The following is a 57,043-nucleotide window of genomic DNA, read 5'->3' on the forward strand; positions in this document are numbered from 1 at the left end:
CGCTTGATTTCGTAGGGCAGGCCGAGTTCTTCGAGCAGCCACAGGATGCGTTGCGAGCGTGAGTTGTTGAGGTGGTGGACGATGATCATTGAATGCTCCGCTGGGCGACAGGGGTGTCTTGCAAACAGACTACGCCAGCGCCCAGGAGTGCAGACAATTAAATTTCTACCGATTGTGGAGGCGTTTGGCTGATTTGAACACTACGTGGCCTGATCTGCCAGCGCAGCAAAAAAAGTAGCACGCTACGCTGTCGTATTGGCCTTGAACAATTCGCTCATGAGGTCCGTCGCCGCGCCGTGTCCGAACACATGGGCAGAATCCTGCTGTGTCGGGGACAGTGTTCCCTTGTTTCTGATGCTTTGTCCCGTGTACACCAGCGTACCTTCGAGCACCTCGACCGCACTGTGATAACCCAACCCCACTAAGAAGGCACTTGCACCCGCGGCACGGGCATAGCGCTGTTCTTGCTGCGCTGACATCAAACCTGGCGACTCCCCGCCCTCTGGACGAATCGGGTGACCGCGCAGTGCTCCCACGTACTGGTCTTTCGCTTTGACACCACGCAACATATCCCAGGTTTGAAGTATCTCGGCCGGAGAAGCCGACATGTGCCCGACAAAGGGTTCGGTGGTTTCTTTGATACGAGGCGTACTGATATCGAAGACTGCCCAGCGATTGGCGGGGATACGTTTGGCTGCATCGATATTCAGCAATTCGTCGGCAACCGAGCCCGTATTGTGTACTCCGGCGCGGAAGGGAATGTGTTTTGGTGACTCAAAGGAGCGGACTTTCCGCTCCGCCCTTTTGTCCGGGCCAACAGCAGTAGAACCGCCCGTGTCCCGCATAGCCTGTACGGATGCCGGGGACGGTATCTGCACGCCATGTGCCTCCAACTGATCATTCAGCGCCGTCATCATCTCCACACTTGCATTGGCAGGGGTGGTGTAAAAACCGCCGATATCACCCATCAGTGCAATCACCACAGCCCTGTCCGTAGCACTTACCTCCACGCCAGCCGGCAAAAGCTCAGGCGCGCTGACTCGTTGTAACGCTGCCAGCAAATCGGCGGTTGTTCCCCCCTCCAATAATCTGCCCTCGCCTAATAAATGAGCACCGAGCGTTTTCTGGTGCTCGGGACTGAGATTCGAGACAACCTTATGCAGTAGCTTGGCAGCAGCCCCCAATTCCTTAATCAGGACGTCTGCGGGGTGATAAAGCACACCTCGGGCGGATGCCGTTTGCTTCAATGCCAACGTTTTAGTTTGCGCACGAGTGGTTAACCCGGCCGGATCGGTATGGGTTATTTTTTGATGGGCGTGATCTTTGACCTGTAGTGCATGGCTGAACGTGGCGGCATCATTGGCGGCTTTCTCCAAAGCGCCGTAGTTCATGAAAATTTTGGTGCCCACCTTGTCGAATCCATCTCGACCTCCAAACGCTTCTTGCAGTTTTTCTCGCGCACTCCCCTGCTTCAGCGCATAGGCGATTTCATCCATTGAGTGCCCGCCATCAATATAGATAAATAACAGGGCTTGAATAGCCAGGTAAGTTTCTATGTCATCAGCACTCGCCTGTGCATGGGCATCTTTGCACGCGCGTAAAGCGCCATGCTCGATCAAAATAGAGCCCGAAGGACCATTGACATAGGTCCCTGTACCTTTTCCAAAAAAGTCTTTTAAATAAGAGCCAGGCTTGAATGCATCCGGATGATTGGGATCTTGCATTTCAAGCCTGTCCGGGCAGCGCGTACTGGCGCTGGCTAATAACTGATTTTTGTAATCGCTTTCGTATTTAATATAATGAGGTTCATTAAGCCGCAAGTCCCTGGGCGTGGCGTCAATGTTCCTCATAATCCCAACATTGAAACTGTCTGCCTGCCTGAACAAGTTACCCTCTTTGGCGTTGAGTTCCACGCGCCCTTTACCAGGCGCCTTGATCGGATCAAACACGCCGTCCCAATGCCCCACTGGAAGTTTCGCTTCGGCCTCGGGCTCATTCTTCAGCGCATAACTCATGTAACGATGTTTGTAGATATCGAATATTGCCTGCTGCGCCGACGGTGTCACCTCCAGCGTTTCGAGGGTTTTCTTGGCACGCGTATAGAAGCCTTGCAACTGATCCAAACCGACAATGGCGGTGTCAAAACTTTCATTGCGCCAGGCAGCTTCATACTTTTCGACTAAGGCGGCAGGGATGAGATGTTGTTTAAGATAATCAACTTGGCGAGTGGAGATATCTGAAAATTTCTGGTACTTCTCTGGGCTACTGAAATAATCTTGCAAGGCGTGCTTAGCGTAATAGCTCTCGAACGCCCGCCTGACCGGATCGTTGACCATGGTAAGCCTCATCGCCCCCTCCACACTGTGAGTGCCTTGGTCGTTGACGAGTTTGGAAAGCTCAGCCATGCGGGCCTCCGGGTCCTTGATATGCTGGAGTCCCGCCAGGATTTTTTGGGTTTCCGTTTGAGTGGGGCCCGTAATCCTGAACCGATTCAACCCCAGACTCAACGCGCCATCCTTGATGGATGCCTTGCCCGGCACGACATTGTCTTGAGAGTATTTTTCAACAATTTCACTGTCAATCACAGCATTGTAGACGGCACCATTTCTGACTTGCGCAACATACGCACCATCATCAAGAAAATGAACCGGCTGTTCTTTGCCTCCGTTTTTCATGGTCAACGTAGGCAGTGTGTTGGAGGAAACCTCAATAGCCTTATTCTTGATGTAATCAAAGTTTTTGACAAATTCCGTCTTTCTCAGGCCATTATCCCCAACCCGCTGCCCCGTAGGCGTCTGCTGCACGGGTGCAGTGCCAGTTTCAATTACCATTATTTATCTCTCATAAAAAAGTGGAGTGCGGGTGAGTATTCAATTGAGTGCGTTATTGATTGATACCATCAGACGGTAAAACCCATCCAATGCTCCCTGCTTTTTTTCAGGCGATACAATGCAATCTACCGCTAACAACGCTTTGATTTCGTAGCCCGCTCGTCCCTTGCCAAAGACCGCCTGCCCCGTCACGACCCAGGGCAATGCGTGTTGCAGTAGAACAAGTAACTTCTGTGCATGAACATCAACATTGAAGTGACTGTTCAACCGACTCCACATCCACACCCTGTCATTTTCAACAGTAAAAATAATCGGACTGATCGTTTTGAAGTTAATCTCAATAGACGAATGAAGATCGAAAGCGCCAATGTGCTCCTTGGAAATTCCGATAGTTAGCAGAGTCGCACGCAAAGTACTCGAGATATCAAAGTTCATACCTGTAATCCCGTGAGATCGAAGGGCGTTGTTGTTGGCCGTGTTCCTTGGGGACCTGGATGCTGGCGTCACTTATCGGGTGCGCCAGGGTTCGGACAATAAGTGGTCAGTCGCGACGAAAGGGTTCCGCTCGCCAGCCTCGGCGCTTACGCCAATCGAAACCGTGCAGTGTTGTCACTCAGTGCCTGGCTGCCCTTGCTCAGCGTGTCGGCCGCCTGGTTCACCGCGCGCGCGCCGTCGAGCAGGCGCCCGGCGGCCTGGTCGACCTGCTGGATATTGCCGCTCACTTCATCCGCCGTCGTGGCCTGTTCCTCCACTGCCGTGGCGATTTGCGCCAAGGTGTCGGTAACGTTCTGCACCGCGCCGGCGATCTCGCCCAATCGAACGCCAAGCCCGGTGACCGATTGCGCATCCGTCAGTGCTTGTTCGCAGGCGGCGCCCATCAGGGTAACTGCCTGACTGACCGTCGCGCGCAGGCTGTCCACAGTGTCGGCGATCTGTGCGGTCGAGGCCTGTGTGCGTTGTGACAGACTGCGCACTTCATCAGCGACCACGGCAAACCCCCGGCCCTGCTCGCCGGCGCGGGCGGCTTCGATGGCGGCGTTGAGTGCCAGCAGATTGGTCTGTTCGGCGATGCCCCGAATGGTATCGACCACCGATTGAATCTGCTGGCCCTGCTGGTTGACTTGCTCCAGCGCATTGGCGGTGTCAGTCAGGCGTTGATTGAGCTGCTGGATGCTGGCCGTGGTGCGCTGGCTGTCGCGACTACTGTCCTCGGCAATGCGCCGGGTTTGTTGGGCGCTGCTCGAGGCTTGTTCGCAACTGCGGGCAACGCCCATGGAGGTGGCGGCCAATTGGGTAGCAGCGGCGGCAATCTGGCTGATCTGGTGTTGCTGGTCTTCGACCTCGTTGAGGGTACTGCCCGATTGCGAGTTGAGGGTCTGTACCGCTGAGCCAAGCTGCTGGGTTTCGTGATTGACACCTAACAGACTGGTGCGCAACTGCACCACTGCGACGTTCAAGGCAGCGCTGATCGCGGCGAGCTCGTCGCGCCCCTCAACGGCCACTTCCACACACAGATTGCCGTCTCGCAAGGATTCGGCCAAGGTGGTGATACCGCTGGCGCTACGCCGGATCGAGGCTTGCAGGCAAATGAACAGATACAACGCTGCCAACGCCAGCAGGCTGAACGTCGCCGCCAACGGGACAAATTGCTGCATGGAACGCGTGTGGTAATAGCTCAAGCGCGCATCCAGCGACGTCAGCGACTGGTTACGCAGTGCGGCCAAACCGTCGAGCATGCCGTCGACACTGGTTTCGAAGGCCGCCGTATCGAGCTTGATGGTGCCGCCGAACACGCCCTCGTCGAGCACTTTGAGTTCGTTGTCCAGCCGTTGCAGGCTGTTGTCGTACTGCGTGGTCCAGGGACCTAGCCCCACGTATTGCTTGGCTCTAAGGGGGGCAGCGGCCTTAACCAACTGGTCCCGTGCATCGCCAATGCGGCTGCGCAGGTCACGCATCTGCAAACGGCTTTGCAGGGTGAACTGCCCCGAGGCGATGGATGACTGACCCACACTGGCCATGCGGCCGATCCGCTCAATCAGGTCAGGCGTTTGCTGGGTGGAAATCTGCATCAACAGGTAGGTTTCCAACCACGGGTCCAGGATCAAGCCGGTATCCTGGGTGATCTGCTCGCGCAGGGTTTGCATCGCGGTCAGGGCCAAGGTGAAGCGGTCGTAGCCGTCCGGCCACCAGCCCACGGTGCGCAGGGATTGGGAATCCATGCCCTTGACTGTGGCCTGTAACGCTTCGAAGCGGGCCAGGATATCGGCGCTGGCGTTCTGGGACTTTAGTGAATCGCCCAACGCTTGCAGGCTTTGCAGGATCACTGGGAAATTCGCATCCACCTTGTCCATCGCCGCCTTCGCCGCCGGCGTCGGAGCGTGCAGTATATCTGCCGCTTTCCACCGCGCGGCCAGGTTGCGCTGGGCCGTCAATTGGTCATCCAACGCGTCCAAGGCGATTAATTGCCGAACGCCGGACTGCTCGCTCGATATCACGGTTAATTTGTCGCGATAGTCCGAGCCAATCGTCCATAGGCTACCCGCCAGGGGCAGCATGAACAGCAAGAACAGGATCTGGAACTTGCGCGCAAAGCCGAAACGACCCAGCAGGCGGATACCCGGTGATAAAAGGCTGTGCATGTCCGACCACTCTCCAAAAACGACCCACGCGGTGCACCGCTGGGTGAAGCCTTGAAATGACTAACGGCAAAATGCCATGTCATTGATTGAGAAGCCACAAGCAAAAAATGGGCCGATGAAGGAACGCCCCGAAATAGGCGGGCTCGCACCAAATAAACAACGAGAAACGCACGAAAATGGGGCAGAAACACTCACCCCCAGAGCGCCCCTGTAACTAATGGCGCAAACACCCGGCACAACCCCCATCCCTGTGGGGGCTGGAGAATTTGAATGAACGTGTGTCAAGCCAGTAGCGCGGCAATCCACCTGGCCTGCTGGGAAATCTCCTGCCGCGTCTCTTCAGGCACCGCCTGCCGCGCGCGCTCCAGGCTGGCCAGAGTCTTTTGCTTTTGATGCAACATGCGCTGCCACTTGGCCAGGAACGCAGGACTGCGCGCCTGCATCTGCAGCGGGCCGAAGTACAGCTGTTCGGCGCTATAAGCCACCGGCCCAGCGCGCTCGGCGACGATGATTTCGTAGTAGAAGCGGTTCTCCCACAGCAGTTCTTCACTGAGAATGGAATAACCGTTATCCATCAGCCATTGGCGCACGGGTTGCTCGCCGCCGTTGGGTTGCAGGATCAGCCGTTCCTGGCCACTCAAGTAAGACTTGCCGTTTTCGAGAATGTCGCGAATCGTCTCGCCACCCATGCCGCAAACGCTGATCGCGGTGATGCCGTCACGGGGTTCGATGGCGGCCAAGCCATCGGCCAGGCGCACCGTAATCTGCTGCTCCAGGCCATTGGAGCGTACGGTGCGCTGCGCCGCATGGAATGGCGTAGCAGCCACCTCCCCCGCTACCGCCGCCACGATCAAACCACGGCGCATCAAGGCCACCGGCAAATAGCCGTGGTCGGAGCCAATATCCGCCAGGCGCGCGCCAGTCGGTACGTTCGCCCCCACGCGCTCCAGGCGCATGGATAAAGTGTGTTCGTTCAACGGCCCTGCTCCCCCGAAAAACGGTCCCGGCTGTTGGTCAGGTGCAGCACCATGGCGGCGCGTGAGGCGTCAGGGTCCTGGCGTTTGATCGCGTTGAAGATCGCCTCGTGCTCCAGGTTCGCCAGTTGCCCCAATTGGGCAAAGTCGGCGCCGCCACGCTCGTCACCCTTGAGCTGGGTGCGCGGAATCATCGCGCTCCCCAGGTGCAGCATGATCTCGGTAAAAAACGTGTTGCCGGTGGCCTCGGCGATCAGTTGGTGAAAGCGTTTGTCTTCTTCCACACAAGTGTCGTTGTTGGCCAGGGACGCCTGGTAATCGTCGAGCGCCTGGCGCATGTGGGCCAGTTGAACGTCGGTTCGACGCACCGCTGCCAGCGCTACGGCCTGTACCTCCAGGCCCAGACGCAACTCGAGCATATTGCGCACGCTGGCCACCGTGTCCACATGCAGGCGCAAACCCTGCTGGGCGTGCAGCGCCAATACAAAGGTGCCGATGCCGTGACGGGTTTCCACCAGGCCAGACGCCTGCAGTTTCGAGAGCGCTTCGCGCACGACGGTTCGGCTCACGCCATGCTCAAGCACGATGGTGGATTCCGATGGCAATTTCTCACCGGGCTTCAACTGGCCAAGCAGGATGCGCTGGGTCAGCGCATCGACCACGCCTTGGGCAAGGTTGGTGGAGCGTCTGCGCAGGGGGGTTCCACTTTCAATGGGCATTGCTACAAGTCCACGGGGCTGAGCTGGAGGGAGCTTAACACCCCGCCCGGCGACGGGCCCGGCTTGATTAAAAAAACCATCAACTTGTATGACAACCAATCATACCGCTCACGTTTTTCACTCGAACCATTGCGACTCTCCCAAACAATCAGACCATTCAAAACCTGCATAAAACCAAGTGAAACCTATAACAAAAACCAAAAAACCTGATCTACACAGGGCGTTATAAGCACAAAAACACGCACCACTGCATTGCGATCTCACGAAACCTACTTGTATGATGTCTATCAACAAAACACGCAAACCCGCATAAAAATAATCAGGGGGAGTTTTGAATTGTGAACAATTCAAGCCATGCATCTGCCGCACCAGAAAGCGATTCGGTCCTCGCACGCGCCGTGAGCAAAGTGAAGGGCCATGTGCTCCCACTGTTCGTGATCATGTTCATCCTCAACTACATCGACCGGGTCAATATCGGCTTTGTGCGCACGCACATGGAGCATGACCTGGGCATTGGCGCCGCCGCCTATGGATTCGGCGCCGGACTGTTCTTCATCGGCTACGCCCTGTTCGAAGTGCCCTCCAATATGCTGCTGCAGAAGGTCGGGGCGCGAATCTGGCTGACCCGCATCATGTTCACCTGGGGCATCGTCGCGACGATGATGGCGTTCATCCAGAACGAAACCCACTTCTACATCCTGCGCTTCCTGCTGGGCGTGGCCGAAGCCGGCTTCTTCCCTGGGGTGATCTACTACTTCACCCGCTGGCTGCCCGGCGTGGAGCGTGGTAAAGCCATCGCGATTTTCCTCAGCGGCTCGGCGGTCGCCTCACTGATTTCCGGTCCTCTCTCAGGCGCACTGTTGCAGATCGAAGGGTTTGGCTTCCACGGCTGGCAGTGGATGTTTGCCATTGAAGGCCTGGCCGGCACCTCGGTGCTCGCTGCGATCCTGGTATTTTTTGCCAAGACGTCGCCCTCCGCCGTGCTGGCGCCAACTGTGCCTACGGGCGCCGCCCTCAGCAAACCTCTTTGAGCCCATTTAGGAACTTGCCATGAACACTCCCGTCGTTACCCACTTCCAGGTCATCCCCGTCGCCGGCCACGACAGCATGCTGCTCAACCTCAGCGGCGCCCATGGGCCTTACTTCACGCGCAATATCGTCATTCTCAAAGACAGCGCCGGCAATACCGGCGTGGGCGAAGTACCCGGTGGCGAGCGCATCCGCGAGACCCTGGAAGACGCCCGCAGCCTGGTGATCGGCCAGCCCATTGGTCAGCACCAGCGCGTGCTCAACCAGATGCGCAGCACCTTTGCTTGCCGCGACGCGGCCGGGCGCGGCCTGCAGACGTTTGACCTGCGCATTACGATCCACGCCGTCACCGCCATGGAAGCCGCCCTGCTCGACCTGCTGGGTCAATTCCTCGACGTCCCGGTGGCCGCCTTGCTCGGCGAAGGGCAGCAGCGCGATGCCGTGAAGATGCTCGGTTACCTGTTCTACGTCGGCGACCGCAGCGCTACCAACCTCGCTTACCGCGACGAGGCCGACAGCGACGATGAATGGTTCCGCCTGCGCCACGAAAAAGCCCTGACGGCCGACGCCGTGGTGCGCCTCGCTGAGGCTGCCAAAGCCAAATACGGCTTCAACGACTTCAAGCTCAAAGGCGGCGTGCTCAGTGGCGATGCCGAAATCGAAGCCGTCACGGCCTTGGCCGAACGTTTCCCGGATGCCCGCATCACCCTAGACCCGAATGGCGCCTGGTCATTGAAAGAAGCCATCCGCCTGTGCCGAGACCAGCACCACGTACTGGCCTATGCCGAAGACCCCTGCGGTGCCGAAAACGGCTACTCAGGCCGCGAAGTCATGGCCGAATTCCGCCGCGCCACGGGGCTGAAAACCGCCACTAACATGATCGCCACCGACTGGCGCGAAATGGGCCACGCCATCCAGCTGCAATCCGTCGATATTCCTCTTGCCGACCCACACTTCTGGACGATGCAGGGCTCGGTGCGCGTCGCACAGATGTGCCATGAATGGGGCCTGACTTGGGGCTCGCACTCCAACAACCACTTCGATATTTCCCTGGCGATGTTCACCCAGGTAGCCGCCGCCGCGCCGGGCGACATTACCGCCATCGACACCCATTGGATCTGGCAGGACGGTCAACGCCTGACCAAGGCGCCACTGAAAATCGAAGGCGGCTACGTGAAAGTGCCGAGCAAGCCAGGCCTGGGTGTAGAGATCGATATGAACGCCGTGGCCAAGGCCCATGAAGTGTACAAAGGCATGGGCCTCGGGGCGCGGGATGACAGCGTGGCGATGCAATTCCTGATTCCGGGATGGCGCTTCAACAACAAGCAGCCGTGCCTGGTGCGGTAAGGCCAAAAACACGCAAATAAATATGGGAGCTGGCTTGCCTGCTCCCAGACTCGAACTGCTTCGTGCTGAAGTGCGCGTTTTCGTATTAAGGTTTGCGGACGACTGCCGGTGTTTTTTGGATCGCAATCGGCTGCACAGTCAGCTCAACCCCTAACGCCATCATCAGCTTCTGGATCGTCTCATAGCGCGTTTTTGATCCGCCTTTCAGCGTTTTGTAAAGACTCTCGCGATTAACCCCCGCCGCCTCGGCCACCTTGTTCACGCCCTGGGCTTTGGTGACCTCCGCAAGTGCCTTCATCAGTACCTGTGGGTCTTGAGACCTCATGCTTTGCGCCAGATACGCACTGATGGTGTCCGGGCTGTCGAGGAAGCGCGAAGCTTCATAGACGCGGGTACCGGACGTATCAAGATCGAGGATCGGCATATCCTCGGGTTTGAATTTCGATTCGCTCATTTCATCTACCTCTCAGGGCATCAAGAATCTCTTTCGCCCGCTTGATTCCTCTCTTCTGGTCGGTTTACCGCTTCCCCACAGCATCAGGTAAGCGGTGATACCCGTACGCACGAAATAAATCCTGTAACCGGGCCCGACAAACACACGCATTTCACTCAAGCCGTCGCCTACCGATTCACAATCTCCAAAATTGTTTTCTCCAGCTCGGTCCAGGCGGGTCAGCACCGCCGCTTTCCCCCAAATATCCCTCATACCGTCGAGCCATGTATCAAACTCCGGCGTCCTGCCGACTAAATTGGTCACAGCATCAAGTGTAGCCTACTGGCTACTCCTTGCCGATGCCAGTGGAATTTTGTTTCCGGTGAGCTCCGGAAGAAAAATCCTAGTCCAGCACCTGAACAAACATCCGGTGGATACTATGAGCGCACATTTCCTCTGCGTTTAAAGCACCCGATCAAACAACGGCGCCACGTCATACCGCTGCTTCAACATCTGCGCATCCACCAGGAAATCCGGCGTGGCCTGGGCCTCGCTGACAATCGTTGGCGAGATCGGCAGCACTTTGATCGCATCGCGCTTGAACCACACTTTGGCGATTTCCGGCGCCGATTGGTTGGCCTTGCACCACGCCTCGGCGTACTCATCGACGTGCATGCTGCTCCACGCCCGAGCACGGGTGAGGCGCGCAATGAAGTCTGCGATGATCGCGCTTTTTTGCGCCAGGGCCGGCTCGTACGCCACGATATAGGTCGGCGCGCTCATCAGGCCCATAGCGTTGCGGATCAAGGTACTGCCCTCTTTTTCCTGCAGCGACACGTAGGGTTCCCAGGTACCGAAGGCCATCATCACGCACGCTTCGGCAGCTTCCAGTTCGGACGCACGAAGTGGCAGGTATACCCATTCGGTATCCGCTCCAGATAATCCTGATGCTCAAGCTCCGCCTCCCAAAATGGCCCCGCCGGCTCAATTTCAGTTACCACACGCCCCGGCCATAACTTAGAAGCATCAACGTCTGCTGCTGTATCTTCGGCAATGCCCCTCTGCGCTTCGCTGAGGTAATAAATTGCCGAACGATAGCTGGGCCCAAGGTCATTCCCCTGCCGATTAGGCGTGCTCGGGTCATGTATCTGGAAAAAGAACTCGAGAATCTTCCGATACGTAATCACAGCCGGGTCAAAAACGATCTCAATCGCTTCGGCATGGTTACCGTGGTTGCGATAAGTAGCATTCGGCACATCGCCGCCGGTGTAGCCGACGCGCGTATGTAGCACGCCGGGATAGCGTCGGAGCAGGTCTTGCATGCCCCAGAAGCAGCCGCCGGCGAGGATGGCGGTTTCGGTTTGGTTGGTCATGGTCTGCCCCTTAAGCTCAATGGATACAGGGGTAGTTATGGGGTTGTGTTGGCCAATACCAAGGTTGAGCGGCAGATTATCCCGGTTTTAAAACCACTGCTCTCGAAGGTCACGCACTATTGGCAGGCCCAGCGGCTTCACATACTTCTCACTGAGATCAGTGTCGGGTGGATCGGTACGACGCATCTCTCACGTGCGTCACCCACTCATCAAGATCTACAGGGCTAGTCATAGGCTTCCAGGCAAGGCCCCTGCCGTAGCTCACGCGCATCCCGCGCAGGCCAAATGCGGCCATCTGTCGCATCCCGCCAACCTCCCCTCCTGCCCTCCCCCCTCCCGCCGATAACCTTATTAACCGCATGCCAATACCCTGCGCCCCCTCCCGATTGAGCCCCCACCATGAACCCACTCGCCCTTCTCAAAAAAGCCCGGCCCGACCGTCAAGGCACCACCACGCTCACCTGCACCGCCAACGAACTGGAGCCGTCTTTAGCCACCCTGCGCATCAGCCCGACGCTTATCACCGGCTTCATCTCCCCGCATCTGGACATCGACCAAATAGCCGCCAAGCTCAAGCGGCGCTTTCCCCAAAGCACCATCAGCCTGTGCACCACTGCCGGCGAGTTGTGCAACGCAGCCAAGACGCTTTACTGCGCCACTGGCGAACGCTGGGACCGGATTGTGCTGCAGTTGTTCGACGACAGCGTGATCGCTGCCGCCGAGGTGGTGATGGTGCCGTTGGAGTGTGAGGACATTCGCAGTGGCGGCAAGCGCCTGGGGATGCAGGAGCGGATTGCCAAGCTGGTAAGCAATATCAAAGGGGTGCAGGTGCATACGCAGATCGATCATCGCGATACGTTGGCCTATGTCGTGTTTGACGGGTTGTCGGCGTCGGAGTCGTTTTTCATGGAGGCGCTGTATGAGTCCGGGCGTTTTCCGTGTTTATTCGTGGGCGGGTCGGCCGGGGGCAAGTCGGACTTCCAGAAGACGCTGATTCACGACGGCCAGCGCAGTTATCAGAACCATGCGCAGATTGTGTTCCTGAAGACGGCAGCCCAAGTGCGCTTTGGCGTGTTCAAGAGCCAGAATTTCAAGCCGGCGGATTTGACCTTCAGTGTGCTGACCGCGTCGGTAGAGGACCGCACGATTGACCAGGTGATCGACAGCAGCGGCAACATCAAGAGCATGGTGCAAGCGCTGTGCGATGCGTTCAACTGCACGCCCCAGGCGCTGGAATCGAAGCTGGCGGACTACTCGTTTGCCATCCGCGTGGGCAGTGAGTTGTTCGTGCGCTCCATCGCGCGTATCGACTATGAGCAGCAGATCGTGCAGCTGTTTTGCGACGTGGCACCCGGTGAAGAGTTGGTGATGGTGCGGCGTACGCCGTTGCGTGAGGCAACGCGTTTGGACTACGAGCAATTTTTGCGCGGCAAGGGTGGCCAGCCGGTGGCGGGTATTCTAAATGACTGCATTTTGCGCCGGCTGAACAACGGCGCCGAACTGGGCAGCATGGCCGGCACGTTTGGGGATGTGCCGCTGGCGGGGTTTTCGACCTTTGGTGAAATCCTGGGGCTGAACCTGAACCAGACGCTGACCGCGATTTTCTTCTTTCGGGTGGCCAAAGGCGTCAGTTTCAATGACGAGTACGTCGACAATTTCATCGCCCATTATGGCGAGTTCAAGGCGTTTTTCCTGCGCCGGCAGGTGAAGAAACTGGCGGGCTTGAACCATGTGGTGGTCAAGCAAATTAACGCGTTCAAGAACAAAGACTTCACCGACACCCTGAATACCCGTGGGCTGGACCGCAATATCCTGCCGGTGTTCGAAGGCCTGGCAGACTTGGGCCAAGTGTTGGCGCAAGCCGAGCGGCAGCAGGAGGACATTGCTTCGCAGCTCAAGCATTACTCGGGTGAGTTGCATGCGTCGATGGATGATCTGGTGGGCACCATTGACCGGCAGAACAGCGTGTCTGCCCAGGCTGGAGCGACGGTGGAGGGGCTGTCGAGCCAGGCAGATGTCGCAGTGGAAGGTGCACGCACCCTGGCGGGTTCAAGTTTGCGTATCCAGTCGATTGTGCAAGTGATCCAGCAAATCGCCGGGCAGACCAACCTGCTGGCGCTCAACGCCGCCATCGAGGCGGCGCGCGCGGGCGACCTCGGCCGGGGCTTTGCAGTGGTGGCGGACGAAGTGCGCAAACTGGCAGAGATCACGCGTAAGAATGCGGCGGAGATTGGTGTGGATATCGACCTGCTGTCGAGCGAGATCCAGCGTGTTGCCCAGCAGATTGAGGACCAGTCCACCGGGGTGGGCGCGCTGCGCGAAATGCTCGACGCACTGGAGGCGTCAAGCCGTGCGACTGAGGGGACAGCGCAACGCACGAAGACCCTTGCGGATACGTTGACGGGGCTTACGCACGCGTAGGCCTTAAGCGGAAGGCGCGGGGGTCTGAGTCGGCTGGGCTGCAATGCGCATCAGCAAAATGCGCTTGCAGTGGCTGGTGGACAGTGGCGCTTCAGGGTTTGAAGTTTTTCATCAGTTTGAACAGATGGCCGGGCCAGATCCAACGTGTTGTTGGCTGCTCGCGGGTGTCTGCCAGGGCGTCGAGCAAGGTGTTGTTGGGCGCTTCGCCAGCAGGAATATTCAAGGGCGAGCGCTGTTGCACTTGATCGCTTAGAGGATCAGTGGGCTTGTACAGCCTACCGGTGGACTTATCCATCAAATAGCCAGCGGTCTTGCCGTGTTCGGTGAGGTGCCAGACACCATTCACGGTTTCGGTAAGTGCCTTGAAGGGCGCGAGCCTTATGTTCTTGTCCGTGGTTTGAACGACATGGTCCTCGCGCTTGGCTCTTTTGAAGGTGGCGAACTCGCTGCCCAGTGGAGGTTGATCAGCGCCTTCACTGGAGAATTTTTTTACCATCCGCTCCAGGAAGGGTATGCCCCCAATATTGGAGAACGTTCCCTGGCTCGGACTCAGGATGTATCGTAAAAAGCCCTGGTCGAGACGGGTGCTGTTGATCGCCGAGCCCTCCAGGATTCTTGACGCGTTTGCGGCGTCCTCTGGCTTGTAGTCGAACGTCACCTGGAACCCGTCCCAGTCATAGCGAACGTTGCTCCCCCCAAGTTGAAGGCCGTCACTGTAATGACGGTAGGTGCCGAGTTCTATGGCCACTCGATCTACGAAATACAGGTCCGCACCTTCCGCTTTTGCATAGGCGTACATATCCGAGATCAAGGCACGGTCATCACGGTTGAGGAAATCGGCGTGGTTTTGAGTGCCGTTGTAGACAGTGGCCGGTGGCTTGGCAACGGGGGGTTCATTGCCGTTGTACAAGCGCGAAATCATGAGGTCGCGGCCGTTAACGGAAGCTGGGGCCGACTGGGTGGCGACCTTGGGCGCCGTTGATGCCAGCGCTTCCCACGCTGCACGTCGTTCATTGACGGTGAAGGAGCCACCGTCATCCCCGACAATCAGGCTGAGCTGATTGCGCGCGAGTTCTTTAAACGGGTTGCTGTCCGTACCGTTGACGAAACCAGTGGCGTGCCGCGCCCGTGCCAGGAGCTCCGGGTTTTCGGTGCTGGGGGTTTCCGTATCGTGCTGGGCTTTATTGGCGAGGTAATGGTCACCCGTAATCGAATGGAGTGGGTTGGCGCTCATCTGGCCGGCCCGGGTTTCAGCCCGTGTTGCGGCTTCGCTCAGCTGACGAGCCAGGATTGAGACGGTGCTGCTAGTAACGTCACGGATCGTAGCTGACGCCACAGCCGTCTGATCGTTAGCGTGTGGAACCGTAGACAACGGAACGGCACTGACGGAACTACTTGTTGTCATGCGCCCGTAGGATGCGGATGCCTGAGGTTGAACAGTGATCATGGATGTTCTCCCAGCCCAGGAGCAAACCGAAGCTACCCGGCATTAGATATACGTTGGTTATCTATTTAAAAATAAACTCGAAGCAACTTAATCCCCAGCAGCTTCCACTGAGTTAGTACCTGTATTTAAATACCACTGAGTCTGCACCCGCAGGCCGAGTATAGCGGGGCGTCCCCCCGTATACATCATGATAGATTCTGACACGCGAGCCATTACCGAACGACTGAACATTGAAGTCCGACAGTGTTCCGGAAGAGTTTGGAAGAATTTTCCTGCAGTCCTCTTGAGAACTGAAGGGGCGCGAGTAGCACAACTTCACATCCTCCATGATACTTTCAGGATAGTAAGTCGTATTCCATTGCACTTCCACTAACTGTTTGGGGTCAACGAGAGTCCCCGGTGGAAAATCAGAGCTCACAATACTGAAACTTGCGAACCCTACACCGGGACTGGTATCGGAATTAGATAACACGAGCACGGGGCCGGGCGCCTCAGACTTAGGAATAGACCTTTCCTGCGCCTGCACGACTTCGTTAATGAAAATCACCAAAGCAGCAACCAATGCGAGCAGATATTTGCTTGGGCCTGAACTACGAACAAACACAATCAAGCTTTTCATAATTATCACCATAGAGTCAGGAGTTAACACGTAAGGTTCAAATCAATCCAACTGTAAGATTCACACCCGCACCATTGCACGATTAATTAACCGAATAAAGCCACCCACTTCCTAAAATAACGAAGGACAACGCCGTCATACTTAAAAGTAGGAATACGTCAGCAACTTCCTAATCCCGCCTCACCTCTATTAAAACTCCTTGTTTCAAGGCATGATGCGGCCCTCACATCAAGGACGATAAAAACTGTGAAAACCACCCTCACCGCACTGCTGCTGATTATCCTGGCAGCGCCTGTATTCGCCGAAACCACACCTATCGGCTTCAAAAACGTCACCGTCCCTGATACGCAGCGCCCATTGCAAATGGTCGTCTGGTACCCCACCGCCGCCGCCACTACACCCGAGCTGATCCGTGACGACGCAGTGTTCTTCGGCGCCCTCGCGGTGCCCGACGCGCCTGCGCAAAGCGGCGAACACCCGCTGGTGGTGCTCTCCCATGGTTACGGCGGTAACTGGGGCAACCAGGTGTGGCTGGCCAGCGCCTTGGCCCATCAGGGTTACATCGTGGCGGCGGTCAACCATCCCGGCACCACCAGCAAGGACCGCAGCCCGCAGGCTGCCGCACAGTTATGGCAACGGACCAAAGACCTGAGCCGGGCCATCGATGCGGTGATCGCTCAGCCTAAGCAGTTCGGCGCGGTGGCGAAAAACCGGATCGCCGTGGTGGGTCACTCTATTGGGGGATGGACTGCCATGGAAATTGCCGGTGCACGCTTCGACCCGGACCTCTTCGCCCGCGACTGCAATGCACACCCGAAGTTGGGCGGCTGCATCGGCTACCAGCAGATCAAACCGGCCGAGACACCGGCTGCGAAGGCCCAACTGGCCGCGACCCTGCGCGACCCACGCGTCGGCGCCGTGGTGACATTGGACCTGGGCCTGTCGCGCGGCTTCACCGACGCCAGCCTGGCCGCACTGCCGGTGCCGGCACTGGTAATTGCGGGGGGCGTGCCAACGGAGGATATGGACCCCAACCTGGAGTCCACCGATATGGTCAAGCGGTTGCCTGAAGCATCAACACACTACGTAGAGATCGCAGACGCCACTCACTTCAGCTTTATGTCGACCTGCAAGCCGGGCGGTATGGCGTTGATCGAAGAGGACTCGCCAGGCGATGGCATGATTTGCCGCGATGGTGAAGGGGCCCGACCCAGAGTAGAGATCCAACAACAGGTGGTAGGACTGATTACTACGTTTCTGCGGCAATCGTTCAGCAAATAATTAAAATTCGAACCCTTACTCACCCACGGAGTGCAACATGCAAGAGAGCAAAGAGTTGAGAGGGTTAGGAGGCTGGCTCGTGCTCGTTGGAATAGGCCTGTTTATATCGGTTATCCGCCTGAGCTATAACGTTCTCGCCGTGTATTACCCCATCTTCGCAAATGGCACTTTTACTGCTGTGACCACGCAGGGATCGTCCTTGTATAACCCGCTATGGGCGCCGATTCTGATTTCAGAAACAGTCGTCAACGTACTACTGGCTGCTACCTATGCTTATTTGGTCTACCTGTTCCTCAGGAAGCATTACGTGTTCCCCAAGGTTTATATCGCCACGGTCGTTTTTTCGGTGATTTTCATTCCGCTCGATGCCTGGATCTGCTCGTTTGTCCTGGTGAATCAGCCGCTGTTCGATGGCAACACACTAAAAGAAATGGTCCGGGCATTGTTTGGCTTGTTTATCTGGGTGCCTTACATGCTGGTATCCAAGCGGGTACAGGCAACGTTTGTAGAGCATAAGCCTGAGAGCGCTGACACTCGCACCGTCGTCAACCTTTAACAGAGCACGCTGCCCCTTGCTCCCTGCAATGGCGAGTCATGCGGCGCAAAGGGTTATGGATACACCTAAAGACGCCCCGTTCGCCTATCAAGCGGTGTACCGCTACCTCGTCGAGTTGATTGAGGCAAGCCCTTCGCAAGGCGACCACAAGTTGCCGTCGCTGCGCCAGTTGGCGCAGCGCCTCGGCGTATCGGTGTCGACCACCAAGTACGCCTACGCGCTCCTTGAGGATGAAGGACGGGTATACGCCAGGCCCAAGTTCGGTTACTTCACCCGTCTGCAGCCGACGGCTGTCTCAACTGAGCGCGCACCCAGCCTGCTCGATCAGGTCTTTGCCAATGCCCGCCAGCCGGGCATGCTGGCCCTGAGCAGCGACGCACCGGCCATGCTGATGTCGCTGGAAAACCCACTGCTGATGATTGAGCGGGAGATTGCCCGCCAATACCCGCGCTCACTGACACCGTTGTACCTGCCCTTTGGCGAACCGGAGCTGCGCGCTGCATTGGCCGAGCGCTACACCTGCTCCACTGACAACTACTGGCAGGCCGATCAGGTCTATGTCGGCGCGGACCTGCATAGCGTGCTGGCGTTGTCGCTGAACGCCCTGGGCTTGGCGGGCACAGTGGCGTTGGTGGAGTCTCCGTGCTCGTGGGCGATCCTGCGCCAGCTTAAAGCCGCGAACATCCGCGTAATCGAACTGCACCTTGACGCCGACGGGCGCTTCGACCTGCCTGCGCTTAATCAACTGCTCAAGCACGCGCCCATTCGCCTGGCGGTGCTGTCATCCACCGTGAACATTCCCCACGGCAGCCGCATGCCGGCTGAGGATAAACAGCAGATCTGCCAATGGCTGGCGCAGCGGGATATCTGGTTGTTCGAAAACGACACCTACGGCGAGTTGTATTTCGCGCCCCGGCCGGCCCGCTATCGCGACGTTGCCGACCCGCAGAAACTGCTGGTGTTTTCGACCTTAGACAAGGTGATCGGCTCGGAGGCACCCTACGGCTATGTGCTGTGCCGTGGGTGTGGGGCGCAGTTGCAGCAGGCGTTCCTGGCGCGGGCATTTCGTCTGTCGCCGATCCGCCAGAAGGCGATTGCCAAGCTATTCACTTCCAAGCGCATCGACCCGCATCTGCACACGCTGCGGGCCTTGTTGCAGGACTGTATGACCCGGCTGAAAGGCCTGCTGGACGAACACGGCAAGGGTGCCTTTGAAGTGCAGATCCCGCAGGGTGGCGCGTGTTTTTGGCTGGAAGCCACGCGTCTGGTCGACATGCAGAGCGTGTTCGATTGCCTGCTGGCGGAACGCATCGTCATCGCCCCCGGCGAACTGTTCAGCCAGCAAGGTGCCTGGAAACAGCATGTGCGCCTGAGCTTTACCCTCGATTGGAGCAAAGACATCGCCCAGGCCGTGGAGCAACTGGCCCGGGCAATTCGTCAAAGTCCGTAGCAGTGCCGCGCCTCAGGGAAACGACCGTGACGCACGTCTTCGGCAAACCGTTCGCAGGCATCGCGGATCACCGCGCCCACGTCCGCGTATTGTTTGACGAAACGCGGCATCTGCTCGCCGCCCAGGCCCAGCACATCCTCAGTCACCAGCACCTGGCCGTCGCAGGCCGGTGAAGCGCCGATGCCGATGGTGGGCATTGCCGAGTCGAGGGTGATCTGCCGGGCCACGCCCTCTGCCACCCCTTCGAGCAACAGGCTGAACGCACCCGCCTGCAGATTGGCCCGTGCATCCTTGGCAATTCGCGCGCCGGTTTCGGCGGTGAGCCCCTGAGCCTTGAAGCCGCCCATCACGTTGACGAACTGCGGCATCAGCCCCACATGCGCCATCACCGGAACACCGCGCGCCACCAGAAACTCGACGGTGCCGGCTAACGCCTGGTTGGCTTCCAGCTTGACGGCGTCGCAGCCGGTGCGCGCCAGCACCTGGGCGCAATTGCGGAAGGCCTGTTCATTGGATTCCTGATAACTGCCAAACGGCATGTCGGCAATCACACAGGCCAAGCGCGTGCTATCGACCACGGCCCGGGTGTGGCCGATGATTTCTTCAAGTTGCATGCTCAAGGTCGAGGGGCGGCCGTACCCGACCATGGCCGTGGAATCACCGACCAGGATGAAATCGACCAAAGGATCGATCAGCTTGGCGATGGCGCTGGAGTAAGCCGTCAGGGAGACGATTTTCTGCTGGCCCTTCATGGCGACCAGTTGCGGGACGGTCATGCGTTTGGTGCGGGTGTGGATGCTCATCAGTGTCGTCCGTTGTGCGCTGGAGGACCCGATTATTGGCAAAAGGGAGGGCGATTCAATACACAGATTGGCGCTAAAAAGCGACTCAGGGAATGGCGTCGGTTTTTAAGCTGGTATCATCCCGAGCCTGTACAGCCTGGGTAGAAAGACATGAACCGCCAGAAAAAACTCAAGCAGCTCTTCAAGGCCAAGGCCAAAAAGGCCAGCGCCAAATTGGCGCCGAAGAAAAAAGATACGTACGTCAGCAAGGCAGACCGGGAAAAGCTGGCGGCTGAAGCGGTTCAAGCGTTGGAGCAAGATTGAAAAACCTGCTATTCATCTGCAGCCGCAACAAATGGCGCAGCCCGACGGCAGAAGTGATTTGGCGCCGTCGCCCCGGCTTCAATGTGCGCTCGGCAGGCACCAGCCCAAACGCACGCAAAACCGTCGGCCCGGCGGACATCCAGTGGGCCGACGTGATCTTCGTCATGGAGCGCAAACACCAGCAGCGCCTACAGGCCGACTACGCCCGTCTGCTGGAGCATAAGCCGTTGCACTGCCTGGATATTCCCGACGATTTTCGCTACATGGACCTGGAACTAGTGAGTCTGCTGGAAGATGTGGTGGAGCCTTACCTCGCGACATGACAAGGAAGATCAATGAACGACAGTTACCAGCAAATCATCACTTGGCGCCGACTGACTGATACCGCGGCAGTGCGGTATGTGTGCTTTATGAACCTTAAAACAGCCCTGTACACGGTGCAGAGTACGGATTTCTTTCGCCTGCCCATGACGACCGCCAACCAAGCTTTCTTTGATAAACAACTGATACAACTGCTGATTGAGATGTCACCCAGTGAACGTAGCCAATCGTACGCAAGCCTGATAGAAGCAATGGACGCTCACGATGAGTTGTTCGGAGCGCCTGAAGACAACTGCGATGCCTTCAAGTCTTAGCAACTGCTCAACGCCACCTGCTAACGCTCACCTACGAAGAAAAGCGGCCGCAACCGCACCCCACGCTGTTGCCGATTAACGCCACCACCGACCATACCCAGCCATACAGGCTGCCCAAGACGATGCCGCTGGAAGTAACAGCCGTAGGCCAGGCGCGAACCGTAGCCGAGCAGCAGGCCGCCGATCCCTTTGCGAGAGTGTTGGGTCCAGGCGAAAAAATATGTCGGCATTACCTCCGCCTTCGCAGCCTCGCTGGGGCTCGACAGCTCCCACATTTGAGCTTTATCGCTGCTGAAATTGCGCTCGTAGCCAAGGCCGGAATTCAACCAACACCGCCGATCCCCGTGGGAGCTGTCGAGCTTTAGCGAGGCTGCGAAAGCGGTGGGTCAGGTGCTGAAAATGCTGGCAGTGCCGCCGCCTTGGCAACCTCGCTAGGGCTCGACAGCTCTTATCAAACAAAAAATAACTCATTGTTTTTGCTCTTAAAATTTAAGCCGCTTTAACCAGCTGCAATCCAAGTTTGCGTGCCTTGCGTTCCAAGGCGCGCATCTGCCGATCACGGCTTCTTTCTTCAAATGCTTCTATCCCTTTCTCAACGTAAGGCTGACCTGTAGTGGTCTGCTGGTCCCGGACATCGATTTAGGCGATTGTCCTCACCATTAGCGAGGCGTCCGATGGGTAAGCAATGACTTCCGCTTTCTGCCGAATTGAAACGGCCAATACCAGCCATTTGGTGACCAGAAAAATCGAAGATGAGCCACAAAGGCCTGCGGTGACTAAGCCCGATCTATTCGCCCGGAGTAGCAACCCTGCTTGGCATTGTGAACGTGTATGTAATTAACCTCTGGATTGGCAAACATCCGGGTAACGACAGGTTCTATTGCTATTCCATCAGCGACGTCGGCGTCGAGCATCATCCCATCATCAGTGAAAGCGCGAAGTGATAGCAGGCGGATTCGCATAGACTCGGGTACCAGCTGTCAAATTGAGATCATTTTTTGGGAAGTACCACGCGCTGTGACTTTCGGGCTCACCGGGATCAATCTCCGGCAGATCATCACGACGCACCCACTCCCCCAGATCGAACGCCTGATAAAGCTGGAAGCAGGCTGCATGAGCGTCCTTTTCGGCAAAGAAGTGAATCAGGGGCCGTCCACACGGCCCCCCCAAACCCATTCAGCGATAAACCGGATAACGCCGGCACAGTGCGACAACCTGTTCGCGCACGTGGTGGCCGACCTTGTCACTGTCGCCATATTCCAGGGCGTCGAGTACGTCGCACAACCACCCTGCCACTTGCTCGCAGGCCTCGACACCGAAGCCCCGCGTCGTCACCGCCGGGCTGCCGATGCGCAAGCCGGAGGTCACGAAGGGTGAGCGTGGGTCATTCGGCACCGAGTTTTTATTCGCGGTGATGTAGGCGCTGCTCAATGCCGCATCGGCGTCCTTGCCGGTGTAGGGCTTGTCGGACAGGTCGATCAGCATCATGTGGTTGTCGGTTCCGCCCGAGACGATCTTGTAGCCGCGCTTTTGCAGCACCGCCGCCATGGCGCGGGCGTTGATCACCACTTGGGTCTGGTAGACGCGGAACTCGGGCGTCAGCGCTTCCTTGAACGCCACGGCCTTGGCTGCAATCTGGTGCATAAGCGGGCCGCCCTGCACGCCGGGAAACACTGCCGAATCGAGTTTCTTGTAGAAGGCTTCGTCCTGGCCCTTCGACAGAATCAAACCGCCCCGTGGGCCGCGCAGGGTTTTGTGCGTGGTGCTGGTGACCACATGCGCATGGGGCAGCGGGTCCGGGTATTCGCCGGCGGCGACCAGCCCGGCGACGTGGGCCATGTCGACCCAGAATATGGCGCCGACCTTGTCGGCGATGGTGCGCATGCGTGCCCAGTCCTTGTAGCGCGAGTACGCCGAGAAGCCGCCGATCAACATTTTCGGGCGCGTCTGCAGGGCAATTCGTTCCATCTCGTCGTAGTCGAGAAAACCGGTTTTCGGGTCCAGCCCGTAGGGCACGATCTTGTAATGCCGGCCCGAAAAGTTCGCCGGGTTACCGTGGGTCAGGTGGCCGCCCTGGGCCAGGTTCATGCCCATCACCGTGTCACCGGGGTTGATCAACGCGAGGAACACCGCCGCGTTGGCCTGCGCACCCGCGTGAGGCTGCACGTTGGCGTAGTCGCAGTTGAACAGGGTCTTGACCCGCTCAATCGCCAGCCGCTCGGCCACATCAACGTATTCACAACCACTGTAGTAGCGCTTGCCGGGATAGCCCTCGGCGTACTTGTTGGTGAGTACCGTGCTCTGGGTCTGCATGACCAGCGGGCTGGCGTAGTTCTCCGACGCGATCAGCTCAATGTGGTCTTCCTGGCGATGCGCTTCGTTATGAATCGCCTCACGCAGTTCAGGGTCGAAAGCATCCAGGGTGAGCGTTGAGTCGTACATGGTGGGGGCGTCCTTGGTTAACAAATTCAAACAGCGGGCGACAGCAGGCGAATGACACGTGCGGCGATCTCGTCGATCTGTGTGTCATCGCAGATCAGTGCGGGCAACAGGCGCACGGTGGTGCCACGGGTGACGGTGATCAGCAGGCGTTGTTCTTCACGGGCGCGGTCGACCAGCTCGCCGCACGGGCGGTTGAGTTCAACGCCGACCATCAAGCCGATACCACGAATGGCCACCACCTCGGGATGGTTGCCCAGCGCCAGCTTGAGCGCGGCCAGCAGGCGTCGGCCGCTGGCGGCGGCGCGTTGTGGCAGGTGCTCACGCTGCATGATGTCCAGCACCGTGCACCCCACGCGGCAGGCCAGCGGGTTACCGCCAAACGTGGACGCATGGTGACCGGGGGAAAACAGCTCGGCGGCCTTGCCCCGCGCCAGGCATGCGCCTATCGGGTAGCCGTTGCCAAGTGCCTTGGCCAGGGTGATGACATCCGGCTCGATGCCCGCGTGTTGAAAGCCAAACCAGGCGCCGGTGCGGCCCATGCCGGTTTGCACTTCATCAATCATCATCAGCCAGTCGTGTTCATCGCACAGGGCGCGCAACCCTTGCAGGTAGCCCGCGAACGCCGCATGCACCCCACCCTCGCCCTGCACCGGTTCGACCAGCACTGCAACGATGTTGGGTGACCGCGCCGCGACCGCCCGAATCGCCTCGATGTCGTTGTACGGCACGCGCACAAAGCCGGGCATCAACGGTTCGAAACCGACGTGCACCGCCGGGTTGCCGGTGGCCGCCAGCGTGGCGAGGGTGCGCCCGTGGAAGCTGTTGTCCATCACCAGCACCTGCGGCTGGGCCACGCCTCGGGCATGGGCGTGCAACCGCGCCAGTTTCAGCGCGGCTTCATTGGCCTCGGCGCCGGAGTTGCAGAAAAACGCGCGCTCCATGCCGGACAACAGGCACAACCGCTCGCCCAGTTGCTCCTGCCACGGGATGCGAAACATGTTGGTGGTGTGCAGCAACTGCGTGGACTGCTCGGCGATGGCGGCGGCAATTTCCGGGTTGGCGTGGCCCAGGCTCGTCACGGCCACGCCGGCGATGGCATCCAGGTATTCAACGCCGTCGGTGTCCCACAGGCGGGCGCCCAGGCCTCGGCTGAACGAAACCGGCTGACGGGACGAGGTGTGCATCAGGTAAGCGGGTGCAGCGGACATTGCAGGCCTCCTATAAAGATCAATCAACGTTAAGGGGCGAGCGCCGGCAACTCGTCGTCGTTGCGCGGTCTGGCGTCGGCCGTGGGCCAGTAATAGGCATCGGGCATGGCGCGGGCACCGAAGATGGCTTGGCCGACGCGTACCACGGTTGCACCCTCTTCAATGGCAATTTCAAAGTCGCCCGACATGCCCATCGATAACTCCTGCAGCGACACGCCCTCGGGCACCTGTGCGAGCAAGCGGTCGCGCAATTCACGCAAGCGCACGAAGCAGGGGCGTACCCGCACCACGTCGGCGCAAAACAGCGCCAGGGTCATCAGCCCGCGAACCCGCAGCGCCGGGAATGCCGGCAGCGCCGCGATGAACGCCGCCACATCCTCGGGAGCCAGGCCGTACTTGCTGGCTTCACCCGAGGTGTTGACCTGCACGAACACATCCATCTGCCGACCTTCGAGCTGCAGCCGATGGTTCAGCACTTCGGCCACGCGCAGGCTGTCGAGCGCCTGGAATTCGCTGGCAAAACGCGCAACCTGCTTGGCCTTGTTGGTTTGCAGGTGGCCGATGACTGACCATTGCAGGTCGTGCAGGTCGCTCATGGCTTGCGCCTTGCGCTGGGCCTCCTGCACCTTGTTTTCGCCGAGCAGGCGGCAACCGGCGGCATAGGCCAGGCGCAGATGGGCTTCGTCGAAGGTCTTGCTGACCGGCAGCAACCGCACGGTGGCCGGGTCACGCCCGACACGGTGGCAAGCATCGATGATGCGTTGCTGCACAGCGGCAAGGTTGCGACGAAAGTCCTCGACGCTGACCGCCTGCGGATAGCGACCATGGTCGGCGTGGAGCGTGGTGAGGTGTTCGGCTTGCCCAGTCATCAGCGGGTCGCTCCCTTGGTGGTCACCGCAGTGGTTTTTTCACGACGTGGCAGTTGCCCATTGAGTACCGCATACGCCGCGAGGCCGATGAGCAAGCCCCAGAACGCGCCGCCAATGCCAAGCAAGGTGATGTTGGCGGCGCACGCCAGAAAGGTGATCAGCGAGGCTTCACGGGATTTGACGTCCGCCATGGCATTGGCCAGGCTGCCGCCGATGGTGCCGAGCAGCGCCAGCCCGGCCAGGGTGGTAATGAACGTCGCCGGAAAGGCCATGAACACCGCCGCCAGGGTTACGCCAAAAATCCCCACCAGGATGTAGAACACCCCTGCCGCAACCCCGGCGATCCAGCGTTTGGAAGGGTCTTCGGACGCTTCCTTGCCGGTGCAGATCGCCGCCGTGATTGCCGCGATATTGAACGCATGGGAGCCGAACGGCGCCATCAGCAGCGAACCCAGCCCGGTCACGCTGAGAATCGGGTTGGCGCTGGTCTTGAAGCCGTCATTGCGCAGCACCAGCATGCCCGGCATGTACTGCCCTGTGAGGGTAATCAGAAACAGCGGCAACGCCACGCTCAGCAACGCATTGAGCGAGAACTCGGGCCGCGTGAATACCGGTGTGGCGAACGCCAGCGCCAGTCCGGAAAAATCCACTCGCCCCTGCATCAGCAAAAAGCCCAGCCCCAGCACCAGAATGCCGACCACCGCGTAGCGTGCGCTCAAGCGTTTGAACACGATGTAGGCGCCGATCAGCAGCCCCACCAACAGCGGGTCGACCGTCATGCTCGCGAATGCACCGATGCCGAACTGCAAGAGAATGCCGCCCAGCAGGCCCGCCGCAACGCCAGGCGGGATCAGGCGCACAGCCCTTTCAAAATAGCCGGATACACCCAGCAGCACGAACGCCGCCGCTGAAATCAAATACGCACCAATCGCCTCGGCGTAGGGCGTGGTCGCCAGGGCAACGATCAAGAACGCCGCCGCCGGGGTCGACCAGGCGGTGATGATCGGCTCGCGGCTCACCCAACTGAGGAACAACCCGGTCACACCGACGCCAATCGACACCGACCAGACCCACGACGCCGTCAGCTCAGGGCTGAGGCCGGCAACCTTGGCGGCCTGGAACACCAGAATGAAGGTGCCGCCGTAATTGACGATCACCGAAATCAGCCCGGCAACCACCGGGTGCAGCACATCCCGCAGACGCAGGGACGACTGGGATTGAGTAGAGGGCATAAGTCTTGGCTCCTTGCTGGACAATGGATCAGGCCGTGGCCAGGCGGTCATTTATAGCCGTTGAATGGCGGGGTTTGCCCCTACGCTTGTGCGCAGCAGACCAGACCACTTTTTCGCGCAGGGGCGGTTACCCATGTGCGCGTGCGAAGTCAGCCATAAAGTCAGTCAGCGCCTCGACTGCGGTTAACGAGACGGCGTTGTAGAGGCTGGCGCGCAGGCCGCCGACACTGGCGTGGCCTTTCAAGCCGTTAAGGCCGGCGTCTTCGGCGCGGCGCAGGAAGGTCTTCTCCAGCGTCGAATCCGCCAGCACGAACGGCACGTTGTTGATCGAGCGGTACGCCGGCTGCACCCGATTGCGGTAGAAACCGCCGCTCTCGTCAATGACGCGATAGAGCCGGCGTGCCTTGGTCTGGTTACGCTCATGCAAGGCCGGCAGACCGCCGTTGTGCTTGATCCACTTGAGCGTCAGGCCGGTGAGGTACCAGGGAAACGTCGCCGGGGTATTGAGCATCGACTGCGCATCGCTGATGTGGGCGTAGTTGAGAATGTCCGGAGTGAAGGCATGGGAGCGTTCCAATAATGCGGGGTCGACGATGACCACCGTCAACCCGGCCACCCCCATGTTTTTCTGGGCGGCGGCATACACCAGGTCATGCCGGGCGACGTCCATCGGCTTGGACAAAAGGCTTGAACAGGCATCACACACCAGCGGCGCGGCGCTGTTGGGCGGGGCGATGAATTGCACGCCGTGGACCGTCTCATTCTCGGTGTAATGCAGGTAGGCAGCGTCAGGATTGAGGTGCCAGCTCGCTGCGTCAGGCACGCAGTCGAAGCCGGTTGCGCGGGCACTGGCCGCGATTCGCACATCGCAATAACGCCGCGCCGCTTCAATCGCCTTACCCGACCAGAGGCCGGTGTGCAGGTAGTCCGCCGTGCCTTTGTCGCCCAACAGGTTCATCGGCACCTGGGCGAACTGCAGCGAGGCGCCGCCTTGCAAAAACAGCACTTTGTACGCGTCCGGCACGCCGAGAATGTCACGCAGGTCTTGCTCCGCCTGGCGGGCCACGTCCATGAACACGCGGGAGCGATGGCTGATCTCCATCACCGACATACCGGTGCCGGCAAAATCAAAAAATTCTTCGTGTGCCTGGGTGAGCACTTCCAGCGGCACCGCCGTGGGGCCGGCGCTGAAGTTGTGGGATCTGGCCATCGTCGCGTAACTCCTGTTCAAGAACACTCGCATCGTGCGGGCTCGCCACGCGCCGGGGCCGGGCTGGCGAGGGCTGGATTCTACGGATAGACTGGCCTGCCATTACAGGCCAATTCCAAAGGACTGAGCAGACCGCATGGCAAAAACCTTTGAGCTCGAAACCCTGAAAATGCGCCTCAACGACGTGGAGTTTCAGCTGCTGGACTTGCACCAGCGCATCCAGCGGGCGTTGCGCGCACTGATCCTCGACGGCGCCCTCGGCCCCGGCCTGAAACTGCCTGCCACACGGGTGTTGGCAAAGTCGCTGGGGTGCGCCCGCGACACCGTCGAGAACGCCTACGTGCAGTTGCATCGGGACGGGTTTATCGTGCGCCGCGAGGGTGCCGGCAGTTACGTCTGCGACACGGTCGGCGTCGAATTGCGCGGCGCCACACGCCGGCGCATCAAGGCCCAGGAAGTGCGCAGCAACGCCGCCGCACCCGGCGCCGAGCTGAGCCAGCGCGGGCGGATGATCTTCGAAACGGGCGGCGTCAGCGACCAGCAAGTCATCAAGGCCTTCGCCACCGGTTTGCCGGAAACCCGCAGTTTCCCCACGGATGTCTGGGAACGTCTGCAACGCCAGGTGATGAAGGACTATCGCGCCAACGTGCTCTTGCACGGCGACCCTCAAGGCGCCGAGCCGCTGCGCAAGGCGATTGCCACCTACCTGAACCTAGAGCGCGGGGCCAAGTGTTCGCCCGATCAGGTGCTGGTGCTGAGCAGCACGCGCCAGGCCTTGTACCTCTGCGCGCAGTTGCTGGTGGATGCCGGCAACCCGATCTTGCTCGAAAACCCTGGCTATTACGGCGCACGCAAAGCCTTCGAGATCGCTGAAGCCAAGGTGCTGCCCATCGATGTCGATGAACGCGGCATCCGCACCGACCTGCTGTACGCCGACCGCAGCGGCGCCAACTGCGTGTACGTCACACCGTCGCACCAATACCCCACCGGCGTGACGCTGCCGCTGGAACGGCGCCTTGAGTTGATCAACTGGGCGGCAGAAAAAGGCAAGTGGCTGATCGAGGACGACTACGACAGCGAGTTCCATTACGACGGACAACCCACCGCCTGCGTGCAGGGGCTGGACAAGTATCAGCGCACGCTCTATATCGGCACGTTCAGCAAGACGCTCTACCCCGGCTTGCGCATGGGCTACATGGTGCTGCCCCACGAACTGGTCAAGCCCTTTGCCTACGCGCGCAGCATGATGGACGGGCATACGCCGCAAGTGCTGCAACTGACCCTGGCGCGGTTTATGGAAGACGGTCATTACAACGCCCACGTGCGGGCCATGCGCAAGCTGTATGCCGGGCGACGCTCGATCATGCATGACGCCATTGGCAAGTACCTGGGCGAGGTCGTCACCGCCCAGTTGCCACCGGGCGGCTTGCAGATTCCGTGTCTGCTGAAAGCGGGCTGGAGCGAAGAAAAAACCATTCGCCAGGCGGCCACCGCCGGCGTGCAATTGTCCGGACTCAGCAAGCTGTACGCAGGCGAACCGCAGCAATACGGCTGGCTGCTGGGCTACTCGTCGTTGACCGCGTATGAAATCGAAGCCGCCATGCTGCGCCTGGCCAATGCGCTGAAAATCTAGAGGCAGCCGCTCAGTAAGGCAGCTTGAAACGCTTGGTCAGTTCGCCGATGCCTTCGCGAATCGAGCGCTCGGTGCGACTGTCGAGGGCGCCGCTGCGCACGCCGCCGAGCATGGCGAGGATCATGTCGCCGATCTCGCGAAATTCATCCACGCCCATGCCCCGCGACGTGCAGGCCGCGCTGCCGATGCGAATGCCGGAGGTGACACTGGGTTTGACCTCGTCGCCCGGCACGATATTTTTGTTCACGGTAATCCCGATCGCTTCCAGCGCCTGTTCGGCGACATTGCCGACCAGGCCCCACGGCCGCAGGTCAATCACGCCAAGGTGACAGTCGGTGCCGCCCGAGACCACCGACAACCCGCCTTCGGCCAAGCGCCCGCACAAGGCCTGGGCGTTCGCAATCACCGCATGCGCGTAGGTGCTGAACGCCGGTTGCAAGGCTTCGCCGAGCGCCACGGCCTTGGCCGCCAGTGTGTGCATCAGCGGCGCGCCTTGCAGGCCGGGAAACACCGCCGCATTGATTTTCTGCGCAATGCCCGGCTCGTTGCACAGGATCATCCCGCCGCGCGGCCCGCGCAGTGTGGTGTGGGTGCTGATGGTGGTGACGTGGGCGAACGGCACCGGCGACGGGTACGCACCGCCCGCTACCAGTCCGGCGACGTGGGCAATGTCGGCCATCAGGAAGGCCCCGACTTCGTCGGCAATTGCGCGAAAGCGCGCGAAGTCCAGCGCCCGTGAATAGGCCGAAGCGCCGACGATGATCAATCGCGGGCGTTCCTGGCGGGCCATCTGCTCGACCTGGTCCATGTCGACCCGATGGGTCAGCGGATCCACGCCATAACTGAGGGCCTGAAACCAGCGCCCGGACATATTGAACGCCGCGCCGTGGGACAGGTGCCCGCCGGACTTGAGGTCCAGGCCGAGGATCTTGTCGCCCGGTGCCAGCAGCGCCAGAAACACCGCCTGATTGGCCTGGCTGCCCGAGTGGGGTTGCAGGTTGGCGTAGGCACAGTTGAACAACCGCCGGGCGCGCTCGTTGGCCAGCTCTTCTATCGCGTCGACGTTGCAGCAGCCGGCGTAATAACGGCGCCCCGGATACCCTTCGGCATGCTTGTTGGTGAGCACCGAGCCCTGGGCTTCAAGCACTGCACGGCTGACAAAATTCTCGGCAGCAATCAGCTCGATTGACTGCATCTGGCGCTGGCGCTCGGCGTCGATGGCACGCCACACATCCCCGTCCGCCTGGGCCAGTGCGACGCCACTGAGCACCGGCAGCGCGTGCCCGTCTCGATAAGCGAAATGCGGCATGGTCACTCCCTGTGAAAACGTCGATTGGCAAACGGCGTCTACCCTAGCGGCCCACGGCCCGCGCCGGTATACCAGTTTGCGCCAGCGTTGCAGACCACTGCGCGGCGCTGCGCCACGGCGCCAGGCCAGTAACGCTGCAAAGTGGTCTGGTGAACCTTTGAACATTGGACTATCCCGCAAGACCAACGCCTCACTAAGCTCTGCGCCGGTTTTGTCACCCCCCATTCCCCAGGTTCTGCCATGACGTCTTTTCGTATCGGACTGCTGCCGCAGGTCGCAGCCGCGCACTTTGTCAGTCATCTGCACATCATGGTGCTGGCGGCGTTGTTTCCCCTCCTCCCGGCTTTTTTCGACGTCGATTACGTGCAGTTGGGCCTGGCCCTGAGCCTGTTCAACATCGTCACCGCGCTGGTGCAGGCGCCGATGGGGTTTGCCGTGGACCGCTTCGGCGCACGCCGCCTGCTGTTAGCCGCGCTGGCAGTGGGCAGTGGCAGTTTCCTGTTGATTGCACTCGTGCCCAGCTACCTTTGCTTGCTGATCGGCATGGCGCTGGCCGGCGTCGCCAACGCGGTTTACCACCCGGCCGACTATGCCCTGCTGTCCCGCCATATTGACCCTGCCCACATTGGCAAAGCGTTCTCCGTGCACACCTTCGCCGGCTTCCTCGGCGCCGCCGTGGCCCCGGTGTTTTTGTTGAGCATCGCCGTGGCGAGCACGCCGGCCATGGCGTTTGCCGCCGCCGCAGGCGTAGGGTTTGTCGCGCTGGCGGTGTTGTCGATACCTGGCGCGGCACGGGCCCAAGTCAATTATGTGTCGCCAGCGGCCGACCCGGCTCCCTTCGACACGCGTCGGCGCTCGTTGCTTTCGCCCTTGGTGCTGAGCCTGACGTTGTTGTTCGTGCTGCTGAACCTGAGCACCGGCGCAATTGAAAAATTCTCGGTCGCGGCCCTTATGCAAGGCCAGGGCGTGGCCTTGACCTGGGCCAACTCGGCACTCACCGCGTTCCTGTTTGCCAGCGCCTTTGGCGTGCTGGCAGGCGGTGCACTGGCCGACCGCACCCGCCGCCATGGCGTGGTGGCCGCCAGCGCGTTTGCCCTGGCCAGCGGGTTGATACTGTTGGTCGCCACGGCGCACTTGAGCGAGCTGGCACTGCTGCTGGTACTCGGTGTAGCGGGTTTCCTGACCGGGGTGATCGCGCCGTCCCGCGACATGCTGGTGCGCGCAGCGTCGCCGAAAGGCGCCGAAGGCAAGACCTTCGGCATTGTCTCCACCGGCTTCAATATCGGCGGCACCCTCGGCCCGATCGGGTTCGCCTGGCTACTCGACCAAGGCCACCCCAACTCGATTTTCTGGGCCAGTGCTGCCTTTATGGGCCTGACGGTCGCGCTGACCCTGATGCAGGAACGGCACTTGGCCAAAGCCCGGAAAATGCCCGCATCACACCCGCAATTCAGCTGACCTGGAGCAGTATCCCCGGCGTTTTTTTGCCGCAGACTTAAAGGGCAACGTCCCGCATTTATTACGCGGCAACCCGCTTGTGCGGCCCCGTCATGTTTGCACAGGACTGCGCGGTTAACCCGAACACCAATAGTTGTTTTCCTTGGAGTTAAAACATGGACCGTTTGAATTGTGGTACCGATGACGTGGTAAAAAACATGCTCGCCAAGTTGTCCGGGCTCTGGAAAACTCGCGCTGCCGTGAACAACCCACAACCGGATTACTGGGGCCTGGCCTTTGACCCGAAGAAGCAGGATTTCAGCCTGTCGCTGCTGCCGTTCCGTCATCACCAGGCCTGGCTCGAAGCGCCCCAGGACCTGCAATCCAAGTGCCTGTCCTACGCGTGGGGCATCTACAACCTCAAGACGATCTACATCGAATGCGACGTGGTGGTGCCCGCCTGCGAGGACATCATCAAGACCCCGCCACACAGCCACAATCGCGCCCTGCTGCAGGACGTGATGTCCCAGGCACTGCTGGACGAAGCCCTGCACACGCGTATGTCGATCATGGCCTGCAACTACATCTACGATATGCGCAAACTGACCCCGCTGGATTTCAGCGCGTTCAACCTAGTGACCTGGCGCGAAGCCCTGCTGGCCAACTGCACGACCGAATGGGAGCGCCGCCTGACCCGTTTTGGTGTGGCGTGCGCGAGTGAAACGCTGATCACCGATTACCTCAAGACCATGGCCGAAGACATCAGCATCCAGGCGGTGTGCCACGAGGTCACACGCACCCACGCCATCGATGAATGGAGCCATTCCAGCGTGTTCAGTTTTGTCGCCTCCGACATCGTTCATGGCCTGAGTCGCACCGAGCGCGAGTACCTGCGCTCAATCATCCTGCGCACCGTGCAGATGTTCGCCAACAACGAAATGGGCGCATGGGCCAAGGTGTTCTCGATACTGCAGATGCCGCATGCCAGCGAGATCCTGCATGACGTGGGCGACAACAACGAAATCAGCGTATACACCGACTCGCTCCAGGCCCTGATCGACCGTGTCGGCCTGACGGGCAAAGGCCTGAGCAGCGCCGAACACGCCATCGAAACCTTGAGCGAGAAGGCCCGCGCATGAACGCCATGACCCCACTGCAGGCCCGTTGCGAACGCGTGACCATTGAAACCGCTGCGATCAACGTCTTCAGCCTGCGCGCCGTGGGCGCCCACGCCGAGTTCCTCGACCGCCTGGAACCCGGCAAGCACGTGGCGCTGCGCTTTCCGGACGCTACGGGCACGCCGCAGCAACGGCTGTATTCGATCACTCGCAGGCAAGGCGCCGACGGGTTCGAGATTGCGGTCAAGCGCGAAGGCCATGGCGGGGTCTCGGACCAGTTGCACGCTACCTTGCAGGAGGGTTCGCAGGTCGCGGTGGAGTTTGTGGCCGGGGACATCAGCCTGGCGTCGATCATCGGCCGCAAGCACGTCGGCATGCTCGCTGGCGGCATCGGCATCACCTTGCCAATCGCCTTGCTGCGCGGCCTGCTGGAACGCGCACGACGCGGCCTGGCGGTGCCCGAGGTAAGCCTGCTGTTGTGTGTGCCGACGGTGGCCGACATTCCCTTCCTGCATGAGTTGCTGGACCTGGAACTGAACACCCGCTGGTTTTCGCTGCAGGTCTTCATTACCCGCGAAGCTGCACGCAGCAACGGCCATTTCAGGGCCGGCCGCCCCACCGCCGCCGACCTGAACCTGCTGGGTAACCCGGACACGTTGGTGATCTGCGGCAGTCAACGTTTTGCCCAAGGCTTGCGCGACCAAACGCTGGCGCTGTTTCCGGACAGCCAATTGCTGATCGAATCCTTCTCCCCGCCGGTCAGGGCCGCGCAGGCACAACCTGCGACCAGCGATGCGCTGCGCCTGCACATCAGCCACACCGACGAGTTGCTGGAACTGCCCGCCGGCAAGAGCCTGCTGGAGATGCTCGAATCCAGCGGCATTGCAGTGCGCAGCCTGTGCCGCGCCGGGATCTGCGGCCACTGTCGGATCAAATTGTCCGAGGGCGAATACACCCTCGAGCCCGACTTTTGCCTGACCGATAAGGACAAGGGAGAAGGCTTTGCGTTGGCCTGCTGCACCTTCCCGCAATCGGGGACGATCAAGGTCGACCTCAACCCCACTGCATAAACCGTCACGCCCTTATTTCAACCGCTGAGTGTTTCCATGAAAACTGCTATTGCACTGCGCCACATTCATTTTGAAGACGTGGGCACCCTGGATGTGGTGCTGGCCGATGAAGGCTACACCCTGATTTATCTCGACCCCACCGTGGACACCATCTATAGGGAGCAGGTGCTGCAGGCCGACTTGCTGATTGTGCTCGGCGGCCCGATTGGCGCGTATGACGAGGACCTGTACCCGTTTCTGCACGACGAACTGGAGCTGGTGCGCCAGCGCGTGGCGTCCGGCAAACCGTTGTTGGGCATCTGCCTGGGCGCGCAGCTGATCGCCCGCGCCATGCACGCCAAGGTCTACCCGTTGGGCGTCAAGGAGATCGGTTTTTCCGCGTTGACCTTGACTCCGGCCGGCCAGGACTCACCGCTCGCCGCGCTGATGGACACGCCCGTGTTGCACTGGCACGGCGACCAGTTCGATGTGCCCGACGGTGCCGTATTGCTGGCCAGCACACCAGTGGGCGCCCACCAGGCGTTTGCCGTGGGCCGCACGATTCTGGGCCTGCAGTTTCATCTCGAAGCCAACACCACCCACATCGAACAGTGGCTGGTTGGCCACGCCAGCGAACTCGCCCACGCCGGCATCGACCTCGTCGCACTGCGCGCCACGGCCGCTGGCCTGGGCGATCGCCTGACCCGCGCTGCTGGCAACGTGATGCGCGCCTGGCTAAACAACCTGGGCCCCCGTTAACCCACTGACGGCGGGCAACCGCCGCGGTTTAAAACCACCTGAAAAAACCGTCAAGGATGAGGAGTCAATCATGATCGTCGTGTTATTCGAATTGCAGGCACTGCCGGGCCAGGGCGAGACCTATGTGGACCTGGTCAATAAGCTGACCCCGTTGCTGGAACCCATGGACGGGTTTATCTCCGTCGAGTGTTTTCAGAGCACGCTGAACCCCAAGAAGGTGATGTCGGTGACCACCTGGCGCGATGAAGAAGCCGTGGTGCAGTGGCGCAACGTCACCGCGCACCTGTCTGCACAACGTGCCGGGCGCGACAAGATCTTCGACGATTACCGCGTTCGCGTGACTTCGGTCATTCGTGATTACGGCCTGCGGGATCGTGAGCAAGCGCCGTATAACGTCGTTGTTGATGGAGCACACGCCACGGCGTAACGCCATGCTGATCGTTCCCACGCGGTGCTTGGGAACGATCATGGGTTGGGCGCTGGAGGGCTGTCGCCGAGAGAGCGCTGCCGTAAGCATCACAACAAATGTTTGCGCCGCTGCTTCCTGTATGACAGGCATTGGAGCACTAAACCGCGGAGCCCCTGCCACCTTCAACCCATCTGCTCGAACCGCCGCCGCTTTAGGAACAACCCCACCCCCAGTGCAACGGCAAAGATCGACAGCAACCCCAGGTCAAATCCAAGCAAGCGGATGTGGCTCGCCGCAACGCAGCCGACCGCCCCCATCGCCACCAGCAGTACCCCTAACCACTTGCGAAGCGGGTACGACTTAAGAAACCGATCGAGCAGAAAGAACAGCACCAGCGCAGCGACCAGTTGGGTAATGTCAGACATGGGTTTCTCCCGTCAGGTCTTGATGATCAGTGTCGAGGCGGTACGTTGCGGGCCGATACCGCCGTTCACCTGCGCCTCGATGCTCACCAGTATGTCGCCTGCATGATAGGTGGGCAGGGTTTCATTCACGTACATGCGCACACCGGCGCCGACGGGGGGCCCCACGTAGGGGGAGGCAACGTAAGAGGTGACGCCCGCGAAGGACGAGGCCGCCAAGTTGGCGATTCTGGTGCGCTGGGCGTTGAGCACATCGCCCTGCTGCCGAGTCAGCGGCTTGGAGATGCCGATCATCATCAGGCACGGCAGGTTCTCGGCCAGCATCTTGTCGTACACCTCGACGACCTTGCGGTTGACCTCGTAGTGCGCTCTTCGCCTCACCAAAATGCAGCTCGCGCAGCCGCCCGCGTTCGCTGTCGGTGAGGGTGATCTGCGAGACGTTGAACACGATCCCGTGATTGCCCATGTATTGGAAAGTCCCTTCGAACTTCATCGCACGCATCCTTTCAAGCCAAACGCGGGGGTTGTCTAGAAGGCGGGCGCTGGATTCAAATCATTTCACCTGGCTGGCAAGGTGCACAGCGCGGCGTAAGGTGCTGACGGTCATAATAATTGTCGAATTCACTGCTTTCGACGAAAACGAAGCCATGGCGGGTGTAAAACGGTTCGAGGCACTTTCTTTGAGGGGCCAATCATTTCGTAAAGTATCCTCCATGCTTGGCGGGAGCCCGATATAACTATCGGGCACTCGCTGTAATTTCATTTAACAATGATGCCTTCACAGAATCCTCGAAAACTTTGCTTCGACTACCCTCTAAATTTGGCAACCTGCATTGAAAATATAGGGGTTCGCGTCTTGCTTCACCCCGCTAGAAATAAAATGCAATAACCCCCGCATTCTCGCGCTGCCAATCCACGACTTATCTTTCGCCCTCCTATCAATGGATGCAGGCCGCTAGGCTTCCCCTATCAGGACGATAATCGATGCGCTTGATTCACTGGCACGACCGCGAGCGTTTAGGAATAACCTTCAAACAAATCGAGTCGCCTTTTTTTGCGGCCTCCGACGTGAGAAGCGCATTTGAGGGACGGTCATTCTCAACCATCAGCGGGCTTGATGTTCTTACGTTCGGTAGAGCCTGGGGCCAGCAAGTGTAGTGATCTAATTTCCCCGGACACCCCGATAGGTGGAAAATGCACCTATTGAGGAGTTCTCCATGACCGGCAAACGCAAAGTATTCGACGACAGCTTCAAGCTGGAAGTTGTAAAGATGATCAAGGACCAAGGCCTGAGTGTTTCACAGGTTTGTCGTGATCTTGATATTGGTGATACGGCCGTTCGACGCCGGGTACAACAGTATGAGGCCGAGAAGTTGGGGCAAGCCGGGATCGGCAAGCCACTGACCTCTGAGCAACAGCGTATTCGCCAGTTGGAGCAAGAAAACCGTCAGCTCAAGATGGATAACGATGTATTAAAAAAAGCCACCGCCTTCTTTGCCCGCGAGCTGAAGTAACGTACCGCTTGGTTCGGCAGCTGCAACAGAAGGCTTATTCGGTGGCGTATGTGTGCCGTTTGTTGGGGGTTAGTCGATCCGCCTTCTACGAGGCCAACAAGCGCGCTGAGGCTCCTGCATCGATCTGCCCCGTTGCTCTGCAACTCAAGGCGTCGTTTGCTGAAAGTGGCGGCGTTATGGCAGTCGCCCATTGCGTAAAGCGTTAAGCGCAAAGGGTATGGAAGTAGGCATTTACAAGATTCGCCGCATGATGCGCGTCAACGGCCTGCGTTCGGCCTGGAAGCGTAAATTTGTGCACACCACCGACAGCAAACATGACCTGCCGATTGCTGAAAATGTATTGAACCGCCAATTTGAACCCGAGGCGGCGAACAAGGCCTGGGTAGCAGACATTACCTACATCCGAACCCGTAGTGGCTGGTTGTATCTGGCTGTGGTGCTGGACTTGTTCTCACGCAAGGTAGTGGGCTGGTCAATGGCGCCGAACATGCCCGCTGAACTGGTGTGCAGTGCAATGCAGCTGGCGGTTGCTCAACGTCAACCGCCACCCGGCTTGATCGCCCACTCGGATCGCGGCAGCCAGTACGCGAGTGCGAGCTACAGAGCGCTACTGGCCAGAAGTGACATGCAGCAAAGCATGAGCCGTAAAGGTAACTGCTGGGATAACGCAGTGATGGAGCGCTTCTTCCTGAGCTTGAAAATGGAGCGGGTATGGCGACGTGATTACGCCAACCATGCCGAGGCGATACGCGACATCACTGAGTACATCGTTGGGTTTTACAACAACGAACGGCTGCACTCGAAACTGGGATATCTGCCACCGACCGTTTACGAACGGGCAATGGCGTCAAAATCACCTATCGAGGTGTCCGGAATTAGGAAGAAATAGGGGTCAGACCACCATTCTCAAGACCACCATTCTCATTTTTTTAAAGAGCAATGTTGCTGACCTTTGTAAAAACGTGGTCTGACCCCGATTTCTCCCACCACCCAATGCTCCGAACGAGCGAGTATGGGCATCAAACAACATCTCGTGACCTTGGCTGGGGTAGGCAACCAGCCAAAATGCACGGCTGGCACAGAGCTTCATGTGGGAGACCTGGATCCGCCTGAACAGCCCGCCGATCAGCAGACCTTCTTCACTCCAGTCGAACTGGAAAGCCTCGCCCAACGCGAACGTCAACGGCACAAAGGCTCGCAAGGATTTTCCTTGCTCGCCGCGCCACGCGCGGATAAAGGCGGTCAGCTGGCTGTAACCGCCGTCGTAGCCCTCGGCTTTGATCTGCTCGAAGAGAGCCTTTGCGGTTCTGCGGTTGTGTTTTGCCCGAAGCGAATCGGCTTTGAGTGCCTGCTCCAGCGTTTCGTGGAAAGGACTGAGCTTGTTGAAAGCGGCTTGCCGCTGGTACACCGGCTGTTTGGCTTCGGGGGCTCTGATCCACTTTCGGATGGTGTTTCTGGATAGCCCGGTACGCTTGGCTATTTGGTGCAGCGAGAGCTTGTCGCGGAAGTACATCCGCCGAATTTTTCCCATCATTTCCATGCTGATCACCTGGTATTCTCCTGCTCGGAAAGTGAGCAGAAGCAATTGAACACCTGGGTCAGTTTTCAGTCGGCAGAACAGCCTTTAATGGGTCAGTTTTCGGTCAGCGGCAACACAGTATCCTTTTCCACTTTCATTTTAATCTTGCATGGGCAGCGTACGGGTCCTGTGCGACCGTACCAATTATATAATTAGAAAAACGCTCAATCATTTTATTCAATTCAACATCAAACTTTAATGGCAGTAAATCCAAGATATCGTCCAACTCACAACAGTCCATAATAATTCCACACAGCTCTGAAGAAATGCCTTTTTCACCCAGCACCCTTACAGTTCTAGGCGAAAACAATAAACGTTCAGCTTCGGCAAGTGTCATGACTTTATCACTAATCGACTTCAACAACCCGATAGATGTGGCAGCTAAAAATCGAGCAGCCTCCTCTGGCTCATATAGCTCTACGACTAAAACTGGATTTTCCATCAATAATTACTCCAACCTGGCTTAAGTTTCACATTAAAAACTTTCCCACTTTCACTTTGAAAGTAATGAATCGACACTTTATTTCCGACCGCATCATAACCGTCCTTGTAAATCTTAGTCCATTTTCCTGCTTCTACCTGCCGAAGATCGCTTAGCAGTTCGCTATTGTTTACCGCATTTTTGGTTGTTGATCCCGCCCGCTCCCTAAAACCTGCGGGAAACTCAGGTGCTTTACGAATGGAATCGTATACGTTCTGAACACCTCGATTCTTCCCGACATCACCAACGATGCCCGTTTTGATCCCAGCTCCAGCAGCTCCAGTTTTACCCGCTGTTGAGGAAAAAAGATCCATCCCCGGGTTTAAAGCGTCCATAACAGACGCAGCGGCATTTCCAACAATATCACCACTCTTAACCCGGATGCTTTCGGCAATATTTATATTGATAGCTTCCTGATTCCTGTCCATCGCTGTCAGGAGTGCTATGGCGCGCCCAGTTACATTGTCTACACCAGACTTTCTCAGCTCCTCCACTAAAGCCCAGTTTGAGGGAGTTTCATTTTTAAGCCGTTCATAAACTTGCTCGCACATCGTCGGATTATCACGACATAAACTTGGAAAGCCTTTATTCCTAGTTGCATCCAAGTCATTGTAATAATCGCGAACTTTTTGACAGGCATCTTCAGTCGCGCACGTATTAAGCTTCCGTTCTTTCTCAACAAGTTCCTCATGAAAAAGATAATTAAATGTAGTGGCCTTTTGAGCGATCACTGAACCAGTGTTGAGGTCTCCCCCGACAGCAGCAGCTCCCACCAGACCAGTGAGCTGGGAAAAAACCAACTGCAGCTGTTCATTTTTACCAGCCGCACCGGCCATGACGTCAATCAAGGCCTCGTTCAATCCCGCAGCAGCTGCACCAGTTTTGAAGTCACTCCCCGTCAGCTCTGCCAATAGGCCACCCATGATGGCGTGGGCAGCAATTTTCTGGACACTTCCGTTTGGAAAGGTGATTTGGTCCCCAACCCAATTGAAGCCGGTGGCCATGGCCATGTTGCCGGCCTCGCCCAGCAGCGCTGCGTTGAAATTGCTACTGAAACTGCCACCACCAATCGCAGTGGATACACCACTGCTGATAACTGCTCGCGTTACTGTACGAGTCGCCGCATCAGTCGCATTGCTCCAACGGAAGATATCTTTGGAAGGGTTAGCTGCGCTTACAGCAGCACCATCGGTGGGTTGAATACCCTGTGTGGCGGACCCTGCACCATCGGCTGCCGTAAACCATTTATCGTCGGCGTAATCAAGAAACCCAGCAGTAAACCCTGCAATCGCAGCGTTCTTCAGGCTACCCGCGCTGAACGTATCTTTAATCGCCAGACCAAGATTGCCCTTGTTATCAATGGTGCTTGTGACTGCAGTAGTGCTCAAGCTGGCCGCGACGGCCAAGTTAGTTCCACTCAACCCAAGACCCGCAGGGCCAAGTATGAAAGACATCAGAATTGCGATGGCAATCTTGGCGCCGGCTCCCAGCCCGGACGATTCATACTTGAAGCTGTCGTGAATTTCTTTTACTTGGCGCCAAACGATATCGCCCCGAGCTTCCGCCTGCTTCATCCAAGCAAGGTTCGGATCAGCTTGAACCATCGCGTCGATGGTTTGGCTAACGCTCTGTTGATCGACCTGTTCAAGAAATAGGGGTCAGACCTCCATTCTCAAGACCACCATTCTCATTTTTTTAAAGAGCAATGTTGCTGACCTTTGTAAAAACGTGGTCTGACCCCGATTTCTCCGATACGAGACTTTTACAGATAAATCAACATCAGCACGACAATACCAATGTGATACTACCTCAAGAACATATCGATATCGTCTAGAGCATCCGCAATTTGCCCTGAGATGATGTTGTCATCTAGATGTTCACGAAGAGCAATGAGTACTTTTTCTTTATCAAGCTGGCGGTGAATCCTTGCTATATGTCCAAGACAAGTTGCTGCAAGCCCTCTAACATCAGGGCTTTCGTTGCTGAGGAATTCTAAGCATTTATTCTGTGCCCATCTCCAATCAGAATCATTTAAAGCAACGGAGACAAGTGCCTCACAAATGCTCTTAACATCCCTCGAAGCAAAAGCTTTTTCTAAAGTTAGCTTATTATAAGATTGGAAATCTTGATAGTTCATTATCGCTTCCCACCAGTAAGAATATTACCTTTACGATCAGCCATACCTGCCTGTTGCAGGGCTTTTTGCATGTCTGGATGCAAATCACTCCAAGAGCGGACATGGCCGTGATAAGTCGTATCTAGCGTTTTGTCAAAAACAACAAAATCTTTAGAATCGTAGTCAATTCCGACTCGGCGAGGGGATGTCGGTTTAACTTGAATCGAAAAATCTAGCGCTTCTTGACCATTAACCGGAGCACGACTCTTAACTGCATTATCGACTTTCCCGTGGTAGGGAGCAGCTTCATAGTCCAATCGGCGCATGGCGCCTGCACTTTCACCGGCAGCTCCTGTCGCTTTTGGACCACTTCCACTTGCCGACCCCACACCCGCCGACGGCTTCGGAGCACCACCACCTCCGAGCGCAGCGTAGGCCGCCATGTTGATACCATCCCCTATCGTTTTTTTCAATGCGGCTTCTAGCCACTCACACTTGCCCCCGCAATTGTCGATGATCTCTGCATAAAATTCGGCAGACTGTTCGTAGGCACCACCGACCATAACGTCGTGGGCCTTGAGCTTCGTGTAAGCGTTTCTGTCGGTTTCAATCTGCTCGCGCATCTTGGCTAGGTGACGCTCAAAACTATAAACATACACCGCACAGCGAAACGGTTGTCGCTGTTACCTACCAACCTCCAGCGCCCCTCCTCTCCAAAGATGAGCAGCAAAAGTTGGAGGAAAGCTCCGTAATGCTCCGGGACATGAGTGTTGTCTCATGGGCCACCAAATCATTGGAAGCCAGCGCGGTCGGTAAAGACTTTACCATCAGCCAGGCTGCTGCCTACGCGAAGAGCCTTGACGTCAAACATGCCTTTGCGACGTTGGAGGGGTCGATGTCGCCGCAGTGCGTCATCGCTAATGTGGCGGCTTGTGTCATTCGGTTTTGCAATACCCATGACGACTACTACAAATGGGCCTGGGAAGTGATGTCCAAGGTCGAAGCCATGAAGCCTTCTGAAGGCACGCACCCCGGCTCCAAAATCCCGTGGCATCCCGCTACTCGCCTGATAATTTCACTGCATCACGACCGGCGATCCGACTCACCGCGAGCAGATAGCGCAGAGCGCCTGCTCAACCTCGTCTTGCATCCGCTCGACATCGTGAGCGAATTGGCTCTAGATGCCCTTTTCATGGACAGAGACGAACATCTTCGTTGGTGTGTAGGCTGCTTATCAGTGAATCTCTCCGTCATGCACGAAGGAAAACTCCACAAGCATCAGTGGGACTATTCATCCGATCACAAAGCCCGGCATGGACATCTAGCCAGTGCGATCAAGACGTTTAATAAGCAGACTCTCAGCCCTATGCCCGCGCTACCACTGGCGTGGACCCAAACAGATGCGAAACGACGCGGGCGTGATCCTGAAGATCTCTGGCAACAGCCAAGCATTTTTTTTGAACCTAAAACCGCATCGACTCTACTATCGAAAATGCCGGTTGAGGCGTGGATGACATCGAGCGTGTACCGCCCACTGTTAGAGCCGCTGATATTCGAGTTAGTGACCTGGACCTCTGAAAGGATTACGCCACCGTGGCAGACCGACCACAGAAGGCGCGACAGGGATTCAGACCTGTTTGAATGGAATCGCGCACTCGGAGATTTGCTCGCAAGGACCGCGCCCTTCTTCGCGCTAGATCAGGCACGCGACAAGTTACTCAAGCCGTTCATGAGGAACGACGACAATTCGTTAGCAATCATCGCACGCTTCGCGGACATGGCCGTCCGTAGGCATATCTGTGACAACAAGCAGATACCGGAAAACGCTATTTCACTACTTGATGACTGCGTATCTCGCGTGATAAACGACAAAATCTTTGATCCTGGAAGCTGGCAACCAGGTCAGGTAAATGGCCATGGAATGCCAGAATTGATCAACGCACTTTTATTCGTAAATGTTGAAAAAAACGCGCCCGGTGCGTGTCGATTTGCCAATGGCGACTGGTCTCAAATTGCGACAGTGATGCCGATCATAGACCGGTTGGTCCGGCACGTCGGATGGTCGAGCTACTTGATGGGAAGGTATCTCGAATTGTGTATTCGGGCCGGTGCCGCATTCCCGGTTTCCTATTTCGGCCAACAAGCAACAGCGGCGCTCCGCTGCATCGACAACGCAGAAGAAAGATGGATCGGAACCTCACTCCCCGCTCGGCTGGCCGGGGTTATACAGCGTCAGGCCGATTGGAATTTTCCTTTAAAACAGGACGATGCCCAAGCTCTATTGAACGCGCTTGACGTCCTTATAGACCAAGGTGACAGACGTGCGGCTGCTCTGGAGCAAACTGAAGCGTTCAAGGGTGTGCAGGCATGAGTTGCGCCAGGCGGTACTTCAAGGCTTTGCGCTCCCTCCCCCCGCTGTGGCAAAGGTTGCAGAGTCTTGGATGGTTCCAAGCTTGCGTTCCTGTCTTTTGGAGCGACTGTCAGCTACAAGGACCAGAAGCCTTCACCAAAGAAAACTAACACAGGCGCCTGGGCGCGTAGTCAGATATACGACTGCGATCACACACCCAGCACCAACAATCGGGAGTACTAACGGATACGCAGCCAGAGCCTTGGCAATTGCCCCCGTGATGGTTGGTGGAGAATTGCATTCCACTTGACCACCCGCTTGCATTGCCACTGACCACCCATTTGCATTCGACTTGACCAGTTATCTGCATCGGATCTGACCAGCTCACTGGGTGCGCCTTCACCGGCGTAAACAGACCCCTAGCTCAGGGTGGTGACAGGCAGAAATCGGCCGATTCTGCTGAAAAAGTCGGCCATAGTTTCCGCGGCAGAAAAGTAAGCGCTTGAGATTGAAATCTTTACTTTGTGCAGAGGATTTCGGGCTCAGATTTCGCGTAGCTGCGCGCAAAAAATGCATTTTGAGCAGTCAGTACGCGGGCAGTCTGGAAGTACCGACTTTTTCAACACAATCGGCCAATAGCTGCCTGTCGTAATCGACCCAATGCTATCGTTCTCGGTGGGCAGCTCAAGACCAGCAATAGCCAATCGGAGCGAAACATTCTGGCATACGCGTGGGGCCAGCAGTCCCGCGCTTATATTAGCCTGCTAGGCTCAAAACACCTTTATGCATGTAATCCCGGTTGTTTGCTGACTAACACTAGATCCCGCATCAGGCCACTCACGACTGCTGTGCCTATGTTTTTCAGACATGCTCTTCCACGCGCTCAACCCTTTGCTTTTCTTCGCGCCATTGCATCGCGTCCGCGCAACAGAAGGCGTGTCGCCCGTTGATTTCTAGCGCAGAGGTGAAGAAGAACTGCCCCACGGTTAGCTCACCGACCGCATAAATCTGCCGTGCCGAGCCCGTCCGGCCCTGAATGCGGTAGGTATCCGGGTCGACGCAGATGCCACCCATATGATGACAGGTGGCCGTGCCGTTCTTGATCAGCGAGCCCAGCAAGGTTGACTCAATGAGGTTCGCATCTCGAGGAAAGCCAGTTGCGTATATCACCCGATCATAGACATGCTCCCAGCCAGCCCCGCGAATGCTCAGCCCCGGTACATCAACCGGCTCGGGCGCGGCGAACGCACCGGGGACGAACTCCAGCTGGCCTCTTCGCAGGTAACCGAGGATCTTGCGTGCATTTTCCGCCGGGATGGAGACGCGGTAGGCCATGAAGAAGCTGAAATACTCTCTCATGAACCTGGCTTGTGCAGTGTCGTCCAGTGCCTGCCAAAGGTGTTCGATGAAACCGTTGGTTGCATAGAGGATGGCCTGCCAGATACGCGGAGCTTGCGAGACATTGATCTCGTTCTCGATGAAGCTAATGACGTCGGCCGGCGGTGCTGGCAGAGGGATCACCGCACTCGTCGAGGCCGGGTCGTGGGCGGCCAGTTCCTTGTGAAACAGTGCGACCAGATCACTGATCTGCAACGGCCCGTTTTGCGCGACCAGCGCGCGAACACCCTCGAGGGTCAGGTGCTTGAGCTCGACGCGCTCCTGGGTTCCGCGAACCACGGGGAAGTAGCCGCTACGCGAATGCATGCGAATCAACTCACGATGCCCGCCTTCAATCAGCGCGATCACCGTGTCGATGGCGCTCAACCGCGCACCGATTACGGCCACCCGCTCGTCCGGGGAAATTGTCTTCAGCAGGCGCGCAACCGGATAGGGTGTCGCCAGGACGCGCTCGTCATGCTTGTCAGAATCAATTTTTTTGGCCAACGGCCCGCAGAACAGCAAGACCTTGTGCGTGACGAAACTCAGCCCGCATCGCGTCCGCACGGTCTCCATCCCGTCAATCAGATCGATAGCGCAGACCTCGGCATTCATCAGCACCAATTGGCAGCCGAGCGAGGCGCCACGCAATACGATCTTCTTGATCTGGTTCTGCAGGTAAACGCCGAACAAGGCCCTCGGAGCAAAGCTCTCCGGGGTCGGACGAAACTCGGGAAAGGCATGCTGCCACGCCCCGGGATGGTCCTCCAACCAGCGCTGGAAATGACCAGGGAGATGCGGATAGGGCGTAATGAAACCTGTTTTGGTATTGAGGATGTTGCTCTGCAGATCAGCCTGATAAGCCGCGCCGCGCCCGAAGTCTTCGCGTTTTTCGAAGAGGTAAATGGTCCCGGCCGGTGCGGTGCGTGCAGCGACGCGATCCAGGTGACGCTGCAGGAATGCGATAGCCGTCGCGCCGCAGCCTACGATTGCAAAGGCATTTTTCATCAAGGTATTTCCTTATATTAAACGGTTTCCCTTACGTGTGTTTCGGCCCGGCAGCAGACGTGACTTAGCCAGCCACTCCCAGTACCAGAGGAACGTAGAGCAGCTCGCGGTTAGCCGATTCATGACACTTCAGCGGCGCCAAACCTAGCCCCTGCCAGACCGGTATCACGAAATGGCAGACAGGAACTCTCTCAAGCGCGCGGCCCCGGACCTGACCTGCTCGGCATCGCCGGAGTACGACAATCTCGCATGACCCGGTGCACCAAAAAAGCTGCCGGGAATCAGCGCGACGCCGTATTCCTCCAGCAGCAAGGCGCAAAATGCCTCGTCATCGGCGATCAATCTGCCATGCAGGGATTTGCCCAGGGTCTGGCTGATATCCATGAACAGATAAAACGCCCCCGATGGTGGGCAGAACCTAAGGTGTGGCGCACCCTGCAAGTCAGCAAGCAATGCCTGGCGCTGGCTGTACAAGCGGTCTCTTGCTGCGTAGGAGAATGCCTGGTCACCGCTGAAGGCCACCGCTGCCGCAGCCGCCGGGATCGGTGGGATATTCGAGATCGAGTTAGAATTGAGCGTGGTGACCGCCGCGGCAATCCGCTCAGTGGCCGCCAACAGCCCGACCCGCCAACCCGGCATCCCATAGAGCTTGGATACGCTATCGATCTTGATGATACGGTCACTCAGGTCCGGTGCGACCGAAAGCAGACTGGGGCAGCTATCCATGTCGTAGACGAATCGCTGATATACGTCATCCGAAATGATCCAGATATCCTGTTTACGCAGCACCTCTGCCAACGCAGCGAGTTCCTCGGCGGAATACACGGCGCCGGTAGGGTTGCCCGGCGAGTTCAGCATGACCACCCGCACCTTGTCGGACAAGGCATCTTCAAGGGCTTGCGCCGTCATCTTGAAATCGGTTTGCGCCGAGCAGGTGACGTTGACCACGCCCGCTCCGACTAGATCGGCAATGTCGAAATAGGTCGGCCAGCAAGGGGTAGACACGAGGATCTCGTCGCCGGGGCGGATGATCGCGCGTAGCACACTGAACAACAGGTGCTTGGCGCCGAGGCCAGCCACCAGATTCTGCTCGCGATAGTAGGTGAACCCCTGTTCGTGCAGATAACCCAGATACGCCGCCAGCAGCGCTTCATCTCCGCGGCTCGATCCATACCCCCCGGAGTGTTCGCAGGCAGCCTTGACGGCCGCCTCGACGATATGCGGCGCCGGAAGAAAACCCGGCACACCGACACCGAGATCGATCACTGGATGCAGCGTTTCCCTTACCTTCTGAACGACACCCAGGATCGGGCAAAATCTTGCAAATTCGATATCTGGCGAAAGAGTAGGCATAAAAGTCTCCCCGTTACGCTGAGTCAGGCTGCGCGTTCGGTCACGCGGCCTCGGGCCATGAGCGCGGCCATGTGGGTTGCGGTCGCAGTGATGATGTCGAGGTTGCCGGCGCTTGGATCGAGAAAATCCCCTGCTCCTTCAACGCGTACCATGGTGAACAAACGTCCCTCGCTGTAATGTAGATCGACGATCACCTGATACCCAGGCACAGCAGACTGCACCTGGGTCACGGCACGTTCCACTTCACGGCGGGTGGAGGCCAGATCAGCCGTCTCGATCAGCGCCGAAACCGCGGTCTGCATAAAGACATTCGGCTTGGCCGGATTGATGTTGAGGATCGCCTTGACGTCCTTGCAACCGGTGAAATGGCTCAGCGCATTCTCGGTGGTAGTGATGTAGTTGCTTAGGTTTCGCCGAGTAGCCGGGCCGGCGCTTTCGGCGCTGATCGATGACACCACCTCGATGTAGCGCACGCCTGGATTAGCCCGGGCGATCGCGGCCGCAAGCGGGATGGAAGCCTGACCACCACAGGTGATCATGTTGATATTGCTCGCCTCGGTCAGCTCGACGCCGTTGAGGGATGGCACGCACAACGAGCCCAGAGAGGCCGGGGTCAGGTTGATGATCGCTTTCCCGGCCTCGATAAGGCGCGGTGCGTGGGCTTCATGGTCGGCCGCCGAGGTGGCATCGAACACCAGATCAAATTCGTTTATCCGGGCAAACAGGCCGTCGATGCCGTCCGCGGTGGTGGTGACCCCGCGCTCACGGGCAAACGCAAGGCCGGAGGAGTGCAGGGAGCGACCGGCAACCAGCGTGCAATTCAGATCAGGATGGGCAAGCACCTTACACAAAATGTCGCAGCCGATATTGCCACTGCCGATGATGGCGGTTTTCAAAGTCATTTTTTTAGCTCCAGAATCAGGCGACGAAGGGTTGAGAAAGGCGGCTGGCGACCGAGATGATTAGATCTTCCTGGCCGGCAACGGCGTTGCATCGCGCAAGCTCTTCATAGATTTTTCGCGGCTCGACGCGAAATTCCGCCGCCGCGCGCGCGACGTGCTTCTCGAACCCGCTGCAAACGCCGTAGAGGCCGCTGATCAGATTGGCAGTCTTCACCACCGTGGGAGTCCTGACCGGAGCGAAATCCTCAAGGCTCTCGACAGCGCGGCAAAGGTCAAAGACCTTCACTCCGGTCTCGAACTTGTAGCGCTCAAGCACCGCGCACAGCACTTCCAGCTGAGTATTGCCTGCACCCGCGCCGAATCCGCGCATGCAGCCGTCAATGATGGTCGCCCCGGCCTGGGCGGCAGCCAGCGAGTTGGCTACCGCCAAGCCAAGATTGTTGTGGCCATGGAAGCCCACGGGAATAGCAAGCTCCCTGACAAGCAGGCCGATTTTTTCGCGGGTGCTGTCCGGGTCAAAGTGCCCCGCCGAATCCATCAGAACCAGGGCATTGGCGCCATAGCCCTGCTGCTTCAATGCTTCTTCAAGCAGCGTTTCGGGGCTGGCCATGTGGGTCATCATCAGCACACCCTGGACATACGCGCCCTTGGACCGCGCATGTTCGATGTAGCTCTCAGTCAGGCTGGCCTCGGTACAATGGGACGCGATGCGCAGCACGTCGACGCCGATCTGCAGTGCGGTATCAATGTCGCTCAGCCTGGCAAACCCGGGAATCATGTGGATGCCGAGTCTGGAGTGCGTCAGGTTGGCTCGCGCCGTTTCGAGCATCTCGCTGTCTTTGTAGCGCGCAAGTCCGAGTTGCAGGGAGGACGCACCCAGACCATTTCCGTGGCCGACTTCTACAACGCTGAGGCCGCAGCCATCGACAGCGCGGCAGTAGGAGGCAATATCCTCCAGGCTCAGGGTATGGGAGACAGCATGGTTTCCGTCGCGCAACGTTGGGTCGTGAATAGCAATACTCATAAAGATCAAATCCTTGTCATTCAAGTTTTTTGCATCAATTACTGTTCAGGCTGAGGGTTTTCCTGCAGCAGCCGTTTGGGCAGGAACGCTGGCGAAATATGGATGATCGACATCCGCACCACGTGATTGAGCATCACGAAGGCAGGATCGAGCTTGAGTAGCAAAGCCGCTGCGGTCATCACCTCAACACCGCCAGGAACCCACGACATGAATAGCGAAAGGAACGGCTTGCCTGTCAGCTTGCTGAACGCGAAGGCAACCAGAAGTGTCGTGCAGAACGTCAGGGCGGTGACCATCAGACCGGCGCGGATGTAGCGCACGAAATCCTTGAGCGTGATGTCCTTGAGGCGAATGCCGATCAGGCCGCCTAGCAGGATCAGCGCAACGACCGCCAGCGGATCAGGAACATGCAGATGGACTTGAGGAAAACCGACGTTGACCGTGGCGCTGCAAATCAGCCCGGTCAACATGTAAGGCGCAGGAACATCGAAGCGCTCCAGCAGATAACCGGCGACCACAGCCGCGATCGCCGGAGGGATCACGCCAAGGTAATTATCAAACGAGCCCAGCACCGGCGCCGCGCTTTCGGCGTGCCCACCGGCAATGATCGTCACCACCAGCAACAGCGCGAGCAAACGGACAATGTGCACGAACGCGATGCGCCCGGAGGCCGGGCCATCCTCTCCCGAGACCGTCATCACCGCCGCCATTGCGCCAGGAATGGACCCGAGCAGGCTTTCTATATGCCCCCACCGCTCCATGCGCCGTAGCCAGTTGTAGCCGACGAAAATCTGTGTAGTCATGCAGATGAGCAGACCGACCAGAATGCTGAAATCCGTCAGCTCATGCATCATCGAGGCGGTGACGATGGAGCCGACACTGATCCCGAGCAGCAACTGCACGGTGGCCACGAACGGATACGGCATGCGCATGCGAACGCCCATTTTACTGAGCGCCGTGACCAGACAGATCGCGCCGATCAGTTCACCAAGCGGAAGCCCGGTCATGTAACCGAGAAATGCGCCCAGGGCCGCCACGGGAATCGGGATAAGGCTTTCGAACACAGTCTTCATTGGATATCCACTTTTCTGCAGGCGTGACGATTCCGTCCAGCTCAGGAAGGTCAGCTCAATTAATGTCGAAGGAGTCTGGCGTAAGGTCTATATCGCGGCGGCGATTTCGCTGCCCGACCAGTCGCAACTCTCGTGGAACCAGGCTTCGACCTGATGCAGCTTATTGCGCAACTCGGCCTCATCCTGGCCTGCCACAATGGCGTTGAGGATTTCCGAGTTGGTGAATTCCATACCGCCATAAGAGGTCATCTTCCTGGCGGAAATTCGGTACTCCAGGACACCGTCGAGAGGGCAGGTTTGCGGGACGTCGCGCAGCAGACCGACCCGCGGCGGGATGCTGATATGCCCAACCATCCGCAGCGGCGCGGCCATTGGCTCAGGGCGGTAGAACGGATCATGCAGCGCGCGCAGGAAGCTCATCCGCGGATCAAGGCCCCAGGCGTGGGTCAGCTCCTGATTGAAGAACACCCCACCCAACCGCGAGGCGATTTCGCAAAGGACGATCTCGTCATGTCCATCCACGAATAGTTCGAGATGAAACAGCATGGTCGGGTCGGATTGCAGCACATCTTCGACTAGCGAACGCGCATAGCGAACCAGCCTGTCGCGCATCGGGTTGTCGGCGTCGAGCATGTGCAGGTCATGTGATTTGCCGCCGAGGAAATCCAGCGCCGAAGTCATAACCCGAACCGGTGAAACCAGGATCGGACGGCCATCGATGTACAGGCCATTGACGATGTAATGGCTGCCACGTACATAGCTTTCGATCATTAGGTTGTGGAACGTGCTTGAAGTGCGCCCGGCCAGCCACTCCCGCAACTGCTGCGCGTCGTCAAGCACCTCCACGCCGTTCGAGCCGCGGCCATCGCGAGGTTTGATGACCACCGGGAAACCGAAGCGCTCGCTGAAGTGAACCGCTTCCGTGGCATTGCTGATCGATGCCATTTCGGCGATGGCAAACCCGCAGTCCCTGGCACGTTGCTTCATCAGGAACTTGTCTCGGTAAAACGAAGCGCGATCCTCGGCATCCAGCGTAATCCCGAGCCGATCATTGATGCGCGCCACCCGCAGTACATCGATCTCGGCCAGCGCCACACACAAAGGCGCATGGAGCTCCCGTGCAAGCTCATAAACATCGATCTCGACCAGCGCGCTGTCGTTAAAGTTGTCGAAGAGCTGGAAGCGGACGGTATGGCCCAGATGCGCCGCAATCTCTTCATATCGCGAGGCACAGCTCAACAGCATGCCTCCCTTGCCAAGAGCGGCAGACCAGCTCGCGGCAGAGTGCTGGAGAAGAATTTTCGGCGGGCAAAAAACAATGAGCTGCATACGGCTTTCCTTGCAATCGTCCATAGTTTGTAAATCTCCAACTTCAGGCACATCAAATCCACGCCTGATCCGAAACGTCAGTATCTTGATCAAAACCTGAAGTACGGGCCAATACCGATTCCGTCATTATTGATACTTTCCCAAGCGCTGTTCGGGTCGTTGTCTATCAGCCCAGGTATTGGCCGCACTCACGCATCACCGCAGCCTTGCGCTGCAGGTATTGGCAGAAGACTTCCTGGGCGGCGGACTTGACCACCGCGATGCTCATGACATCAACGAACTCCTCGACCGCTGCAACCGCATGGGCGAAGTGATTACTTTCAGTGCCGCCGGTGTGCACGGTGACCCAGGCAACCGTGGCCCGTACCTGCGCGGGCGGCACGCCCATGTCGCGCTCGAACCATTGCTTGAACAGCGGATGAATGACCTCCACTTCACCGTGGGTGTAGACCTCGTGAACCAGGGTGACCAGCAGCCCCTGTAACAGGTCTCGGTCACGCAGGCGTCGCGCGTCCGTCCAGTCTTTGAAGGCCTGCGCAGACGGCATGCAGCTGTCTTTCAGCAGCCACTGATCGTCACCGCAGATCGGCGTTGCCATGTTGTAAAAAAGCTCGGAATGCAGCGTATTGCTCAGTGCGCCGAGGTCCTCGTCGGTGATCCGTTGCAGGCTGCCGCAGACCCGGTAGAGCCGTTGCGCCGCTTCGCCCCACTGCTCGGAGCGCGCCAGCAGCGTGATGCGGTTGGCCAGGCCGGACACACTGGCGGCCGAGTTGTTGGTTTTCGACCAACTGCCAAAGAACTTGCGCAACTGCGGCACAGCATGGCGACGCGAGGTAAGCGTCTGGAACGTACGTTCGATGTCCAGCAGTTCCGATTCCTGACTGCGAAACGCATCCACCAACGCTTGCTTCAGAACCCCGGCCGGCATCAGTTCCAGCACCGGGTCTATCACGGTCAACAGCTGGCTTTGCAGCGTCAGCAGGTTACTCACGGTCATCTATCTTTTTCCTTGTTGGATGATGATTTCAGGCACATTCAAGGGCGCGGGAGCGCCGAGGATGGCAACGGGGAATACTTCCAGCCACTCCGCACGATCAGCAGCGGCAGCAACTGGAAAACCGCGATCAACGCGATACAGCCAGGCCAGCCCCATCGCTCCCACAGCACGCCAGGCACAAACGCGCCGAAGCTGCCGCCCACGTAGTAGCAGGTTAGATATACGCCCACGGCGCCGGCCTTGTTTTGCCGGGCATGGGCGGTGATAAAGGAGTTGGCCGCAGACTGGGCGAGGAACACGCCGGTGCAACTGAGCGCCAGACCGACAACGATCAGCCACAACGATGACCACAGGGTCAGCACCGAGCCGCTGACGCCCAGCCATGCCGCAACCCTCACCAATTCACTACGAGGCAGGTTCTTGCTCATGCGCCCGGCGATCGGCACCACCACCAGTGCCAGCAGGAACACCGCATAAATTGAACCGAGCGCAGCGCTGCCCAGCGCAAACGGCGCCCGACTCAGGTGTAAGCCGACATATGTAAACATCGCGACTTGGGCGAACAGCACGCAGAACCCCACGGCATAGGTGGTCAGCAATGGTCTGCTTAGCAATTCGCTGCGCATTGCCTCGCGATCGGTAGGCGTTTGTACGGGTGACCGAAGGTTACGCGGCAACAGCAGGAAAACCCCCAAACCTATGATCAGATTCAAAGTGGCCAGCACTGTCAGCGCTAGGCGCCAGTCATCGCACTCGGCCACTAGGCCAGACAAAAAGCGTCCGCTAAAGCCGCCCAGAACCGTACCGGCGATATACAGGCTGGTCATTTCCGTAACGGCCCCGCCGCTCCAGCGCACGCCGATGTAGGCAACGCTGGTGGCAAACACCACCGGAATCAACATGCCTTGCACCGCTCGCCATAGCAGCAGCTCGCTGAAACTGCCCGAGCAGGCCACCATCACCGCAGGCAGTGCCAGCCATATCGCGGCCACGGCGATGACCCGGTGCTGCTCGCCCCACGCTGTCAACCGGCCGACAAAGGGGGCGGTGATTGCCACGGCCAGGGTGGTGACGGTAATGCTCCAGCTCGCTTGCAGGGTGGAAATGTGAAACGTCGCGGCCAACTCGGAGAGCAGCCCTTGAGTGGCATAAAGGTTGATAAAAGCGGCGCACCCAGCCAGAAACAAGGCAACTCGAGGACAACTCACGCGACGATTCCTAAGATTACGTGTGATGATTTCTTACAATTTTATAATGTAGGCTGTCGAAAGGATCCAATACCTATTTCTGACCAATTGATACCTCAAGGATGACGATGATTTACCTCCGCCGCCTGCGCTACTTCCTGATCCTCAGCGACGAGTTGCACTTTGGCCGTGCCGCGGCACGTCTGCACATTGCCCAGCCGCCACTGACGCGGCAGATTTCGGCACTGGAGGCGGAACTGGGCTTTCGCCTGTTTGATCGCAGTACCCGCAACGTCACGCTCACCTCGGAGGGCAGGCACTTTCTACCCTACGCCCGGGCGGTGCTGGAGCAAGTCGATCTGACGGCAAGCATTACCAGCAAGCTGGCGGCGGGTTCCGCTGGTCATCTGGCGGTGGGGTACGCCAGTTCGATTGCGCTGTCGGACATCTTCAGCCAGACCATTCAGGCCTTCGGCTCGGCATATCCGGATGTGCAACTGACCGTGGAAGAAGGTGCGTCCAGCACCCAATGGTCGCAACTTATCGAGGGCCGTCTGGATATTGGCATGAGTCGTATGCAGCCGCCCGCCGAAGATGTTGAGATTCAAGCCATCTGCCTGGACAACGAGCAGTTGATCGCAGCCATTGCCAGTGACAGCCCGCTCGCCCAGCAAGAACAGGTGACACTCACTGAGCTGAGCGCCTACCCATTGATCGCCTTCCCGACCGACTACGGTTCCGGACTGAACGAGATTATCGAGGCGCTATATCGGCGCCACGCACTGAGACCCCTACCCGCGCCGAAGGGAAAGCAGATCACCTCGATCATCGCCTTGGTCGCCGCAGGCCGTGGCGTCGCCTTGGTGCCTCAGTGCACCCAGACCCTGGTCAAGCACGGCGTGACCTACCGGCCCTTGGCCGAACCCGGGGCCACGGCCCCCTTGCTGGTATTGACGCGCAAACTCGAGCGCAGCCCGCTGGTCAAGGCATTTGTCGAAATCATCGAGCAGATCCTACGAGCGAGGTGAATAATTTGAGGGGCTGGATGGGCGGAGTGACAAACAATCACTACCACTGGAGATATGCGCTCACCGGACAAAATTGCCATCTGTAAGATTTAGAAATAAATGCGGCAGCCTTCACTGTGGCCGAGAGCTTGGGAGGCAGTCCTCAACTCGAAGGGTTCAGAGCGTAATCTCTGAGATCTGAGATGATAACTGGCCGACTGCTGCCCTCGTGAGGGGCGCAGACCGCCCAGAGTGTGTAAAAACAGTTCGCCAAAACTTGAATCGCCCCGAGTTTCGTACACACCCGACGGCCGCTTCTGGCCGAGGCTGCGGATTCCACGACATTTGGACACCCAGTCCACGATCATTTGGACACTCGTTCCACGCTCACTTGGACACCTGATCCACGCCCATTTGGACAGGCAGTCGGAGCGCAGCGACGCAGGTTTGCATTGTTATTCTGAAGTCCCTGTTGCCGTCAATTTCGTTGCGCGTCTGCGCATCGATTCGCCCTTTAGTTCGATTCGATAAGCGTTGTGCACCAGCCGGTCGAGGATCGCATCGCCCAAGGTCGGGTCGCCGATCAGCGCATGCCATTTGTCCACCGGCATCTGGCTGGTGAGCAGCGTCGAGCGGTTGCCGTAACGGTCGTCCAGCAGTTCCAACATGTCGCGCCTTTGCGCAGCGGTAAACGGCGCTAGGCCCCAGTCGTCCAAGATCAGCAGGTCGGTCTTGGCATAACCCGCCATCAGTTTCGCGAAGCGGCCGTCTCCGTGGGCCAGGCCCAGCTCTTCCATCAAGCGCAGGTAGCGCACGCTGTAGCCGTCCCGGCAGGCCTTGTGGGCCAGCGCGCAGGCGAGCCAGGTTTTGCCTACACCGGTCGGGCCGCCGATGATCAGATTCAAGCCATCGCGCAGCCACTGGCCGCTTCCCAGTTGCAGGATCATGGACTTGTCCAGGCCACGCGGGCTGCGGTAATCGATGTCTTCCAGGCAAGCGTTGTGGCGCAGTCGTGCCAGTTTCAGGCGGCTGCTCAGACGCGTGTTTTCACGTTCAGTCAGCTCGCGGTCGACCATCAGACCGAGGCGTTCGTCGAAGCTGAGATCGTTGATGTCAGGCGTTGCATCTTGTTCGCCAAGCGCCTTGATCATGCCGTGCAGGCGCAGGGTTTGCAGCTTGTCGAGTGTCGGGTTGGGTAGCATTTTGGTGATCCTTTTTCAGGTCAGTGGTAGTAGCCGGGGCCACGCAGGTTGATGTGTTCGTCGGGCAGCAGCGGCAGGTTTTGCTGGGCCAGCGGCAGGCGTTCAAGGCCTTGGCGCAAGATCGATTCCAGGCTTTTGTAACTGCATGCACCCAGTGCCAGCGCACGCTGGCACGCGGCTTCCAGCCGCTCTTCGCTGTACTGTTTGCCCAAGCGCAGGATCCCCAGGCAGGCGCGGAAACCGTGCTGCGGATGGATTCGGCGTTCGAGGATATGAGCGATGACACCAGCGGTGTTCGGCCCGGTCTGCTCAGCCCAGTGGATCAGTCGCTGCGGCGTCCATTCGGCATGTTCGCGGTGACTTTTGGGCATGTGCTCGGTTTGGGTGGTGTGGCGGCCTTTGTGCGGCGAGCGCAGATGGCTGGCCACCCGCTGGTTGGCGTGGAAGCACTCGACGGTCTTAGCGGTTAGCCGCGCTTCGAGTTGGTGCTTCACCAGCTGGTACGGCACCGAGTAGTAATGGCCGTCGACCTCGACGTGGTAGTCGATGTGGACGCGTACTTTTTTCCATTCGGCGTAGACGTACGG

General features: G+C 58.4%; 49 protein-coding genes and 8 pseudogenes (2 of these 57 running past the window's edge). 18 read left to right on the plus strand and 39 right to left on the minus strand.

Translation table 11 applies throughout. From position 1 onward, the window contains the following. From AACY52_RS06855 to AACY52_RS06880, 6 genes are all read right to left on the minus strand, one after another. Positions 1-89 carry the start of a glutathione S-transferase gene (locus tag AACY52_RS06855; protein WP_339437382.1) on the minus strand. 538 nt of this gene lie to the left of the window's left edge, so 89 of the gene's 627 nt are visible here — the first part of the coding sequence; the start codon lies at positions 87-89; the stop codon falls past the left edge of the window. 153 nt (positions 90-242) lie between these two features. Further along, positions 243-2,831, minus strand: a complete 2,589-nt coding sequence (locus AACY52_RS06860) for a hypothetical protein (RefSeq protein WP_339560373.1) — start codon at positions 2,829-2,831, stop codon at positions 243-245. A 39-nt stretch (positions 2,832-2,870) separates the two neighbouring features. Next, the gene (locus tag AACY52_RS06865) at positions 2,871-3,266 is read right to left on the minus strand and encodes a hypothetical protein (RefSeq protein WP_339560374.1); all 396 of its coding nucleotides are present in this window, start codon (positions 3,264-3,266) and stop codon (positions 2,871-2,873) included. Between the two features lie 146 nt (positions 3,267-3,412). Continuing rightward, on the minus strand, positions 3,413-5,470 hold the full coding sequence (locus AACY52_RS06870; RefSeq protein WP_339416382.1) for a methyl-accepting chemotaxis protein: 2,058 nt from the start codon (positions 5,468-5,470) through the stop codon (positions 3,413-3,415). 281 nt (positions 5,471-5,751) lie between these two features. After that, positions 5,752-6,447: a tRNA (adenine(22)-N(1))-methyltransferase TrmK gene (locus AACY52_RS06875; protein ID WP_339416384.1), complete on the minus strand. Its 696-nt coding sequence runs from the start codon at positions 6,445-6,447 to the stop codon at positions 5,752-5,754. Beyond that, on the minus strand, positions 6,444-7,163 hold the full coding sequence (locus AACY52_RS06880; RefSeq protein WP_339416385.1) for a FadR/GntR family transcriptional regulator: 720 nt from the start codon (positions 7,161-7,163) through the stop codon (positions 6,444-6,446). Before AACY52_RS06880 ends, AACY52_RS06875 begins: the two co-directional genes overlap by 4 nt. Before the next feature lie 338 nt (positions 7,164-7,501). Between AACY52_RS06880 and AACY52_RS06885 the strand changes: the two are divergent. Beyond that, a pseudogene (locus AACY52_RS06885) lies at positions 7,502-8,122 on the plus strand (MFS transporter); the annotation flags it as partial. A gap of 91 nt (positions 8,123-8,213) precedes the next feature. Beyond that, positions 8,214-9,539, plus strand: coding sequence for a glucarate dehydratase (gudD, locus tag AACY52_RS06890; protein ID WP_339416391.1), 1,326 nt, complete (start codon positions 8,214-8,216; stop codon positions 9,537-9,539). An 85-nt stretch (positions 9,540-9,624) separates the two neighbouring features. Here the strand turns inward: gudD and AACY52_RS06895 are convergent, their stop codons facing one another. The 4 genes and pseudogenes from AACY52_RS06895 to msrA all read right to left on the minus strand — a co-directional run bounded on the left by AACY52_RS06895 (position 9,625) and on the right by msrA (position 11,345). Continuing rightward, positions 9,625-9,993, minus strand: coding sequence for an addiction module antidote protein (locus AACY52_RS06895; protein WP_339416392.1), 369 nt, complete (start codon positions 9,991-9,993; stop codon positions 9,625-9,627). 1 nt (position 9,994) lies between these two features. Continuing rightward, positions 9,995-10,296: pseudogene (locus AACY52_RS06900) on the minus strand (type II toxin-antitoxin system RelE/ParE family toxin). A 138-nt stretch (positions 10,297-10,434) separates the two neighbouring features. Beyond that, positions 10,435-10,833 (minus strand): annotated as a pseudogene (locus tag AACY52_RS06905) (aliphatic sulfonates ABC transporter substrate-binding protein); the annotation flags it as partial. A 5-nt stretch (positions 10,834-10,838) separates the two neighbouring features. Beyond that, complete coding sequence (msrA, locus tag AACY52_RS06910) at positions 10,839-11,345, minus strand: peptide-methionine (S)-S-oxide reductase MsrA (RefSeq protein ID WP_339416393.1); 507 nt, start codon at positions 11,343-11,345, stop codon at positions 10,839-10,841. A gap of 399 nt (positions 11,346-11,744) precedes the next feature. Here msrA and AACY52_RS06915 point away from each other — a divergent pair, with 399 nt between their 5' ends. Next, positions 11,745-13,766, plus strand: coding sequence for an FIST N-terminal domain-containing protein (locus AACY52_RS06915; protein WP_339427446.1), 2,022 nt, complete (start codon positions 11,745-11,747; stop codon positions 13,764-13,766). A gap of 91 nt (positions 13,767-13,857) precedes the next feature. Here the strand turns inward: AACY52_RS06915 and AACY52_RS06920 are convergent, their stop codons facing one another. After that, a complete protein-coding gene (locus AACY52_RS06920; protein WP_339416396.1) occupies positions 13,858-15,213 on the minus strand; it encodes a hypothetical protein in 1,356 nt (451 codons plus the stop codon). Positions 15,214-15,325: 112 nt separating this feature from the next. Then, the gene (locus tag AACY52_RS06925) at positions 15,326-15,832 is read right to left on the minus strand and encodes a hypothetical protein (protein ID WP_339416398.1); all 507 of its coding nucleotides are present in this window, start codon (positions 15,830-15,832) and stop codon (positions 15,326-15,328) included. A 246-nt stretch (positions 15,833-16,078) separates the two neighbouring features. On the opposite strand from AACY52_RS06925, the gene AACY52_RS06930 reads away from it, so the two are divergent. The 3 genes from AACY52_RS06930 to AACY52_RS06940 are packed head-to-tail and all read left to right on the plus strand — an operon-like array spanning position 16,079 to position 19,119. Further along, complete coding sequence (locus tag AACY52_RS06930) at positions 16,079-17,113, plus strand: alpha/beta fold hydrolase (RefSeq protein ID WP_339416399.1); 1,035 nt, start codon at positions 16,079-16,081, stop codon at positions 17,111-17,113. Between the two features lie 37 nt (positions 17,114-17,150). After that, the gene (locus AACY52_RS06935) at positions 17,151-17,669 is read left to right on the plus strand and encodes a DUF2569 domain-containing protein (protein ID WP_339416401.1); all 519 of its coding nucleotides are present in this window, start codon (positions 17,151-17,153) and stop codon (positions 17,667-17,669) included. A 55-nt stretch (positions 17,670-17,724) separates the two neighbouring features. Continuing rightward, the gene (locus AACY52_RS06940; RefSeq protein ID WP_339416403.1) at positions 17,725-19,119 is read left to right on the plus strand and encodes a PLP-dependent aminotransferase family protein; all 1,395 of its coding nucleotides are present in this window, start codon (positions 17,725-17,727) and stop codon (positions 19,117-19,119) included. Here the strand turns inward: AACY52_RS06940 and panB are convergent. After that, positions 19,107-19,922: a 3-methyl-2-oxobutanoate hydroxymethyltransferase gene (panB, locus tag AACY52_RS06945; protein WP_339416405.1), complete on the minus strand. Its 816-nt coding sequence runs from the start codon at positions 19,920-19,922 to the stop codon at positions 19,107-19,109. The two genes, AACY52_RS06940 and panB, sit on opposite strands and share 13 nt — an antisense overlap. Before the next feature lie 150 nt (positions 19,923-20,072). On the opposite strand from panB, the gene AACY52_RS06950 reads away from it, so the two are divergent. Genes AACY52_RS06950 through AACY52_RS06960 form a run of 3 tightly spaced genes read left to right on the plus strand, consistent with a single transcriptional unit; the run spans position 20,073 to position 20,860 of the window. Next, positions 20,073-20,225, plus strand: coding sequence for a DUF2986 domain-containing protein (locus tag AACY52_RS06950; RefSeq protein ID WP_339416407.1), 153 nt, complete (start codon positions 20,073-20,075; stop codon positions 20,223-20,225). Further along, positions 20,222-20,548, plus strand: coding sequence for a phosphotyrosine protein phosphatase (locus AACY52_RS06955; RefSeq protein ID WP_339416408.1), 327 nt, complete (start codon positions 20,222-20,224; stop codon positions 20,546-20,548). The genes AACY52_RS06950 and AACY52_RS06955 overlap by 4 nt, the downstream gene beginning before the upstream one ends. A gap of 12 nt (positions 20,549-20,560) precedes the next feature. Beyond that, positions 20,561-20,860, plus strand: a complete 300-nt coding sequence (locus AACY52_RS06960; RefSeq protein WP_339416409.1) for a hypothetical protein — start codon at positions 20,561-20,563, stop codon at positions 20,858-20,860. Positions 20,861-20,880: 20 nt separating this feature from the next. Here the strand turns inward: AACY52_RS06960 and AACY52_RS06965 are convergent. The 7 genes and pseudogenes from AACY52_RS06965 to serC all read right to left on the minus strand — a co-directional run. Next, positions 20,881-21,045, minus strand: a pseudogene (locus AACY52_RS06965) (YeeE/YedE thiosulfate transporter family protein); the annotation flags it as partial. 591 nt (positions 21,046-21,636) lie between these two features. Beyond that, positions 21,637-21,822 (minus strand): DUF1203 domain-containing protein, encoded by a 186-nt coding sequence (locus AACY52_RS06970; RefSeq protein WP_339416415.1) that lies wholly within the window; start codon positions 21,820-21,822, stop codon positions 21,637-21,639. Between the two features lie 214 nt (positions 21,823-22,036). Next, positions 22,037-23,302 carry a serine hydroxymethyltransferase gene (gene glyA, locus AACY52_RS06975; protein WP_305394087.1) on the minus strand — a complete coding sequence of 422 codons (1,266 nt, stop codon included), beginning with the start codon at positions 23,300-23,302 and terminating at the stop codon, positions 22,037-22,039. Positions 23,303-23,328: 26 nt separating this feature from the next. Then, a complete protein-coding gene (locus AACY52_RS06980) occupies positions 23,329-24,510 on the minus strand; it encodes an aspartate aminotransferase family protein (protein WP_339427442.1) in 1,182 nt (393 codons plus the stop codon). A 29-nt stretch (positions 24,511-24,539) separates the two neighbouring features. Continuing rightward, positions 24,540-25,379 carry a YggS family pyridoxal phosphate-dependent enzyme gene (locus AACY52_RS06985; protein WP_065874177.1) on the minus strand — a complete coding sequence of 280 codons (840 nt, stop codon included), beginning with the start codon at positions 25,377-25,379 and terminating at the stop codon, positions 24,540-24,542. Next, positions 25,379-26,611: a benzoate/H(+) symporter BenE family transporter gene (locus AACY52_RS06990; protein ID WP_065874178.1), complete on the minus strand. Its 1,233-nt coding sequence runs from the start codon at positions 26,609-26,611 to the stop codon at positions 25,379-25,381. Before AACY52_RS06990 ends, AACY52_RS06985 begins: the two co-directional genes overlap by 1 nt. 127 nt (positions 26,612-26,738) lie before the next feature. Then, positions 26,739-27,821 (minus strand): 3-phosphoserine/phosphohydroxythreonine transaminase, encoded by a 1,083-nt coding sequence (gene serC, locus AACY52_RS06995; RefSeq protein WP_339427439.1) that lies wholly within the window; start codon positions 27,819-27,821, stop codon positions 26,739-26,741. Positions 27,822-27,957: 136 nt separating this feature from the next. Here serC and AACY52_RS07000 point away from each other — a divergent pair, with 136 nt between their 5' ends. Further along, positions 27,958-29,454 (plus strand): PLP-dependent aminotransferase family protein, encoded by a 1,497-nt coding sequence (locus AACY52_RS07000; RefSeq protein ID WP_339416424.1) that lies wholly within the window; start codon positions 27,958-27,960, stop codon positions 29,452-29,454. A 10-nt stretch (positions 29,455-29,464) separates the two neighbouring features. Here the strand turns inward: AACY52_RS07000 and AACY52_RS07005 are convergent, their stop codons facing one another. Further along, the gene (locus AACY52_RS07005; RefSeq protein WP_339416426.1) at positions 29,465-30,763 is read right to left on the minus strand and encodes a serine hydroxymethyltransferase; all 1,299 of its coding nucleotides are present in this window, start codon (positions 30,761-30,763) and stop codon (positions 29,465-29,467) included. A gap of 240 nt (positions 30,764-31,003) precedes the next feature. Between AACY52_RS07005 and AACY52_RS07010 the strand changes: the two genes are divergently transcribed. The 5 genes from AACY52_RS07010 (at position 31,004) to AACY52_RS07030 (ending at position 35,553) form a co-directional block, all read left to right on the plus strand. Beyond that, complete coding sequence (locus AACY52_RS07010) at positions 31,004-32,221, plus strand: MFS transporter (protein WP_339416428.1); 1,218 nt, start codon at positions 31,004-31,006, stop codon at positions 32,219-32,221. Positions 32,222-32,376: 155 nt separating this feature from the next. After that, the gene (locus tag AACY52_RS07015) at positions 32,377-33,339 is read left to right on the plus strand and encodes a diiron oxygenase (protein ID WP_339495183.1); all 963 of its coding nucleotides are present in this window, start codon (positions 32,377-32,379) and stop codon (positions 33,337-33,339) included. Beyond that, on the plus strand, positions 33,336-34,388 hold the full coding sequence (locus AACY52_RS07020; protein ID WP_339416430.1) for a 2Fe-2S iron-sulfur cluster-binding protein: 1,053 nt from the start codon (positions 33,336-33,338) through the stop codon (positions 34,386-34,388). The genes AACY52_RS07015 and AACY52_RS07020 overlap by 4 nt, the downstream gene beginning before the upstream one ends. Positions 34,389-34,424: 36 nt before the next feature. Beyond that, positions 34,425-35,126, plus strand: coding sequence for a glutamine amidotransferase (locus AACY52_RS07025; protein ID WP_339416431.1), 702 nt, complete (start codon positions 34,425-34,427; stop codon positions 35,124-35,126). A gap of 70 nt (positions 35,127-35,196) precedes the next feature. Beyond that, complete coding sequence (locus AACY52_RS07030) at positions 35,197-35,553, plus strand: antibiotic biosynthesis monooxygenase (RefSeq protein ID WP_065880860.1); 357 nt, start codon at positions 35,197-35,199, stop codon at positions 35,551-35,553. 164 nt (positions 35,554-35,717) lie between these two features. On the opposite strand, the gene AACY52_RS07035 is transcribed toward AACY52_RS07030, so the two are convergent. The 3 genes and pseudogenes from AACY52_RS07035 to AACY52_RS07045 all read right to left on the minus strand — a co-directional run. Next, on the minus strand, positions 35,718-35,960 hold the full coding sequence (locus AACY52_RS07035; protein ID WP_065874196.1) for a hypothetical protein: 243 nt from the start codon (positions 35,958-35,960) through the stop codon (positions 35,718-35,720). 12 nt (positions 35,961-35,972) lie between these two features. After that, a pseudogene (locus AACY52_RS07040) lies at positions 35,973-36,450 on the minus strand (hypothetical protein). Between the two features lie 55 nt (positions 36,451-36,505). Then, positions 36,506-36,642, minus strand: a pseudogene (locus AACY52_RS07045) (GNAT family N-acetyltransferase); the annotation flags it as partial. A 532-nt stretch (positions 36,643-37,174) separates the two neighbouring features. Here AACY52_RS07045 and AACY52_RS07050 point away from each other — a divergent pair. Beyond that, positions 37,175-38,360 (plus strand): annotated as a pseudogene (locus AACY52_RS07050) (IS3 family transposase). An 81-nt stretch (positions 38,361-38,441) separates the two neighbouring features. Here AACY52_RS07050 and istA (AACY52_RS07055) read toward each other — a convergent pair. From istA (AACY52_RS07055) to AACY52_RS07075, 5 genes and pseudogenes are all read right to left on the minus strand, one after another. Beyond that, positions 38,442-39,011 (minus strand): annotated as a pseudogene (gene istA, locus AACY52_RS07055) (IS21 family transposase); the annotation flags it as partial. 133 nt (positions 39,012-39,144) lie between these two features. Continuing rightward, complete coding sequence (locus tag AACY52_RS07060; RefSeq protein WP_220075126.1) at positions 39,145-39,492, minus strand: DUF3969 family protein; 348 nt, start codon at positions 39,490-39,492, stop codon at positions 39,145-39,147. Next, positions 39,492-41,135, minus strand: coding sequence for a DUF637 domain-containing protein (locus AACY52_RS07065; protein WP_339560376.1), 1,644 nt, complete (start codon positions 41,133-41,135; stop codon positions 39,492-39,494). Before AACY52_RS07065 ends, AACY52_RS07060 begins: the two co-directional genes overlap by 1 nt. A gap of 200 nt (positions 41,136-41,335) precedes the next feature. Next, on the minus strand, positions 41,336-41,668 hold the full coding sequence (locus AACY52_RS07070) for a hypothetical protein (protein WP_339416440.1): 333 nt from the start codon (positions 41,666-41,668) through the stop codon (positions 41,336-41,338). Next, a complete protein-coding gene (locus AACY52_RS07075; protein WP_339416441.1) occupies positions 41,668-42,270 on the minus strand; it encodes a hypothetical protein in 603 nt (200 codons plus the stop codon). Before AACY52_RS07075 ends, AACY52_RS07070 begins: the two co-directional genes overlap by 1 nt. A gap of 128 nt (positions 42,271-42,398) precedes the next feature. On the opposite strand from AACY52_RS07075, the gene AACY52_RS07080 reads away from it, so the two are divergent. After that, a complete protein-coding gene (locus AACY52_RS07080) occupies positions 42,399-44,018 on the plus strand; it encodes a hypothetical protein (RefSeq protein WP_339495214.1) in 1,620 nt (539 codons plus the stop codon). An 840-nt stretch (positions 44,019-44,858) separates the two neighbouring features. Here AACY52_RS07080 and AACY52_RS07085 read toward each other — a convergent pair. From AACY52_RS07085 to AACY52_RS07120, 8 genes are all read right to left on the minus strand, one after another. Beyond that, the gene (locus AACY52_RS07085) at positions 44,859-46,382 is read right to left on the minus strand and encodes an FAD/NAD(P)-binding protein (protein ID WP_339416445.1); all 1,524 of its coding nucleotides are present in this window, start codon (positions 46,380-46,382) and stop codon (positions 44,859-44,861) included. Between the two features lie 165 nt (positions 46,383-46,547). After that, entirely contained in the window at positions 46,548-47,735 is a 1,188-nt protein-coding gene (locus AACY52_RS07090; protein ID WP_339416447.1) for an aminotransferase class I/II-fold pyridoxal phosphate-dependent enzyme, read from the minus strand. 23 nt (positions 47,736-47,758) lie between these two features. After that, a complete protein-coding gene (locus AACY52_RS07095) occupies positions 47,759-48,637 on the minus strand; it encodes an acetaldehyde dehydrogenase (acetylating) (protein WP_339416449.1) in 879 nt (292 codons plus the stop codon). Positions 48,638-48,653: 16 nt separating this feature from the next. After that, complete coding sequence (gene dmpG, locus AACY52_RS07100; RefSeq protein WP_339416451.1) at positions 48,654-49,661, minus strand: 4-hydroxy-2-oxovalerate aldolase; 1,008 nt, start codon at positions 49,659-49,661, stop codon at positions 48,654-48,656. Between the two features lie 38 nt (positions 49,662-49,699). Next, positions 49,700-50,698 carry an AbrB family transcriptional regulator gene (locus AACY52_RS07105; RefSeq protein ID WP_339560377.1) on the minus strand — a complete coding sequence of 333 codons (999 nt, stop codon included), beginning with the start codon at positions 50,696-50,698 and terminating at the stop codon, positions 49,700-49,702. A gap of 123 nt (positions 50,699-50,821) precedes the next feature. Continuing rightward, positions 50,822-52,063: an ATP-grasp domain-containing protein gene (locus tag AACY52_RS07110; protein ID WP_339416455.1), complete on the minus strand. Its 1,242-nt coding sequence runs from the start codon at positions 52,061-52,063 to the stop codon at positions 50,822-50,824. A gap of 166 nt (positions 52,064-52,229) precedes the next feature. After that, entirely contained in the window at positions 52,230-53,054 is an 825-nt protein-coding gene (locus AACY52_RS07115; protein WP_339416752.1) for a hypothetical protein, read from the minus strand. 44 nt (positions 53,055-53,098) lie between these two features. Continuing rightward, positions 53,099-54,268, minus strand: coding sequence for an MFS transporter (locus tag AACY52_RS07120; RefSeq protein WP_339495210.1), 1,170 nt, complete (start codon positions 54,266-54,268; stop codon positions 53,099-53,101). Between the two features lie 107 nt (positions 54,269-54,375). Here AACY52_RS07120 and AACY52_RS07125 point away from each other — a divergent pair, with 107 nt between their 5' ends. Continuing rightward, on the plus strand, positions 54,376-55,275 hold the full coding sequence (locus AACY52_RS07125; protein ID WP_339416458.1) for a LysR family transcriptional regulator: 900 nt from the start codon (positions 54,376-54,378) through the stop codon (positions 55,273-55,275). 434 nt (positions 55,276-55,709) lie between these two features. Here the strand turns inward: AACY52_RS07125 and istB are convergent, their stop codons facing one another. Then, entirely contained in the window at positions 55,710-56,456 is a 747-nt protein-coding gene (gene istB / locus AACY52_RS07130) for an IS21-like element ISPre4 family helper ATPase IstB (protein ID WP_339560378.1), read from the minus strand. Positions 56,457-56,476: 20 nt separating this feature from the next. Continuing rightward, positions 56,477-57,043 carry the 3' portion of an IS21 family transposase gene (istA, locus tag AACY52_RS07135; RefSeq protein ID WP_339506614.1) on the minus strand. The gene runs 963 nt beyond the window's last position, so 567 of the gene's 1,530 nt are visible here — the last part of the coding sequence; its start codon lies beyond the right edge, outside the window; its stop codon occupies positions 56,477-56,479.

It is taken from the genome of Pseudomonas sp. EA_65y_Pfl1_P113, assembly GCF_963970525.1.
Taxonomy (GTDB): Bacteria; Pseudomonadota; Gammaproteobacteria; order Pseudomonadales; family Pseudomonadaceae; genus Aquipseudomonas; species Aquipseudomonas tritici.

Excerpts from the sequence above, each read along its gene's own strand:
- AACY52_RS06860 (WP_339560373.1), bottom strand. The coding sequence starts at position 2,831 with ATGGTAATTGAAACTGGCACTGCACCCGTGCAGCAGACGCCTACGGGG.
- AACY52_RS06865 (WP_339560374.1), bottom strand. The coding sequence starts at position 3,266 with ATGAACTTTGATATCTCGAGTACTTTGCGTGCGACTCTGCTAACTATC.
- AACY52_RS06870 (WP_339416382.1), bottom strand. The coding sequence starts at position 5,470 with ATGCACAGCCTTTTATCACCGGGTATCCGCCTGCTGGGTCGTTTCGGC.
- AACY52_RS06880 (WP_339416385.1), bottom strand. The coding sequence starts at position 7,163 with ATGCCCATTGAAAGTGGAACCCCCCTGCGCAGACGCTCCACCAACCTT.
- gudD (WP_339416391.1), top strand. The coding sequence starts at position 8,214 with ATGAACACTCCCGTCGTTACCCACTTCCAGGTCATCCCCGTCGCCGGC.
- AACY52_RS06895 (WP_339416392.1), bottom strand. The coding sequence starts at position 9,993 with ATGAGCGAATCGAAATTCAAACCCGAGGATATGCCGATCCTCGATCTT.
- msrA (WP_339416393.1), bottom strand. The coding sequence starts at position 11,345 with ATGACCAACCAAACCGAAACCGCCATCCTCGCCGGCGGCTGCTTCTGG.
- AACY52_RS06915 (WP_339427446.1), top strand. The coding sequence starts at position 11,745 with ATGAACCCACTCGCCCTTCTCAAAAAAGCCCGGCCCGACCGTCAAGGC.
- AACY52_RS06920 (WP_339416396.1), bottom strand. The coding sequence starts at position 15,213 with ATGATCACTGTTCAACCTCAGGCATCCGCATCCTACGGGCGCATGACA.
- AACY52_RS06925 (WP_339416398.1), bottom strand. The coding sequence starts at position 15,832 with ATGAAAAGCTTGATTGTGTTTGTTCGTAGTTCAGGCCCAAGCAAATAT.
- AACY52_RS06935 (WP_339416401.1), top strand. The coding sequence starts at position 17,151 with ATGCAAGAGAGCAAAGAGTTGAGAGGGTTAGGAGGCTGGCTCGTGCTC.
- AACY52_RS06940 (WP_339416403.1), top strand. The coding sequence starts at position 17,725 with ATGGATACACCTAAAGACGCCCCGTTCGCCTATCAAGCGGTGTACCGC.
- panB (WP_339416405.1), bottom strand. The coding sequence starts at position 19,922 with ATGAGCATCCACACCCGCACCAAACGCATGACCGTCCCGCAACTGGTC.
- AACY52_RS06950 (WP_339416407.1), top strand. The coding sequence starts at position 20,073 with ATGAACCGCCAGAAAAAACTCAAGCAGCTCTTCAAGGCCAAGGCCAAA.
- AACY52_RS06960 (WP_339416409.1), top strand. The coding sequence starts at position 20,561 with ATGAACGACAGTTACCAGCAAATCATCACTTGGCGCCGACTGACTGAT.
- AACY52_RS06970 (WP_339416415.1), bottom strand. The coding sequence starts at position 21,822 with ATGCGAATCCGCCTGCTATCACTTCGCGCTTTCACTGATGATGGGATG.
- glyA (WP_305394087.1), bottom strand. The coding sequence starts at position 23,302 with ATGTACGACTCAACGCTCACCCTGGATGCTTTCGACCCTGAACTGCGT.
- AACY52_RS06980 (WP_339427442.1), bottom strand. The coding sequence starts at position 24,510 with ATGTCCGCTGCACCCGCTTACCTGATGCACACCTCGTCCCGTCAGCCG.
- AACY52_RS06985 (WP_065874177.1), bottom strand. The coding sequence starts at position 25,379 with ATGACTGGGCAAGCCGAACACCTCACCACGCTCCACGCCGACCATGGT.
- AACY52_RS06990 (WP_065874178.1), bottom strand. The coding sequence starts at position 26,611 with ATGCCCTCTACTCAATCCCAGTCGTCCCTGCGTCTGCGGGATGTGCTG.
- serC (WP_339427439.1), bottom strand. The coding sequence starts at position 27,821 with ATGGCCAGATCCCACAACTTCAGCGCCGGCCCCACGGCGGTGCCGCTG.
- AACY52_RS07000 (WP_339416424.1), top strand. The coding sequence starts at position 27,958 with ATGGCAAAAACCTTTGAGCTCGAAACCCTGAAAATGCGCCTCAACGAC.
- AACY52_RS07005 (WP_339416426.1), bottom strand. The coding sequence starts at position 30,763 with ATGCCGCATTTCGCTTATCGAGACGGGCACGCGCTGCCGGTGCTCAGT.
- AACY52_RS07010 (WP_339416428.1), top strand. The coding sequence starts at position 31,004 with ATGACGTCTTTTCGTATCGGACTGCTGCCGCAGGTCGCAGCCGCGCAC.
- AACY52_RS07015 (WP_339495183.1), top strand. The coding sequence starts at position 32,377 with ATGGACCGTTTGAATTGTGGTACCGATGACGTGGTAAAAAACATGCTC.
- AACY52_RS07020 (WP_339416430.1), top strand. The coding sequence starts at position 33,336 with ATGAACGCCATGACCCCACTGCAGGCCCGTTGCGAACGCGTGACCATT.
- AACY52_RS07025 (WP_339416431.1), top strand. The coding sequence starts at position 34,425 with ATGAAAACTGCTATTGCACTGCGCCACATTCATTTTGAAGACGTGGGC.
- AACY52_RS07030 (WP_065880860.1), top strand. The coding sequence starts at position 35,197 with ATGATCGTCGTGTTATTCGAATTGCAGGCACTGCCGGGCCAGGGCGAG.
- AACY52_RS07035 (WP_065874196.1), bottom strand. The coding sequence starts at position 35,960 with ATGTCTGACATTACCCAACTGGTCGCTGCGCTGGTGCTGTTCTTTCTG.
- AACY52_RS07060 (WP_220075126.1), bottom strand. The coding sequence starts at position 39,492 with ATGGAAAATCCAGTTTTAGTCGTAGAGCTATATGAGCCAGAGGAGGCT.
- AACY52_RS07065 (WP_339560376.1), bottom strand. The coding sequence starts at position 41,135 with ATGGTTCAAGCTGATCCGAACCTTGCTTGGATGAAGCAGGCGGAAGCT.
- AACY52_RS07070 (WP_339416440.1), bottom strand. The coding sequence starts at position 41,668 with ATGAACTATCAAGATTTCCAATCTTATAATAAGCTAACTTTAGAAAAA.
- AACY52_RS07075 (WP_339416441.1), bottom strand. The coding sequence starts at position 42,270 with ATGCGCGAGCAGATTGAAACCGACAGAAACGCTTACACGAAGCTCAAG.
- AACY52_RS07080 (WP_339495214.1), top strand. The coding sequence starts at position 42,399 with ATGCTCCGGGACATGAGTGTTGTCTCATGGGCCACCAAATCATTGGAA.
- AACY52_RS07085 (WP_339416445.1), bottom strand. The coding sequence starts at position 46,382 with ATGAAAAATGCCTTTGCAATCGTAGGCTGCGGCGCGACGGCTATCGCA.
- AACY52_RS07090 (WP_339416447.1), bottom strand. The coding sequence starts at position 47,735 with ATGCCTACTCTTTCGCCAGATATCGAATTTGCAAGATTTTGCCCGATC.
- AACY52_RS07095 (WP_339416449.1), bottom strand. The coding sequence starts at position 48,637 with ATGACTTTGAAAACCGCCATCATCGGCAGTGGCAATATCGGCTGCGAC.
- dmpG (WP_339416451.1), bottom strand. The coding sequence starts at position 49,661 with ATGAGTATTGCTATTCACGACCCAACGTTGCGCGACGGAAACCATGCT.
- AACY52_RS07110 (WP_339416455.1), bottom strand. The coding sequence starts at position 52,063 with ATGCAGCTCATTGTTTTTTGCCCGCCGAAAATTCTTCTCCAGCACTCT.
- AACY52_RS07125 (WP_339416458.1), top strand. The coding sequence starts at position 54,376 with ATGATTTACCTCCGCCGCCTGCGCTACTTCCTGATCCTCAGCGACGAG.
- istB (WP_339560378.1), bottom strand. The coding sequence starts at position 56,456 with ATGCTACCCAACCCGACACTCGACAAGCTGCAAACCCTGCGCCTGCAC.